The 57,671-nt window shown below is 70.1% G+C and carries 48 protein-coding genes (2 of these 48 running past the window's edge); 18 read left to right on the forward strand and 30 right to left on the reverse strand.

From position 1 onward, the window contains the following. Nucleotides 1-2,314, reverse strand: partial view of an SDR family NAD(P)-dependent oxidoreductase gene (locus AMO33_RS20730; protein ID WP_060593953.1) — the 5' portion only. It extends 2,063 nt beyond the left edge of the window; the window shows 2,314 of its 4,377 coding nt (coding positions 1-2,314); the start codon lies at nt 2,312-2,314; its stop codon lies off the left edge, out of view. Between the two features lie 273 nt (nt 2,315-2,587). Here AMO33_RS20730 and AMO33_RS20735 point away from each other — a divergent pair, with 273 nt between their 5' ends. Then, on the forward strand, nt 2,588-3,553 hold the full coding sequence (locus tag AMO33_RS20735) for an MBL fold metallo-hydrolase (protein ID WP_231857929.1): 966 nt from the start codon (nt 2,588-2,590) through the stop codon (nt 3,551-3,553). 31 nt (nt 3,554-3,584) lie between these two features. Here AMO33_RS20735 and AMO33_RS20740 read toward each other — a convergent pair whose 3' ends face one another. Further along, nucleotides 3,585-4,559, reverse strand: a complete 975-nt coding sequence (locus AMO33_RS20740; RefSeq protein WP_060593954.1) for an NAD(P)H-dependent flavin oxidoreductase — start codon at nt 4,557-4,559, stop codon at nt 3,585-3,587. A gap of 340 nt (nt 4,560-4,899) precedes the next feature. Between AMO33_RS20740 and fadD5 the strand changes: the two genes are divergently transcribed. Then, nucleotides 4,900-6,471 carry a fatty-acid--CoA ligase FadD5 gene (gene fadD5, locus AMO33_RS20745; RefSeq protein WP_011212124.1) on the forward strand — a complete coding sequence of 524 codons (1,572 nt, stop codon included), beginning with the start codon at nt 4,900-4,902 and terminating at the stop codon, nt 6,469-6,471. A 378-nt stretch (nt 6,472-6,849) separates the two neighbouring features. Here the strand turns inward: fadD5 and AMO33_RS20750 are convergent, their stop codons facing one another. From AMO33_RS20750 to AMO33_RS20770, 5 genes are all read right to left on the reverse strand, one after another. Then, a complete protein-coding gene (locus AMO33_RS20750) occupies nt 6,850-7,161 on the reverse strand; it encodes a hypothetical protein (RefSeq protein WP_011212122.1) in 312 nt (103 codons plus the stop codon). Beyond that, on the reverse strand, nt 7,161-8,408 hold the full coding sequence (locus AMO33_RS20755) for a polymorphic toxin type 37 domain-containing protein (RefSeq protein ID WP_011212121.1): 1,248 nt from the start codon (nt 8,406-8,408) through the stop codon (nt 7,161-7,163). The genes AMO33_RS20750 and AMO33_RS20755 overlap by 1 nt, the downstream gene beginning before the upstream one ends. Nucleotide 8,409: 1 nt before the next feature. Then, the gene (locus AMO33_RS20760) at nt 8,410-8,709 is read right to left on the reverse strand and encodes a WXG100 family type VII secretion target (RefSeq protein ID WP_011212120.1); all 300 of its coding nucleotides are present in this window, start codon (nt 8,707-8,709) and stop codon (nt 8,410-8,412) included. A 4-nt stretch (nt 8,710-8,713) separates the two neighbouring features. After that, nucleotides 8,714-9,028 carry a WXG100 family type VII secretion target gene (locus AMO33_RS20765; RefSeq protein ID WP_060593955.1) on the reverse strand — a complete coding sequence of 105 codons (315 nt, stop codon included), beginning with the start codon at nt 9,026-9,028 and terminating at the stop codon, nt 8,714-8,716. 427 nt (nt 9,029-9,455) lie between these two features. Continuing rightward, entirely contained in the window at nt 9,456-11,828 is a 2,373-nt protein-coding gene (locus tag AMO33_RS20770; protein WP_060593956.1) for a lysylphosphatidylglycerol synthase transmembrane domain-containing protein, read from the reverse strand. 238 nt (nt 11,829-12,066) lie between these two features. Here AMO33_RS20770 and AMO33_RS20775 point away from each other — a divergent pair, with 238 nt between their 5' ends. Next, nucleotides 12,067-12,705: a DUF459 domain-containing protein gene (locus tag AMO33_RS20775; RefSeq protein ID WP_060593957.1), complete on the forward strand. Its 639-nt coding sequence runs from the start codon at nt 12,067-12,069 to the stop codon at nt 12,703-12,705. A 54-nt stretch (nt 12,706-12,759) separates the two neighbouring features. Continuing rightward, on the forward strand, nt 12,760-13,737 hold the full coding sequence (locus AMO33_RS20780; protein ID WP_011212115.1) for a DUF5996 family protein: 978 nt from the start codon (nt 12,760-12,762) through the stop codon (nt 13,735-13,737). Here AMO33_RS20780 and AMO33_RS20785 read toward each other — a convergent pair whose 3' ends face one another. The 9 genes from AMO33_RS20785 to rpsF all read right to left on the reverse strand — a co-directional run bounded on the left by AMO33_RS20785 (nt 13,738) and on the right by rpsF (nt 24,285). Next, nucleotides 13,738-14,856 (reverse strand): NAD(P)H-dependent flavin oxidoreductase, encoded by a 1,119-nt coding sequence (locus tag AMO33_RS20785; protein ID WP_011212114.1) that lies wholly within the window; start codon nt 14,854-14,856, stop codon nt 13,738-13,740. It lies immediately after the preceding gene. A 251-nt stretch (nt 14,857-15,107) separates the two neighbouring features. After that, nucleotides 15,108-16,457, reverse strand: a complete 1,350-nt coding sequence (locus AMO33_RS20790; protein WP_060593958.1) for a WS/DGAT/MGAT family O-acyltransferase — start codon at nt 16,455-16,457, stop codon at nt 15,108-15,110. A gap of 168 nt (nt 16,458-16,625) precedes the next feature. After that, complete coding sequence (locus AMO33_RS20795; protein WP_060593959.1) at nt 16,626-17,237, reverse strand: class I SAM-dependent methyltransferase; 612 nt, start codon at nt 17,235-17,237, stop codon at nt 16,626-16,628. Nucleotides 17,238-17,371: 134 nt separating this feature from the next. After that, complete coding sequence (locus AMO33_RS20800; RefSeq protein ID WP_060593960.1) at nt 17,372-19,069, reverse strand: cutinase family protein; 1,698 nt, start codon at nt 19,067-19,069, stop codon at nt 17,372-17,374. A 167-nt stretch (nt 19,070-19,236) separates the two neighbouring features. After that, on the reverse strand, nt 19,237-21,894 hold the full coding sequence (locus AMO33_RS20805; RefSeq protein ID WP_060593961.1) for a replicative DNA helicase: 2,658 nt from the start codon (nt 21,892-21,894) through the stop codon (nt 19,237-19,239). Between the two features lie 640 nt (nt 21,895-22,534). Continuing rightward, nucleotides 22,535-22,993, reverse strand: coding sequence for a 50S ribosomal protein L9 (gene rplI / locus AMO33_RS20810; protein WP_060593962.1), 459 nt, complete (start codon nt 22,991-22,993; stop codon nt 22,535-22,537). Between the two features lie 17 nt (nt 22,994-23,010). After that, nucleotides 23,011-23,262: a 30S ribosomal protein S18 gene (gene rpsR, locus AMO33_RS20815; protein WP_011212108.1), complete on the reverse strand. Its 252-nt coding sequence runs from the start codon at nt 23,260-23,262 to the stop codon at nt 23,011-23,013. 60 nt (nt 23,263-23,322) lie between these two features. Continuing rightward, nucleotides 23,323-23,859 carry a single-stranded DNA-binding protein gene (locus tag AMO33_RS20820; RefSeq protein ID WP_011212107.1) on the reverse strand — a complete coding sequence of 179 codons (537 nt, stop codon included), beginning with the start codon at nt 23,857-23,859 and terminating at the stop codon, nt 23,323-23,325. A 138-nt stretch (nt 23,860-23,997) separates the two neighbouring features. Then, the gene (gene rpsF, locus AMO33_RS20825) at nt 23,998-24,285 is read right to left on the reverse strand and encodes a 30S ribosomal protein S6 (RefSeq protein ID WP_011212106.1); all 288 of its coding nucleotides are present in this window, start codon (nt 24,283-24,285) and stop codon (nt 23,998-24,000) included. Nucleotides 24,286-24,458: 173 nt separating this feature from the next. Here rpsF and AMO33_RS20830 point away from each other — a divergent pair, with 173 nt between their 5' ends. Then, on the forward strand, nt 24,459-25,838 hold the full coding sequence (locus AMO33_RS20830) for a glycosyltransferase 87 family protein (RefSeq protein ID WP_060593963.1): 1,380 nt from the start codon (nt 24,459-24,461) through the stop codon (nt 25,836-25,838). Between the two features lie 51 nt (nt 25,839-25,889). Further along, the gene (locus AMO33_RS20835) at nt 25,890-26,852 is read left to right on the forward strand and encodes a DUF389 domain-containing protein (RefSeq protein ID WP_060593964.1); all 963 of its coding nucleotides are present in this window, start codon (nt 25,890-25,892) and stop codon (nt 26,850-26,852) included. 76 nt (nt 26,853-26,928) lie between these two features. On the opposite strand, the gene AMO33_RS20840 is transcribed toward AMO33_RS20835, so the two are convergent. Both AMO33_RS20840 and AMO33_RS20845 read right to left on the reverse strand, forming a co-directional pair. Beyond that, a complete protein-coding gene (locus AMO33_RS20840) occupies nt 26,929-28,050 on the reverse strand; it encodes a DUF475 domain-containing protein (protein ID WP_011212103.1) in 1,122 nt (373 codons plus the stop codon). A gap of 162 nt (nt 28,051-28,212) precedes the next feature. Next, on the reverse strand, nt 28,213-28,788 hold the full coding sequence (locus tag AMO33_RS20845) for a TerD family protein (protein ID WP_011212102.1): 576 nt from the start codon (nt 28,786-28,788) through the stop codon (nt 28,213-28,215). Nucleotides 28,789-28,932: 144 nt separating this feature from the next. On the opposite strand from AMO33_RS20845, the gene AMO33_RS20850 reads away from it, so the two are divergent. Genes AMO33_RS20850 through AMO33_RS20865 form a run of 4 tightly spaced genes read left to right on the forward strand, consistent with a single transcriptional unit; the run spans nt 28,933 to nt 34,955 of the window. Next, a complete protein-coding gene (locus tag AMO33_RS20850; protein WP_076573735.1) occupies nt 28,933-30,150 on the forward strand; it encodes a hypothetical protein in 1,218 nt (405 codons plus the stop codon). Nucleotides 30,151-30,163: 13 nt separating this feature from the next. After that, on the forward strand, nt 30,164-31,375 hold the full coding sequence (locus tag AMO33_RS20855; RefSeq protein ID WP_081433260.1) for an HpcH/HpaI aldolase/citrate lyase family protein: 1,212 nt from the start codon (nt 30,164-30,166) through the stop codon (nt 31,373-31,375). After that, nucleotides 31,372-34,104: a phosphoribosyltransferase gene (locus tag AMO33_RS30565; RefSeq protein ID WP_076573738.1), complete on the forward strand. Its 2,733-nt coding sequence runs from the start codon at nt 31,372-31,374 to the stop codon at nt 34,102-34,104. The genes AMO33_RS20855 and AMO33_RS30565 overlap by 4 nt, the downstream gene beginning before the upstream one ends. Before the next feature lie 8 nt (nt 34,105-34,112). Beyond that, a complete protein-coding gene (locus AMO33_RS20865) occupies nt 34,113-34,955 on the forward strand; it encodes an HAD family hydrolase (protein ID WP_060595070.1) in 843 nt (280 codons plus the stop codon). 3 nt (nt 34,956-34,958) lie between these two features. Here AMO33_RS20865 and AMO33_RS20870 read toward each other — a convergent pair whose 3' ends face one another. Genes AMO33_RS20870 through AMO33_RS20880 form a run of 3 tightly spaced genes read right to left on the reverse strand, consistent with a single transcriptional unit; the run spans nt 34,959 to nt 37,063 of the window. Then, entirely contained in the window at nt 34,959-35,726 is a 768-nt protein-coding gene (locus AMO33_RS20870) for an AIM24 family protein (protein ID WP_011212097.1), read from the reverse strand. 3 nt (nt 35,727-35,729) lie between these two features. Continuing rightward, complete coding sequence (locus tag AMO33_RS20875) at nt 35,730-36,428, reverse strand: AIM24 family protein (protein ID WP_011212096.1); 699 nt, start codon at nt 36,426-36,428, stop codon at nt 35,730-35,732. Nucleotides 36,429-36,439: 11 nt separating this feature from the next. Next, complete coding sequence (locus AMO33_RS20880) at nt 36,440-37,063, reverse strand: AIM24 family protein (protein WP_041560504.1); 624 nt, start codon at nt 37,061-37,063, stop codon at nt 36,440-36,442. Nucleotides 37,064-37,248: 185 nt separating this feature from the next. On the opposite strand from AMO33_RS20880, the gene AMO33_RS20885 reads away from it, so the two are divergent. Then, nucleotides 37,249-38,577, forward strand: a complete 1,329-nt coding sequence (locus AMO33_RS20885) for a TerD family protein (RefSeq protein WP_060593966.1) — start codon at nt 37,249-37,251, stop codon at nt 38,575-38,577. Nucleotides 38,578-38,604: 27 nt separating this feature from the next. Then, nucleotides 38,605-40,122, forward strand: coding sequence for a TerD family protein (locus AMO33_RS20890; RefSeq protein WP_060593967.1), 1,518 nt, complete (start codon nt 38,605-38,607; stop codon nt 40,120-40,122). 33 nt (nt 40,123-40,155) lie between these two features. On the opposite strand, the gene AMO33_RS20895 is transcribed toward AMO33_RS20890, so the two are convergent. From AMO33_RS20895 to AMO33_RS20905, 3 genes are all read right to left on the reverse strand, one after another. Beyond that, nucleotides 40,156-41,883 carry a glycosyltransferase family 87 protein gene (locus AMO33_RS20895; RefSeq protein WP_373862117.1) on the reverse strand — a complete coding sequence of 576 codons (1,728 nt, stop codon included), beginning with the start codon at nt 41,881-41,883 and terminating at the stop codon, nt 40,156-40,158. A gap of 73 nt (nt 41,884-41,956) precedes the next feature. Next, nucleotides 41,957-44,395 carry a transglycosylase domain-containing protein gene (locus tag AMO33_RS20900; protein ID WP_011212091.1) on the reverse strand — a complete coding sequence of 813 codons (2,439 nt, stop codon included), beginning with the start codon at nt 44,393-44,395 and terminating at the stop codon, nt 41,957-41,959. Between the two features lie 523 nt (nt 44,396-44,918). Continuing rightward, on the reverse strand, nt 44,919-45,320 hold the full coding sequence (locus AMO33_RS20905) for a DUF5318 family protein (RefSeq protein WP_041560503.1): 402 nt from the start codon (nt 45,318-45,320) through the stop codon (nt 44,919-44,921). Nucleotides 45,321-45,453: 133 nt separating this feature from the next. On the opposite strand from AMO33_RS20905, the gene AMO33_RS31670 reads away from it, so the two are divergent. The 4 genes from AMO33_RS31670 (at nt 45,454) to AMO33_RS20925 (ending at nt 49,161) form a co-directional block, all read left to right on the forward strand. Then, nucleotides 45,454-46,566 carry a DUF1707 SHOCT-like domain-containing protein gene (locus tag AMO33_RS31670; protein WP_240327272.1) on the forward strand — a complete coding sequence of 371 codons (1,113 nt, stop codon included), beginning with the start codon at nt 45,454-45,456 and terminating at the stop codon, nt 46,564-46,566. A gap of 3 nt (nt 46,567-46,569) precedes the next feature. Continuing rightward, on the forward strand, nt 46,570-47,373 hold the full coding sequence (locus AMO33_RS20915; protein ID WP_060593969.1) for a DUF1707 SHOCT-like domain-containing protein: 804 nt from the start codon (nt 46,570-46,572) through the stop codon (nt 47,371-47,373). Between the two features lie 143 nt (nt 47,374-47,516). Then, nucleotides 47,517-48,074 carry a PadR family transcriptional regulator gene (locus tag AMO33_RS20920; RefSeq protein ID WP_011212087.1) on the forward strand — a complete coding sequence of 186 codons (558 nt, stop codon included), beginning with the start codon at nt 47,517-47,519 and terminating at the stop codon, nt 48,072-48,074. After that, the gene (locus AMO33_RS20925; RefSeq protein ID WP_011212086.1) at nt 48,067-49,161 is read left to right on the forward strand and encodes an inositol-3-phosphate synthase; all 1,095 of its coding nucleotides are present in this window, start codon (nt 48,067-48,069) and stop codon (nt 49,159-49,161) included. The genes AMO33_RS20920 and AMO33_RS20925 overlap by 8 nt, the downstream gene beginning before the upstream one ends. 241 nt (nt 49,162-49,402) lie before the next feature. On the opposite strand, the gene AMO33_RS20930 is transcribed toward AMO33_RS20925, so the two are convergent. The 6 genes from AMO33_RS20930 to AMO33_RS20955 form a co-directional block, all read right to left on the reverse strand. Further along, nucleotides 49,403-49,828, reverse strand: a complete 426-nt coding sequence (locus AMO33_RS20930) for a GyrI-like domain-containing protein (protein WP_011212085.1) — start codon at nt 49,826-49,828, stop codon at nt 49,403-49,405. Between the two features lie 9 nt (nt 49,829-49,837). Further along, nucleotides 49,838-50,296 (reverse strand): GyrI-like domain-containing protein, encoded by a 459-nt coding sequence (locus AMO33_RS20935; RefSeq protein WP_011212084.1) that lies wholly within the window; start codon nt 50,294-50,296, stop codon nt 49,838-49,840. A gap of 246 nt (nt 50,297-50,542) precedes the next feature. After that, entirely contained in the window at nt 50,543-52,912 is a 2,370-nt protein-coding gene (locus AMO33_RS20940; RefSeq protein ID WP_082668775.1) for a transglycosylase domain-containing protein, read from the reverse strand. 110 nt (nt 52,913-53,022) lie between these two features. After that, nucleotides 53,023-53,889, reverse strand: coding sequence for a carbohydrate ABC transporter permease (locus AMO33_RS20945; RefSeq protein ID WP_011212082.1), 867 nt, complete (start codon nt 53,887-53,889; stop codon nt 53,023-53,025). Next, the gene (locus AMO33_RS20950; RefSeq protein WP_050768189.1) at nt 53,889-54,872 is read right to left on the reverse strand and encodes a carbohydrate ABC transporter permease; all 984 of its coding nucleotides are present in this window, start codon (nt 54,870-54,872) and stop codon (nt 53,889-53,891) included. The genes AMO33_RS20945 and AMO33_RS20950 overlap by 1 nt, the downstream gene beginning before the upstream one ends. Nucleotides 54,873-54,949: 77 nt before the next feature. Next, nucleotides 54,950-56,218 (reverse strand): ABC transporter substrate-binding protein, encoded by a 1,269-nt coding sequence (locus AMO33_RS20955; protein ID WP_390502618.1) that lies wholly within the window; start codon nt 56,216-56,218, stop codon nt 54,950-54,952. Between the two features lie 185 nt (nt 56,219-56,403). Between AMO33_RS20955 and AMO33_RS20960 the strand changes: the two genes are divergently transcribed. Beyond that, on the forward strand, nt 56,404-57,249 hold the full coding sequence (locus tag AMO33_RS20960) for a DUF2786 domain-containing protein (RefSeq protein ID WP_060593970.1): 846 nt from the start codon (nt 56,404-56,406) through the stop codon (nt 57,247-57,249). Continuing rightward, a protein-coding gene (locus AMO33_RS20965; protein ID WP_060593971.1) for a TIGR04338 family metallohydrolase crosses the window boundary here: on the forward strand, nt 57,246-57,671 show its 5' portion. 81 nt of this gene lie beyond the right edge of the window; the window shows 426 of its 507 coding nt (coding positions 1-426); the start codon lies at nt 57,246-57,248; its stop codon lies beyond the right edge, outside the window. The genes AMO33_RS20960 and AMO33_RS20965 overlap by 4 nt, the downstream gene beginning before the upstream one ends.

Here is a 57,671-nt window from a genome sequence, read left to right on the forward strand (position 1 = left end):
GGACCGTGAAGGGACCCTGCCGTGCCCAGTCGACGCGGCGGCCCTCGGCATGCAGCGCGGCCAGGGCGTGCAGCAACGCGGCGGCCTCGTCGTCGCCACCCGTGGTGTAGGTCGACGAGGCGAATTGCTCGAAACCTTCCACGGCGGCGGCGAGTTCGGTACTCGGACCGATCGTGAGCACCGACGATGCTCCCGCGTCGATCGCGCGAACGAGCGCCGCGTCGAGATGGACGGCGTCGCCGAGGTTGGCGCCCCAGTATGCGGCGTCGGTCGCCGCCCCGGCGAGCAACCCGCCCCGGCGGACAGTGGAGTAGAACGGGATGCGCGGCGTGCGGGGGGTCAAGCCGGCCAGGTGTCCCGCCAGTTCAGCGCCCGCCACCGGATCCGCCGGGTGGTCCCGGCCGAGTGCGCGGGCACGTAGGCCCCGTCGCATCGCCCGCCGCACGACGGTGTCGACGTCGGGCGGGTACCCGGAGATGACCACCGATTGTGGGCCGCGGGCGGCGGCTATGGTCACCGTGTGGCGCAGCGGCGCGACCAGCCGGGCAGCCTCGTCGATGGAGGCCAGGAGGAGCGCCGAGGACCAGGGGTGGGTCTGCGCGGCGCCGGATCGGTCGAGGTTCTCCCACTGCGGTGGGGTCGGCTCGGTGTCGATGTGCCGCGGCACCCGATGTGCCACGGTCCTGCTGTACTCGACGGCGACCCGCGCCGCGTCGGCCGTGGTCAGGGCACCACTGACGGCAGCGGCGGCGATCTCGCCCGCCCCGTACCCGCAGACGCCACTCGGCTGCACGTCCCAGGCTTCCAGCAGGCGGGCCACGGCCACCTGGTGCGCGAAGGTGGCCAGGTGGGCGAAGGCCGGTCCGGCCCACCCGCTGTCCGGGGCGACCCGGAAGCCGAAGCGCGCTGTCCAGATCCGTGGACCACCCGCCGACCGGATCGCGTCGGCGATCGCGGCCACCGCCTCGGCGTAGGCGGGGAACCGGGCGGCCGGCGCTCGGCCGAGACGCGGACCGGGTTCGCTGGGGCCGGCGAAGACGAACAGCAGGCCGCCGCGGTGCCGTGGGCGTGGCGCGACGATGCCGGCCCCGGTCGCGCCCGCCGCGAGCGCGCGCAGGCGGGCATCGGCCTCGCCCAGGTCGGCGGCGAGCACGGCGGCACGGAGGGCGAGCGGCAGTTGACGGGTGGTGGCGCAGGCCAGTTCGTGCAGCGCGAGCCGATCGCCACGGGCCCGGTCGTGCGGCGCGGCGTAGCGCAGGTGATGGGCCAGACGCAGGGCGGTCGTGCCGAGTTCGCGCCGATCCCGGCCGGAGACGGCGATGACGACCGGTGGGTCGATCGAGCGCGGAAGCGCCTGAGCCGCATTGCGAAGCACCGTGATCCGGCTACCGGGAACCCGCGTTCCCTTGCCGCCCCATCCGGTACCCTCCTCGCTGCCGCTGCCGCTGCCGCTGCCGCTGCCGCTGCCGCTGCCGCTGCCGCTGCCGCTGCCGCTGCCGCTGCCGCTGCCGCTGCCGCTGCCGCTGCCGCTGCCGCTGCGGATTTCGTTGGGCAGCAGGGGCTGCGCTGCACCGGTGGATGTAGCCGTTGCACCGTGGTCGAGTGCGCGGGTCTCCGACTCCATCGACACGATCGCGCGCAGCACCCGCATGACGGATCGTGCTGCGGGCAACGGGTCGGAACCGACCGCGGCCTCACCCACCGACCTGCCGTCGTCGATCTCGAGCACGGCGTGGACGCGAGAACCCGCGCGCCGGGCATCCGCGACGCGCTGGAGCACCAGCACAGCACAACCGGCGCGGCGCGACTCACCCGCGGCAACCGGATCACGCTGTGCCACAGCGCCGTCCACGGCATCGTCGGGTTCGACATCGACCCCCACCACGATGACCCACGGCACCGCCCGGTCCACCAGCAACCGGATACCGGACTCGACCGCGCACTCCCCACGGTCCGTCACCACCGGCGAACTCGGCCCGTACAGCTCGAACAGCCGCGAAATACCCTGTGCCGGAGCGGAATCAGCACGACCGCTCTCGGGCTGATCGCGCCCGGGACGCACCGCGACGACGACCGCCGCGTCCGACCCGCGCAGCCGGTATCCGATCCCCGCGTCGTCGATCGCCTCGACCACCACCTCGAGCGCCAACCGCAGCCGCGGATCGAGCACGGCCGCTTGCGGCGCGGTGAGGCCGAACCACTCGCTGTCGAACACGTCGACCCCGGCGACGGGCACGTCGGTGCCCGGCGGGCGGCGCAGGTCGTCGAGGTGGCCGACGCCGGGCAGGCGGCAGCCCATGCCGATGACGGCCACCGGAGGACACCGCCGGGGCGGGGAAACGGAACCGGCTGTCATCGCATCGCGCGGACCATCGAGGCGGCGGAACTGCCACGCATCGCGTCCTCCCTCCCCGGCGCCGGTCGGCCGTGCGCGGTTCCCCCGCGATTATGCCGCACCCCCGGCCCGCTCGGCAGGCGTCTTCGCCTGTGCCCGTTGCCCTTTCGCGACACGCCGCGATCCGACCGGAGCTGTCGCGTGTCGCGGCGGCCCTACCCGTGGTGGCGCCGATCGCCTACCGTGGCATCCGTGCCCGACTCCGAACTCGCGCCACGGGCGGTGCGTACTCCCACGCTGCCCACCGTGTTGCGCTGCTGCACCGCCCTGGCGGCCACCCCACCGCGGCTGCTCCGTCCGCGTCGCCCCGACCGGGCGCTGCTCGCCGGCATCACCCTGGCCGATCCCCCGCCCGCGCGGGCCGAGGTGCGGCTCACGGCACTGACCCAGGCACGCACGTCGGCGCCGGAGATCCTCGTGGCCGAGGGGGTACGCAGCCTGCGCGAGGTGCCGATGACCTACGCCGCGTTCCTGGTGGAACATCCCCGCGCGCGGTTCCTCGTCGACCCCGCGATGTGCGCCGAGGCGCAGCGGCGGGTGCTGCGCGAACTGCCGTTCCCGGTGCCGCTGCTGGTGGGACCGGAAAAGCCGGTGCGCGGCCTGGCCGACGCGCTCGCGGCCGTCGGAATGACCGGTGACGACGTGGATTTCGTGATCGCCACCCATCTGCACTGGGATCACGTGGCCGGTCTGCTCGAGCTGCCCGGATCGGTGCCGATCCGGCTGCCCGCGATCGAACGGGACTGGGCGATGGATGGCCCGCGCGCGCCACTGGGGGTGGCACGGGGCCCGCTGCTCGGCCGCGAATTCGACACCGTCGAACTCGACGGTCCGCCCGTGCTGAGCTTCGCGCGCAGCAGGGATCTGTTCGGCGACGGCTCGGTGCTGCTGGTCGACCTGGCCGGGCACACGCCGGGCAGCATCGGGGTGCTGCTCGCCGTCGACGACGGCACCCGCGTGCTGCTGGCCGGTGACGCGGTGTGGAGCAACCTGCAGGTTCGCCTGTTGCGCGAGAAGGCCCCCATGCCCGGCCTGCTCTTCGACGCCGACCGCGAGGCCGCGTTCGCCACCATCCACCGCCTGCACGCGCTCCCCGCCGCGATCGAGATCATCGCCGCCCACGACCACGCCGCCGTCGTGGCCCGGGCGCGCGGCTGAGCCAGGCGCGCCCGGGGGCCGAGCGAACCGATCAGGCCACGACGACGTCGGCCAGCCGGGACCGGATCAGCTGCTCGGCCTCTTCGACCATCCGGCCGATCAGCTCGGCACAGGTGGGGATGTCGTGGATGAGGCCCTGGGCCAGGCCCGCGGACCAGATGCCCGCGTCCAGGTCGCCCTCCTCGAAGACCCGGCGCCCGCGCGCCCCCGCCACGAGCTCGCGCACGTCCTCGAAAGTGCCGCCGGCCTTCTCGATTTCGACGACCTTGCGGCTGACCTCGTTGTCGGCGACGCGGGCGGTGTTGTGCATGGTGCGGAAGATCAGCTGGGTGTCGAGTTCGCTGTTGGCGACGATCTGTTCCTTGACCTGTTGCGCGATGCCGGATTCCTGGGTGCACAGGAAGCGGGTGCCCATGTTCACCCCGTCGGCGCCGAGGGCCAGCGCGGCGACCAGGCCGCGGGCGTCGGCGATGCCGCCCGAGGCGATCATCGGGATCTCGAGCACGCGAGCGGCGGCGGGGATCAGGATCAGGCCGGGGATGTCGTCCTCACCCGGGTGCCCGGCACATTCGAAGCCGTCGATGCTGACGCCGTCGACGCCGATCTTCTGCGCCTTGAGCGCGTGCCGCACGCTGGTGCACTTGTGCAGCACCTTGATGCCGGCTTCCTTGTAGTACGGCAGGTAGGGCTCGGGGTTGCTGCCCGCGGTCTCGACGATCGTGATGCCCGATTCGATGATGGCCCGCACGTACTCCGCGTACGGCGGGGGGTTGATCGAGGGCAGGATCGTGACGTTGACGCCGAAGGGCTTGTCGGTGAGTGCCCGGGTGCGCTCGATCTCCTTGCGCAGATCGTCCGGGGTGGGCTGGGTCAGTGCGGTGAGGAAACCGAGGCCGCCCGCGTTCGCGACCGCGGCGACGAGTTCGGCCCGGCCGACCCACATCATGCCGCCCTGCACGATCGGGTGCTCGATGCCGAACTCCTCGGTGAACCTGGTACGCAGCATTGCGCTTCTCCTCTGTCTCGCGCGGGCGTGCCAGTCCGCCCTGCCGCCACGATGGTGACACGACCTACTCCCGGCGTTCAACCCGTAAGTAAGCCAGGATTCGCATACTTGTTCGGCTTCTCTCGCCTGTTGAGGCGCCTGGACGCCGGGCGGAAGCGAATGTTTGCCCAGGTGGAAGTGTTGCGAGTGGCACGACCGTGCCATCGAGAGGATTAACGTCGATTCATCTCATCCGCCCTTGCCGCTCGAAGAAGTTAGTTGTTATTCTCGTCTCAGTTCAGCCCGTCGATGATGCCGGCCACCCGGGATGGCACAGGACGGCCGAGAAGGAGTACGTGGGATGACCACTGGTGCACAGGCGCTCGACGAGCCCATCCGGTCGCGACGCAATCACTGGAACAACCAGCTCGCCACGCATGCGCTCATGCGGCCCGACGCGGTGGCGCTGCGGTTCAAAGGTGTCGACACCACGTGGAAGCAGCTGCACGAGCGCTCGGAGAAGTTCGCCGACGCACTGGCCCGCCGCGGAGTCGGCTTCGGCGACCGGGTGCTGATCCTGGCGCTGAACTACCCCGAATACATCGAGGCCGTCTTCGGCATCAACGCCCTCGGCGCGATCGCGGTGCCGGTGAACTTCCGCCTCACCCCGCCCGAGGTCGCCTACATCGTCAGCGACAGCGGCGCGAAGGCGATCGTCACCGACACCATGCTGCAGCCGCTGGCCGCCGCGGTGCGCGCCGACGCGCCCGCGCTGGAAACGCTCGTGGTGATCGGCGGCCGGAGCGATGAGGGCGTGCTCGGCTACGACGACGCCCTCGCCGAGGACGGCGCACCGCACGCCCCCCTCGACATCCCCGAGGACACCCCCTCGCTGATCATGTACACCTCGGGCACCACCGGCAGCCCCAAGGGCGCGGTGCTCACCCACGCCAACATGAACGCCCAGGCACTGACCTGTATCCGGGCCATGGAGATCACGCCCGAATCGGTCGGCTTCTGCACCTCCCCGCTGTTCCACATCGCGGGCCTGGGCAGCCTCGCGCCGTACTTCATGCTCGGCGCCAAGACCGTGCTGCATCCGCTGGGCGCGTTCAACCCCACCGAGTTCCTCGACGCCGTCGAGGCCGAGCAGGCGACCACCGCCTTCTGCGTGCCCGCGCAGTGGCAGGCCATCTGCGCCGAGCCCACCGTCAAGCAGCGCAAACTGGCGCTGAAGATGCTCAGCTGGGGTGCCGCCCCCGCTTCGGACTCGGTGCTGCGCGCGATGGCCGAGTGCTTCCCCGAAGCACAGAACGTGGCGGTGTTCGGTCAGACCGAGATGTCACCGATCACCTGCGTACTCGAGGGCAAGGACGCGCTGCGCAAGCTCGGCTCGGTGGGCAAGCCGATCCCCACCATCCAGGTGCGCATCGTCGACGACGAGATGAACGACGTCGCCCCCGGCGAGGTCGGCGAGATCGTCTACCGCGGCCCGACCCTCATGCAGGGCTACTGGAACAAGCCCGAGGCCACCGCGGACGCGTTCGAAGGTGGCTGGTTCCACTCCGGCGACCTGGTGCGCACCGACGAGGAGGGCTTCGTCTGGGTGGTCGACCGCAAGAAGGACATGATCATCTCCGGCGGCGAGAACATCTACTGCGCCGAGGTGGAGAACGTGCTCTTCAGCCACCCGAAGATCCGTGAGGCCGCCGTCATCGGCCGCTCGCACGACAAGTGGGGCGAGGTGCCGGTGGCCATCGTGGCGCTGAACAACCCCGACGACGAGCTCACCCTCGACGAACTCGAGCCGTTCCTCAACGAGAACCTGGCGCGCTACAAGCACCCCAAGGATCTCGTGGTGGTGGCCGAACTGCCGCGCAACGCCAGCGGCAAGGTCGTCAAGGTCCAGCTGCGCAAGGACTACTCGTCCTAGACCTCGCTCCGCGCACCGTCCGTGAACTGGGCACGGATCGGTGACCGACGGCGCGGGCGGACACGATCTCCACCGGAGCAGATCTCATCCGCCCGCGCCGTTGCCGTGTCCGGGGTAGGTCGCGATTCGGCCGCACCACGCGGCGCGCAGCGCTACCCTCCTCCGCTGACCATTCGCCGATCCGCTCCGTGTCGAACACCCGCAACTGCGACATGTCGACGGGGTATCGATGCAGGATGCCGTTGTCGCTCATCATCGTTTGCCTCCTGAGCAAACGTTGTCAGTAATCCTCACCGTCCTTGCCCTGTGCGTCCCAGTGGCGGTTCGCCATTGGACATACCGCGCGGTCCGGTCGGCACCCGCACATTTCCACACGCGCTAGTTCGACGTGCCGAAAATAGCTTCGTGCCAGTATTTTTGCGGGTCGCGGAACCAGGCGCCGATTCGACTGTTGTCGAGCTGGCGAAGTTGGGTCAGGTCGATGTGGTACCGGTGGAAGAGGGCTAGGAGTTCTCGCAGGGAGTCGTCGTCTACTGGGGTCTCGACGACAATCTCCAACGTGCTGAGTCGCCCACCGTACGAGCGGACCGCGGGGATCCTGTCGAGCCACGCGAAGAACGCCGCCTCATCACCACGCGAGTAGTACCAGACGTCGGTCGCCTCCAGTACCACCGTCGACCCGTCGCCCATCAGCTTCCTCCTCCTGGTCTGACGTTCTTGTAGCCGCCCTTCGGGAACTCCACATCCCAATGCGGGCCGCCGTGTGCCGCACCGCCCTGCCCGGTAGGCACCCACACATTTCCGTCGGCATCCTCCCAGCCGAAGCCGCGACCGTTGGGATTGGGCACCCAGCGGTCACCGCCTTTGGGTGGCACGAATCCTTCCGCGTCACCTGGACGACCTGGCGCCTTGGGCCCGTTGGGATCGTAGGCATTGGCCGGGGGCTTGTAATTCGAGTTGAATGCCGAATCCCCGGCGATGGACAGAATGGTCAGGCCGGAGATGGTGGCGAGTGCACCGACCGCGAGTGCTGCGGCGCTGAACTTTATCCCGGCCAGTGCTGTGAAGAACGACCCGATGGCGCCGGCAATGGCGGTCGCGGCGGTGTCCAGCGCGGGGCCCTCCACTGTTGCCGCCCGCGGATTGCGGATAGACACGGCGGTTACGGCGATGACGACCGAGGCGACGACGAGCGTGGCGGCCACCTGAGTATTGATGTCTGCGCGAACCGCGACGACAGCGGCGTGGTGGCTGGTTGTCGATTTCGCAAGATCGTCGGCGACCAGCTGGATCTCGTCCGCCTTCTTCGCAAGTGTTCTGAGGTGGCCGGTCAGGTTCGGGATGTCGGGTGCATCGAACTTGCCGAGTCCGTCGGCAACGACTCGCAGCCGGGCTCCGGCGGCGAAGATCGTGTTGTTGTCGGCGAAGGATTTCCACGCCTGGGCCACCCGGTCGAGCTTGTCGGTGTCGCCGTCGGGGACTTTGTCACCCGCGAGCTTGGCGACGACCTTGTCGTACAACTCCGGAAAGTCAGTCTCTAGTCCGGGACCGTTGTCCCGCGACGACGCTACACCAACGACAACGCCAGCGCCGTAGGGCAACTCGGAGGGAATAGTGCGCGGACAAGCAGGACCGGTCCCCTTGTTCGGGTCGCGGTTTGCTGCGTAGTTGGAGCATTCCCAGTTATAGCCCGACGCGATCAGAATGTCGCCGAAATGCTGCAGCGCCCTGGCGAAGTTGGTCGCTGCGGTGGTGAAAGCACCCGCGCGCTCATCGTAGGCCTCGGACCATGCCTTCGCGGCCTGGCAACTACCGGCCATACCGCTGGTTTCGAGCAGCGCTGTCTGCAGCGGGTTGTACGCGGATTGAAACTCCCTCGACAGCTTGTAGCACTCCTCCGCGGCCGTGTAATAGGACTGGGGCGCAACAACAGCCACGTCATCCCCCCGTCATGCGCAGGTTAACTGTCGTCGCGTCCGAATAGGACTCGTGTGCCGTACGGCCTGCCTGTTCCATCTGAGCCAGCCCGTCGAGCAGCTCACGTGCCGCTGCCACCCAGACCCGATGTTCCTCGGCGTAGGCCGCCGCGGCCGCGCCTGTCCACTGCCCGCTCTGCATGAGGCCTTGGACGGTGCGGTCCAGTGCATCGAGATGGTCGGCGAAGAACTCTTTGAAGCCGCGGGCGCGGCCGGTCACCTGGTCGATGTGATCGAGATCGAACGCGAATTCAGAGGTCATGTCGTCAGTCCAACTGCAGCGAGCTGATCGGCGCCGCGTTGGAGGTGTCCTGATCCCGCAGCGTCGACGCACTGACGCCGAGCCTCGAGGCCAGGTCGGTGAGCGCATCCCATGCCTTCATCGCGCCGTCCTGCATGTCATCCCACCCCTCGCGATAGGCGTCTGCAGCGCTCCCCTTCCAGGTGTCGAACAACGCCTGAACCTCACGGTCCAACGCTATCGATCCCGATTTCAGCTGTTGCGCAATGTCATAGGCACGCCTGCCGACCGCCGTCACCGCGTCGGGAACGACGTTCAGCGGTTGGTCGTCTGTCGCCATGTCTCTCCTCCCCACCCCCAGACCCTACCCGCCCTTCGCGGCGCTCATCAGGTCTGGGCCTGATCGAACTGGCGCCGCTGACGCAGCACCGAAGCCGTCCCATTGCACCACCGGTGACGAGGGCCCCTCCAAGGGGGCGCCGCAATGGCTGGCCGGCCCGGTCACCGCCGCGGAACGCGTCGAGGCATACCGGGCGAATGCCCTGTTCGACGCGCACCGTGACGGCCCGGAGTTCGGTACCGATTCCTGGCCGACGAAGCCAGTGCCGCAGGTGAGCCGATGGCCGGTCGGACGGCGTGGCGGATCTGCTCGGCGAACCGATGGTGGAGTGTCTCTGACGGGACAATAGGCTACGTTACCGCCGGTTTCAGGCAGTTCCCGCCGTACATGGAAGTTCTCTGGATGAGCGTGGTGGATCACATCGAGGCTAGATCATGTCCTTCGCGGTCATCCACCGCATCGTCAGCCAGCCGCAGAAGACGGGCAGCCAGCAGGTCAGCACCCGGTAGAGCAGCACGGCGGGCACGGCGATGTCGGCGGGCAGGCCGAAGGCGGCCAGGCCGCCGATGAGCGCCGCCTCGACCGCGCCGACACCGCCGGGGGTCGGCGCCGCCGAGGCCAGGGTGCCGCCGATCATGGTCACGATGGTGACGGTGACGAATGTCGTTCCGCCGCCGAACGCTTCGACGCTGGCCCACAGCGCCCCCGCCATGCCGAGCGTGATCGCCGCGCAGCCGCCGACGATGGTGGCGAAGCGTTTCGGATCGCGCGCCAGCTGGCCGAGTTCGCCGAGGACTTCCTGTAATTGGGGCCGCACCGAATTGTTGAGCCAGCGGCGCAGCTTCGGCACGAACATGAAGGTGCCGATGATGCCGACACCGACGCCCGCCGCGAGGTAGATGATGGTGGGGTCCGGCACGAAGTGCGACAGGTCCGCCGAGGTGCCCGCCACGATGCTGAACAGCACGAGCAGGCTCACATGGGTGATCACCTGCACCGCCTGTTGCAGTGCCACCGCCGCGGTGGCCCGCACCGCACCGAGCCCGCCCTTCTGCAGGAACCGCACGCTCAGCGCGAGCCCGCCCACCCGGGCCGGGGTGGTGGTGGCGGCGAAGGTGTTGGCGATCTGCATGATGACCAGATCGCGCATCCGGACCAGGCCCGACGCGCACGCCCACAGCGCGGCCGCGGCGCCGACATAGGTCAGCGAGGACACCGCCAGGCCGAGCAGCGCCCACCACCAGTTCGCCGTGCGCAACTGGGTGAAGAACGTCGGCACCGCGCTGATGAACGGGTAGGCCACGTAGACCAGGCCGATGAGCAGCACCAGCTGGATGATCTGGTTGCGCGAGAAGCGGGTGATCTGGTCGGCCTCGATGCGGTCCTGCCCGGTCTGCTTGCGCACCTCCTCGCGCGCCTCGGACACCCGCTTGCCCCATTCCGGCAGCGCCACCCGGATTCCGGAAGGCATCGCCGATTTCGTCAGCCTGCGGGTCGCGGTCAGCACGGTCTGCTCGCCGAGGGTGGCGATGGCCGCGGCGACGGCGGCCTCCTTGCCGTGGATCGCGGTCGTGGTGACCAGCAGTTGCGCGATATCGGTCTGCAACTGGGTGTCGGTGGCGCCGAACTCGGCGTTGCCGAATCCGGTGAACAGCACCTTGTCGCCGTCGACGCGCACGTCGTCGGGGCGCAGGTCGCCGTGCGCGACACGGCCGGTGTGCAGCGCGTCCAGCGCCTGCCACACCGTCGGCAACATCTCGGCCAGGGCGGTGTCCAACGGCTGTCCCGCGGCGACGGTGTGCGCGTAGAGCACCCAGCCGCGGTCCAGCGCCGCCACCGACACCACGCGCTGACCCGCCAGCCCGAGATCGCCCACCGCGATGGCCATCAGCGCGCGGTGCTCGACGGCCCGGTGCATCGAGCCGTGCATGGCGGCGGTCTCACTGCTGCGGAAGGTGAGCCAGCGCCACAGCATCCGCAGCGCGCCGTGACTGCGCTGGTTCTTGCCGTACAACTCGACGGTGAGTTCGCGTTCCGGCCCGTCCACGGCCGCGGCCAGCACCAACGGGCCCGACCCGGCGGGCCTGCGCACGGTGAACCCGGTGACCCGGTGGCCTTCGCGCCGCAGGACCCGTACCGCGGCCTCGAGCGGCACCTCCAGCGCGGGCGTGCCGACCACCCACACGATCAGCGCGCCCACCAGCCAGCCGACGGCCAGGCCGAACATCGCCCGCGCCGGAACGACGGTGCTCACCACCAGGTGGATGGGAGCGAAGGCCAGCAGCAGGAACCACCACCACCGGCGCGGCCGGGTCGGCAGCCACGGGCTCGACACGGTGAGCACCGCGGCCAGCATGGCGATCCAGCGCGGATCGTCGAGGAACTGCGAGAGGAAGGTGTCGAGCCGGTCGGGCACCTGCAGATGCCACTGCGGTGCCGACAGGCCGGTGCCGGTGATGGACAGCAGCAGCCCGGCCACCAGACCGGCGGCGGCGTAGCCGGCCAGCAGTTTCCACTGCCTGCCGATGACGAGCTCGATGAGGATCGCGAACGGCAGGATCAGGATCGCCACGCCGTAGAGCAGGTAGACCAGGTTGGACTGATCGGGGGTGAGGAAGCCGACGATGTCGGAGACCGAGCGCTCCAGCGCCAGCCATTCCGGCCGGGTGATCACCGAGGCCGCGATCACCACCGCCAGCCACAGTGCCGCGAGCATGACTCGGACGATGTCGGTCGTCCGCCGGGTCAGCGGCTGTAGCAGGCTCCCGGTGACCGGGATCTCCCGCCCGTCGACTCGCATGTCGTATCGGCACTTTCGGATCGATTCGCGCTGGCTCGGCCACCCTCAGCGCACGCTCCGTGAGTATGCAGCAGGTCGCCGCGACCGCCGGGCACCAACACGCCGCAGCGGGCTCGCCGGCGCGCGGTGCCGCTCACGGCCGATCATCACCCTGCCAGAAACCCGGCGCCCGGGGGGAGCCCACCCCGGTACCGCCCGGCGTCCGGCCGGTGACCGGCGACCTGCCACGATCGAGCGCATGCTCGACGATGTCCGCGTCTGTTTCGCCGGCGACTCCTTCGTCGCGGGAGTCGGTGACCCGCACGCCCTCGGCTGGGCGGGGCGCCTCACCGCGACGGCCATCCGGGCGGGCGTGCCCCTCACCGCCTACAACCTGGGCGTGCGGCGCGAGACCACGCCGATGATCGCCGCCCGGCTGATCGCCGAATGCGGGCCACGACTGCCCGCGGACGTCGCCGCGGGAGTGGTGCTCAGCTGCGGCGTCAACGACGGCACCCGGGAGAACGGCACCGTCCGCGTCGCGGTGCCGACCGCGACGGCGGCGATGCGGGAGCTGCTCGCCGCGGTGCACGCGCGCGGCTGGCGGGCGCTCGTGGTCGGCCCACCCCCGGTCGACGACGACGCGCACAACGAGCGTTCCGCCGCGCTGGAACAGTCCTTCGCCACCGTCTGTGCCGCCGCCGGCGTCTCCTTCCTGCCCGTCCACCACGCGCTGCGGTCGAACGAGGTGTGGATGCGCGAGGTCCGCGCGGGCGACGGCGCACACCCCGGCGCCGCGGGGTACACCGAACTCGCCGCGCTCGTCGAGCCCACCTGGGGCGCCTGGCTGGACGGCTTCGCCGACGGCGCCGCGGCGGGCCGCCACGTGCCGAGGTGACGATCTTCGGCAAGTCACCGGCACACCGACGAGCATCGCCCGTACCGTGGCCCTATGACCGAGTCAGCAGAACCGCTGCCCGCGATCCCTCTGGACTCCTGGCTCCCCACCAAGGAGACGCTGCACCGCTTCTCCCAGGTCGTCGGCAAGGTCGCCCTCGCCAAGGGCATCCGCCGCAATCACTGGTGGCACATGACCTTCCGGCTCACCGCCCGCGGCTGGACCACCGTCCCGCTCGGTGACGCCCGCACCGGGCCGGTGTTCACCTGCGCCTTCGACTTCTTCGACCATGTCCTGCGCATCGCCACCGACGAGGGCGTCCAGGTCGAATTCGATCTGCCCGGCAAATCGGTGGCGGCCTTCTACACCGACGTGCTCGGCGCCCTGGGCGACCTCGGCATCGACCTGGTGATGCGCAACCCGCACCCGTTCGACCTGCCCGACGCCGACCGCCCGTTCGAGGAGGACACCGAACACGCCGACTACGACCCGGACGCGGTGCGCCTGGCCTTCCAGGTGCAGAGCCGGGTCGGGCGCATCCTCGAGGAGTTCAGCGCCACCTACTCCGGCAAGATCAGCCCGGTCCAGCTGTTCTGGCACACCTTCGACCTGGCCGTGCAGCGGTTCTCGCCGCGGCGGGTGGACATGCCGGCCAGCGTCGACCCGGTCACCCGTGAGGCGTACTCGCGGGAGGTGATCAGCGCCGGCTTCTGGTTCGGCGACGAGAAGGTGCCCGAGCCCACCTTCTACTCCTATGTGGCACCCGAACCCGACGGGCTCAGCGACCGCCCGCTGCGGCCCGCGGGCGCCCGGTGGGTGGCATCCGGGTCCGGCCATTCCGCCTACTACGCCTACGACGCCGCCCGCGACACCGAGGACCCCGTCGGCGCCGCGCTGGAGTTCTTCCAGACCGTCTACCGGCAGGGCTCCGAGCTGGCCGGATGGGATGCCGCGGCGCTGGCCTGCTGGGGCGGCATCACCGATCCGGTGCTCGAGAAACGCGCGGGCCGTTGGCCGGAATGGCCGGACTGATCAGCTGTTGAGCTTGTTCAGCCGCTCGCACGCCTCCACGTACTGGTTGACCAGCCGCTCCATCACGTCCGCGGACCGCTCGACCTTCTTCATCATGCCGACCACCTGGCCGACCGGGTTGAAGTTGACGTCCTTGGCCGCCTCCGGGTAGCGGTGGCCGCGCTTGACGCCCTCGATCGCGACCATCATCTGCAGCGGCATCGGCAGCGGGTCGGGGGTGTCGGCGCGTTCCCACGCCTCGGTCCAGTCGTTGCGCAGCATCCGCGCGGGCTTACCGGTCCAGGCCCGCGAGCGGACGGTGTCGTGGCTGGAGGCGTCGATCAGCGACTGCATCTGGGCGGGCGGCACATTGGCCTCCTCGACCGTCAGCCAGATCGAGCCGGTCCACGCGCCCGCCGCGCCCATCGCCATCGCCGCCGCGATCTGGCGGCCGTCGCCGATACCGCCCGCCGCGAGCACCGGCAGGTCCCCGACCGCGTCGATGACCTGCGGCCACAGCACCATCGAGGAGACCTCGCCGCAGTGGCCGCCGCCCTCGGTGCCCTGGCAGACCACGAAGTCCAGCCCGGCTTCCTTGTGCTTGAGCGCGTGCTTGACCGACCCGCACAGCGCGCCGATCAACCGGCCGGAGTCCTTGATCTGCTGCACCACGTCCTCGGGCGGGGTGCCGAGCGCGTTGGCCACCAGCTTGGCCTTGGGGTGCTTCAAAATCACCTCGACCTGCGGGCCCGCGGTGGTCGCGGTCCAGCCGAGCAGCTGGTTCGGGTGCTCGCCCTCGGGCAGCGGCGGCACGCCGTGATCGGCCAGGATCTTCTCGGCGAACTCGCGGTGGCCCTGCGGCACCATCTCGGCCAGCTTGGCCTCGAGTTCCTCCGGGCTCAGGCCCTCGATCCCCTTGCCCTCGTACTTCGAGGGAATCACCAGGTCGACGCCGTAGACGCCGTGGACGTGCTCGTCGAGCCAGGCCAGCTCCACCTCGAGCTGTTCGGCGGTGAAGCCGACCGCGCCGAGCACGCCGAGGCCACCGGCATTGCTGACCGCGGCCGCGACGTCGCGGCAATGGGTGAAGGCGAAGATGGGGAACTCGATCCCCAGCCGGTCGCAGATTTCGGTACGCATCGGGTGCTGGTCTCCCTTACCTGCGCCGCGGCCTGCGGAACGCGGGCGGCGAACGCTCTAGAACGGGTTACATAGACGCCGTCTCGTGTTCTAGTCGAGCGCGGCTCGATGACACCCGGCCCGGTCGAAACTGCCGCATACCGCGAGTATCGCCATGACGCGGTGGTGCGGCGACCGACCGGAGGGTGCACCATGCAATGACAGTAACACGTTCTAGTTTTGTAGCGGGATACCCAATTTTCCGCCCCGCGTCAGACCGCCTCCTCCAGCGCCGCCAAGGCGTCTTCCAGATGATCGAGCAACCGGTGCAGATCGGGCACGGCCCGACGGCAACCCACCAACCCGAAGTCCAGATTCCCGGCGTTGGAGGTGAGGGTGATGTTCACCGCCTGGCCGTCGAGCGGGATCGACAGCGGGTAGCTGGCATCCAGCCGCGCACCGTTCCAGAACATCGGCTCCCGCGGCCCCGGCACATTGGAGATGACGATGTTGAACGGCGGCGTGGTGAACGGGATCAGCGCGGGCAGCAGATTGATCGCGATCGGGCTGATCATCAGCGCCGACAACGCCATCGACTGCACCGGCGTCAACGAGCGATACACCTCCTTGCTGCGCCGCATCGACTCCGCGACCACCCGCAGCCGCTGCACCGGATCGGCCACGTCGGTGCCCAGGTTCGCCAGCAGCGCACCCACCTTCACCCCGTCCGGCTCGTCGTCGTCCTGATCGCGCAGCGACAGCGGCACCATCGCCACCAGCGGCCGATCCGGCAGCGCCGCACGGTCGAGCAGATACGCGCGCAGCGCCCCCGCCGACATCGCCAGCACCACGTCGTTGAGGGTCGTCCCGGTCGCCTTGCGCACCTGGTTCAGCCGCTCCATCGGCCACGACCGCACCACCGCCCGCCGCGCCCCGCCGATCGGCACGTTGAACAGCGTGCGGGGCGCCTCGAACGGCAGCGTCGACTGCTGGCGCAGCAAGGCCGTGCCCGCCGCCCGCGCCACCGCGGGCACCGAACCGGCCGCCGCGGTCAACTGCCGAGCCGCGCCGAGCACTCCGCCCGGCCGCGCCGGCTTCGACCGAGGCGAGCGCGGCAGATTCCACGGCACCCGCGGCGGCGCGGCCGGATCCTCGGTCAGGGTGCGCCGGATCAGCCGCTGGGCCGACACTCCGTCGATCAGCGCGTGGTGCATCTTCGAATACAGCGCGATCCGCCCGTCCCGCAACCCCTCGATCAGGTGCAGCTCCCACAGCGGTCGGTGCCGGTCCAGCAACGCGCCGTGCAGCGCGGCGACCAGGTCGAGCAACTGGTCGTGGCTGCCCGGCGTCGGCAGGGCCACGCGTCGCACGTGGTACGCCAGATCCACCTCGGCCGCACGCGTCCAGTTCAGCAGGCTCGGCGCCCCCAGCAGGTTCGCCGGGTGCTTGCGGAAGGTGGGATGCAGCTCCCCCGACGAGAGCAGTGCGGCGTGCGTCTGTGCCGCGAAATCCGGTCCCGCCCCCTCCGGCGGTTCGAACAATTGCAGTGATCCCACGTGCATCGGTTGCTCGCGGGATTCGGCCAGCAGGAAAACGGCATCGATCGGTGCGATGAGATCCATCGGTGAAGGTCGCCCCCTGACGACGGTGCCGGGCTCGCGAACCACACGAGCCCGTGACGGACATGGACGGTCGACCACGCTGTCGAATTGGGCACGTGCGGCATGAAGCCCCCTGCACGATGGCACCAAGGTACCGTCCGCCGGCCGCCACGGCAGCCGATCGGTGGCTCAGATCTCCTTCTTCACCAGCAGATACCCCTGATCGCCACGCTCATCGGGCAGCGGCGCGCGCAACATCCGGGCGACCACGGTGAAACCGGCCGCCCGAGCCACCGCGCCCAGCCGCTCCGGCGGCCACCGGAACGCCCGAATCACCTTGTGTTCGTACGGAACCGGATCGGCCTCGCCGTCCACCGCCTGGAACCCCAGCAGCGCGTGCCCACCCGGGCGGAGTACCCGGAAGAACTCGTCCAACACGGCGGGCACCCGCTCCGGCGGCAGGTGGATCAGCGAATACCAGGCCAGCAGGCCGGCCAGCGCGTCCGCGGGGAGATCGACCCGCTCGAGCGAACCGACCTCGAAACGCAACGCCGGATACTCCGCGCGCGCGATCTCGATCATGCGCGGGGACAGGTCGATACCGAAGACGTCCAGCCCGGCGTCGGCCAGGTATCCGGTGAGCCGACCCGGCCCACAGCCGAGATCGGCGACCGGCCCGTCGCCCACCAACTCCGCGAAGACCGCCAGCGCGGAACGCTCGAAGGGGTTGGCGGCGAGCACGTCCCGGGCCATGTCGGTGTAGAGCTCGGCGACGGCGTCGTAGGCGGCGGCGGTGTCCATCCCGCCATCATGCCGGGGCGAGCCACCGACCGCTCGGAGCGGTCGCCGCGAGATGGACGCGGGCTGATCTCCCCATCGCGTCGCGTGACCGGTGTCGTGGCGGGTTGGCGAGGCGGCCTGGCCGCCCGTGTCCGCTACCGGCCGCTGGGTGCCGGGGTGGTGGTCGTCGGCGCTACCGGGACCGACGGCTGGGTCGCCGCGGCGTCGGTGGTCGGCACCGGTGCCGCGGTGGTCGTCGGCGCGGCGGTCTTCGGGTCGGCGGTCGTGGCCGGGGCGTTCGTCGTCGGTGCCGTCGAGTTGCCCGTCGTGGTCGGGGCCGCGCCGGTCGTCGTCGGTGCGACGGTGGTGGTCGGCGCTGCGGTGGTTGGCACAGTCGTGCTCGGGGCGGTGGTGCTCGGGGCGGCAGTGCTCGGTGCTCCGGTGGTCGTCGCCGCGACGGTGGCCTCGACCTCCTCGTACGCGGCGGCCAGTTCGGCGGGCGCGGGCTTGGTGGTCGTGTTCAGCGGCACCCCGGCCTGCGCCTGCTTGGCCAGGTGGGTGAGCCACGCCGCGGCGTATTCCGCGGAGGTCAGCGGCTTGCCGGCGGAGGGGTCGGCGTCGTCCCAGTAGTCGAAGTGGTGGCCGGAGTGGTTGGGGCCGAGGGTGAGGTTGTAGGGGTCGCTCAGGATCACCGGGATCGTGTTCTGGTTGGTCACCAGCAGCCCGATCACCTCGTTGAACAGCTTCTGCGGCAGATACGCCAGCGGCGACATCTCCTCGGCCGCGATCGCATCCGCCCGCGCGGGCTCCCGCGGCGTCTCGCCCGGCTTGTACTCCGGATCCGACACGCGCAGCAGCACCTCGAGGAAGGTCTCGTCGCTGGCCATCCAGTTCGGCTGCGCGGCGATGTCGGCGAAGGCGGCCATCGCGATCTGCCCGAGCACCGCGGCGACATCACCACCGGTCGCCGGGGTGAGACCCTCGCGTTCGAGCCGGTCCACGTCCAGCTGCCTGCCCACGTTCACCACCAGCTGTAGCAGCGAAATGTTCTGCGGCGCAGCACAGGTCAGGTCACCGTCGGAGCAGAACGAAGCGATCTTGCCGTTCAGCGCGCCGAAGTCGCCGCTGGTGCCGGGCAGCGCCCCCTGGCCGGGCACGGGTGTGTTGCCGTTCTGGTACTGCTGATCGAAACCGTCCGGGTTGGCGAACGGGTCCTCGGCGCCGGGGAACGGTCCGTCGCCGGCCGAGCGGCCCGCGTCGGCCAGGATCACCACGCCGACGACCTGCGTCGGATCGACCACCGCGTAGGTACCGTCGGCGCCCGCCTCGTCGTGACCGATGCCCATCGCCACGCGACGCACCACATCGGCGCCCTCGCTGTAGCCGACGATCGCGAAGCGGGTGTCCGGGCAGGCCTGCGCGATCTCCCGCATCACCTGCTGGGTGTTCGCCACGCCCGCGTTCACCGCGTCCTCGTAGGTGGCCATGTTCGCCGGGTAGGCGATATAGACAGCCGCGTAGGAGCCGGGATCGACGTCGTCGGCGGGCGCGTTCACCACCGGGTTCAGCCACTCGCTGTTGTGATCGCCGGAGAGCGCGGCCGGCAACGGGTTGCCGTTGGCGTCGACGAGCATCAGCGTCGAGCCCTCGCGCGGGGTGTCGTTGCGCCCCGCCACCGAGATCGACACCATGTCGTGACACTCCGTCACCGACGCCTTGAGCTCGGTGTCGACGGTGCTCGACGGTGATGTCAGCGCCCACGACGCGGCCACCACGGCCGCCAGGCCGAGTACCGCGGGCGCCACGACAGCAGGCGCGATCCGATGCCGAACGAAGAACTCGCGAAGAGCCATGTCCCGGTCCCCAATCCATTTCCCACGAGCGGACGGACAGGCCCCCCGACGGGCCGTATGTCACCTAGCACGTCGGAACCGAGAACAAGATCGTTACTACCGGGCAACCGGCATCACGATTCGGTCGCGCAACGCCCCAGTGGCCGCAGGCGTTCCCTACCGCCCCACTACCCCCGCGCCATGTCCACGAACCGGCTCAGGTGCAGCTGGTGGGCGACGGTGATGGTGGCGGTCGGCCCGTTCCGGTGCTTGCCCACGATGAGGTCCGCCTCGCCGCCGCGCGGATCGTCCCGCTCGAACGCGTCGGGCCGGTGCAACAGGATCACCATGTCCGCATCCTGCTCGAGGCTGTTGTGGACCGAGATGCTCTGGGCCACGAAGTTGTGGGTGCCGGGCACGGTGCCGTCGTAGACATCCTGTTCGCCGAGCGAGGTGATCTCGACGATCTTGTCCCAGAAGACGTCGTTGGTCGCGTACATCTCGATGTCGGCGTCGTCGAGGACCGCGGCGACCCGGGCCAGGCGGGAGCGGCTCGGCGAGCGCTTCCACATGGTGGACCCGCAGAAGCGCGATCCCATCGCGGCGGAGAACTCGCGGTGCGTGATGTTCTTGGTGGCGAGGAGGTGTCGAACCTGGTTCCACACCTCTTTCGGCACCGTGTCGACATTGGTGTTGCGGACAAGCGGTTCCAGCTCCGCCAGCGCGACCTGTGCCGCGTCGCCCCGGGCGCCGTGCACTCCCACATCGCGAAGGAACACCGTCTGGTTGTCGGCGCCGTCGATGGTGAGGTGCCAGGCGTCGCGGTAACCCGGCTTGGTCACGCGGCGGATGCGGCCGTGAACACCGAGGCGTAGCAGCAACTGGGCGACGTCATCGATCAGGCGCCGACTGGTCGAGGTGTAGTAGACGCGGGCCTGGCGGTAGGTGCTGTCCCACCGCACCGAACCGTCGGTGGCCCACAGGTGCCGCAGGAACAAGGCGACCTGGTCGTTGGGCAGCGCGAACACACGGCGCGGGATGAACTTCTCGTGACTGCGCAGCCCGAACAGGCCGAGCTCGTCGAGCCAGGCCGCGATCGGGTTGCGCTTGCCGCGGCTGAGGCGATACGGCGCGGGCAACCGAAGGGTCGTGACCCGGGCCGCCGCGTAGTCGTCGCGTACGGCCGTCACGCCGAAGTGTTCGGCGGCTTCCGACACTGCGGCCAGGTTCTGCTCGTCGATGCTCGCGTACCGGACCGGCTGTCGCCGCACGCAGGAACCGTCACCGATCATGTGCGCGAGCAGCACGACCTCGGCATCGGCCATGCGCTCGGTGTGCACGGGCTCGGGGACCGAGCGCGGCGTGGCGAGACGGTCACCGACGGTCAGTCTGTCCAGCGGAATCCAGCCGTCAACTGTCAGGAACGGGTGATTGCCGGTCGCTTCCACCTCGCGCCCGGAGGCCAGCCGTAGCCGGAAGACTTCCTTGCGGCCACTCGGGAAGACCTTGACCATCGGGCGTGCCACCATGCGCATCCGCTCGTCGAGAGACCACACCAGCGGTTGCTCACCGCTGGCGAGCAACTCGCCCAGCGTGCTCTCGGCACCCGTGTCGGCGCGCAGGATGCGGGTCGAGGCGGGCAGGCAGCCGGACTCGCGGAGGTCGGAGACCATCGGGCGCTTGTCGGTGCGTTGCTCCGGGCCGCGGTTGAGCTGGCTGATGGCCACGACCGGGACTTCGAGTTCCTTGGCGAGCAGTTTGAGGTTTCGGGAGAAGTCGGAGACCTCCTGCTGGCGGGATTCGACCTTCTTGCCCGAGGTCATCAGCTGAAGGTAGTCCACGACAACGAGTTTGAGGTCGTGGCGCTGCTTGAGCCTGCGGGCCTTGGCGCGGATCTCCATCATGGTGAGGTTCGGCGAGTCGTCCACGAACAGCGGCGCCTCGGAGATCTCGCTCATCCGCCGCGCCAGCTTCGTCCAGTCGTCGTCGCTCATCCGCCCCGACCGCATGTCGGCCAGCTTGATCTTCGCCTCGGCCGACAGCAGCCGCATCACGATCTCGGTCCGGCTCATCTCCAGCGAGAAGATGACGCTCGCCAGCCCGTGCTTGATCGAGCAACTCCGCATGAAATCCATCCCGAGCGTGGACTTTCCCACGCCGGGGCGGGCGGCGACGATGATCATCTGGCCGGGGTGCAGGCCGTTGGTGAGTTCGTCGAGCTCGGAGAAGCCGGTGGGGACGCCGAGGGAGATGCCGCCGCGGGAGGCGATGGAGTCGATCTCGTCCATCGTCGGTTGCAGGAGTTCTTCGAGGGGGAGGAAGTCCTCGGTGGTGCGGCGTTCGGTGACCTCGTAGACCTCGGCCTGGGCGCGGTCGACGACCTCGGCGATGTCCTGGCCGTCGGCCCCCGCGTAGCCGTACTGGACGATGCGGGTGCCCGCTTCCACGAGGCGGCGCAGGATGGCCTTCTCGGCCACGATCTCGGCGTAGTAGCCGGCGTTGGCGGCGGTCGGCACGGTCTGGGTCAGGGTGACCAGGTAGGGGGCGCCGCCGATGCGCTTGAGTTCACCGCGGCGGTCCAGGCCCGCGGCGACGGTGACCGGGTCGGCGGGCTCGCCGCGACCGTACAGGTCGAGGATGGTGTCGTAGATGGCCTGGTGCGCGGGGCGATAGAAGTCGCCGGGCCGGATCACCTCGACGACGTCGGCGATGGCGTCCTTGCTGAGCAGCATGCCGCCCAGGACGGACTGCTCGGCCGCCATGTCGTGCGGTGGCTGGCGCCCGAAGTCCTCACCGGGAGGCTCGGGCGGGAAATCGGTGTGCCCGCGGTCATCGGTGGTCGTCACCAGCTTCGACCGTCCTCTCTGCCCGACGATTCGGCCCCACGATCGGGTTCCACCGTATGGATGACTCGTGTTCTACCCCCGGGCACCGACAGGTCGGCGGTGATCGTCCCGGGCCGTCCAGCAACCTCGCGACCACCTCGTCCGGCGCGGGTCGGTTCTGGACAATGCGAGGACACTAGGCGACCGAATCCGCCGTCGCCAAACCGAGCTGTGCACGAATCTGTGGATAACTTGGGGAGTGTTAACCACAGGTGTGTGCACCCCCTGTGGAAAACTTGGGGAAAACCAAGGTCAACGCCGTGATTTGCGCTGATAGATGCTGATTTCCGCATCTATAAAGGTGTGGATAGACAAAGTCGCGGCGTGTCGCCCGAGATGAACAACCGGGCGTGTTGGGTAAACAGCATGCGCGCAGGATATGAACTGAATCACATTACAGGCGGTCGGTTTTCGTGGCTGTCCACCGGTGATCCACAGGACATCGCGGACGAGGGCATATCAGCGGCGCTGATCTCGTCCCCCTGTCCCGCCGGGTGGACGGCAGAACAGGGCAAACTCCTCGCAACAGGTACGGAGCGCAGCCGTCATCACCCCCGTGTCGGACACGGGGGTGATGACGGCGGAGAGAATCGCGCCCGGCTCAGGAGGCCGCGGCGTCGACCTGCAGGTCGAACTTCGCGGTCACATCCGGGTGCAGGTGCACCGCGATGGTGTGCTTGCCGGTCGACTTGATGTGCGTCTTCGGCAGCTCGATGCTGCGCTTGTCGATCACCGGGCCACCGGCGGCCTTGATCGCGGCGGCGACATCGGACTGGGTGACCGAGCCGAACAGCTTGCCGGTGCCCGCGGTCTTGACCGACAGCGAGACCGCGGACAGGCCCTCGATGGCCTGCTTCAGCTCGTTGGCGTGGTCGAGGTCGCGCACGCGGCGGGCTTCCTGCGCCCGGCGGATGCCCTCGACCTGCTTCTGCGCGCCACGGCTGGCGACGATGGCCAGACCGCGGGGCAGCAGGTAGTTGCGGCCGTAGCCGTCCTTGACCTCCACGGTGTCGCCGGGGGCACCGAGGTTGTCCACGTCAGCAGTCAGAATCAACTTCATTTGCGTGCCTCCCTTACTCAGCGAGCCGTCGACACGTAGGGCAGCAGAGCCACCTCACGCGAGTTCTTGACGGCGACAGCGATGTCCCGCTGATGCTGCACGCAGTTGCCGGTGACGCGGCGGGCGCGGATCTTGCCCCGGTCGCTGACGTACTTGCGCAGCAGCGTCGTGTCCTTGTAGTCGATGGACACGTTGCCGGACTTGCTCTCCTTGCAGAACGTGCAAGCCTTCTTCTTCAGCACCTTTTCGCGCGCGGGCGCTTTAGGCATGGTCTTCTACCTTCGTTTTCTGGTATGTGGCCCGCGCGGACGCGGGCCTGTGAAGCCGTCTCAGAACGGCGGTTCGTCATCCATGCGGCCGCCCCCGAAGGAGCCGGCCGCGGGCGCGCTGCCCCACGGGTCGTCCTCGGCCGCGCCGGAACGACTGCCACCGCCACCGGACCGGTCGGACGCGTAGCCGCCCCCGCCGCCGCCACCGAAACCGCCGCCGCCCCCACCGCCGCGGCTGGCCTTGTTGACCTTCGCGGTGGCGTAGCGCAGCGAGGGACCCACCTCGTCGACCTCGAGTTCGACGACCGTGCGCTTCTCACCCTCGCGGGTTTCGTAGGAGCGCTGCTTGAGCCGTCCGCTCACGATGACGCGAGCGCCTCGGGTCAGGCTTTCGGCGACGTTCTCCGCTGCTTCACGCCAGATGTTGCAGCGCAGGAAGAGCGCTTCGCCGTCTTTCCACTCGTTGGTGTTCCGGTCGAACACGCGGGGCGTGGACGCGACGGTGAAGTTCGCGACCGCCTGTCCCGCGGGCGTGAAACGCAATTCGGGGTCGGCCGTCAGGTTTCCGATGACGGTGATGACCGTGTCGCCTGCCATGTGGTTCCTCCTGCTCGGTGTGCAGTGCCCGGTCGAGGCTGCCCGGACTGTTCGCGGGACGCACTCGCGGTGTTTGCGCTAGAGCCTAGAGTCAGGCACCGACGCGCACGAGCGACATGCGAACAACCCGGTCGCGGCCTACTTGTCGTGGCGCAGAACCTTGGTGCGCAGCACCGATTCGTTGAGGCCCAGCTGGCGGTCGAGCTCGTTCACGGTCGCGGGCGACGCGGTGAGATCGATGACGGCGTAGATGCCCTCGGCCTGCTTGCGGATCTCGTAGGCGAGACGGCGGCGGCCCCAGATGTCGACCTTGTCGATCTTGCCGCCCTCGGTCTTCACGACGCCGAGCATGTTCTCCAGGGACGGACCAACGGTGCGCTCGTCCAGGCTCGGATCGAGGATGACCATCACTTCGTAATGACGCACGGACCAATCACCTCCTGTGGACTAGGAAACGGCCACGGACGGTCCGTGGCAGGAGGGTCGTTGCGTCAGCAACCCGACAAGGCTACATGAGGGGGTCCTGAGCAGCGAAATCGCCCCGTGACCGGCGCCGCTGGGCCCGGCGGCCCGCCCCGGCTCCGCCTAGGGTGGTCGACATGCCGACCGGAACCGCTGTCAGCGAGTTGCCCGCCGGCCGCGTGATCCGGCGCACCGCGATGACCGCCGTGGTGCTGCTGCTGTGCGGCCTGACCCTGGTGCCGGCCTACCTGAACAAGGCACGATGCGCGGGCGCGCCGTTCTACGAGGACGGTCGCAGCGTCGCCTTCGACATCGTCAAGGACGCCGAGGTCTGCTACTCCGACATCCAGTACCTGTGGCTCGGCCGCGACATCGATCGGCACGTGTTCCCCTACATCGACGGCGGGATCACCGCCGACGGCTGGCTGACCGGCGGCGCGGTGGAGTATCCGGTGCTCAGCGGACTGTTGATGTGGCTGGGCGCGATCGGTGCCCACGACGACGCCGCCTTCCTGTGGCATTCGGCGCTGCTGCTCGCGCCGTTCGCGCTGTTGACCGCGTGGATGCTGGCCCGGCTGGCGGGCCGGGCCGCGCTGCTGTGGGCGGCCGGGCCGCCGCTGGTGCTCTACGCCTTCCACAACTGGGAACTGCCGGTGGTGTGCACCGCGGTCGCGGCGGTGTACGTGATGACCGCGCTGACGCAATATTCGCTGCGCACCCGGGGCATTGTCGCGGCGGTGCTGCTCGGCCTCGGGTTCTGCCTGAAGCTGTATCCGGGGATCTTCGTGCTGCCCCTGGTCCTGCTGGTGCTCACCCGCGGAAAGGCCGGGCCGCGCGAGCGCGCGGAGTCCGGCTGGGATGTGCGCGGCGCCGCGCTGACCGCGGGCGCGGCGGTGGCGACGGTGGTGCTGGTGAACCTGCCGTTCGCGGTGGCCGGGTACGAGGGGTGGCGCGCCTCGATCACCTTCCAGCAGCGACGTCAGGCCGACATCACCACCAACTCCATCTGGTACTGGGGGCATCACCTGCTGTTCGGGCGGTTCGCCGAGACCGGGCAGGCGTGGCAGGACGGTGTGGCGCTGGCCTCGCCGCTGCTGGTCGCCGCCACTTTCGCGGTGGCGGCATGGCTGGGCTGGCGGCGATACGCCGCGGGCGAGGTGTACCCGTGGGTGGGGGTGAGTGCGGCGATGCTGTGCGGCTTCCTGGTTTTCCACAAGGTGCACTCGCCGCAGTACACACTGTGGCTGATCCCGTTCTTCGTGCTGCTCGCGGTGCCGTGGCCGCTGGTGGTGGCGTATCTGTGCGCCGACATCGCGATCGGCGTCGGGGTGTTCCGCTACTTCTATCTGCTCGGTGCGGGCGAGCCGAGCGAATGGGCCGAGGTGGTGGTGCAGTTCGGCGTGTGGGGGCGCGCGCTGCTGCTGGTGCCGTTGTTCTTCCTGTTCGTGCGGGCGGCCCCGCGCGGCACGCCGACGCGGCCGTCGGCGCGGTCGCCCGAACTCGTCTCGGCCGCCTGATGTTTCGCGTCGTGCCGCGCGGTGGTCACGGGCGCACGGCAGACTGAACCGATGCTTCAGTTACGGGTTCTCTCACCCGCCGCGCTGACCGACGGGGTGCTCTCGGTGTTGAACGAGGATCCGGCCGTGAGCGGTCTGGCCTTGATGCGCGGCGCCGCGCTGAAACCGCCCGGCGACATGATCTTCGCCGAAGTGGCGCGGGAGGCGGGCAACGACGTGGTCGAGCGGTTGCGCGCCCTGGGGGTGCACAAGCAGGGCAGTATCGAACTCGACCAGGTCCGGACGTGGATGTCGCGCAGCGGTTTCGAGGCCGAGGTGCGCACCCCGGGCAGCAGCGCCGACTCGGTGGTGTGGGCCGAGGTGGCGCAGCGCTCCTACGAGGAGTCCGAGCTGAACTGGACCTACCTGAGCTTCATGACGCTGGCCACGATCATCGCCGCGATCGCGATCGTGCACGATTCCCAGATCCTGGTGATCGGCGCGATGGTGCTCGGCCCGGAGTTCGGCGCCATCGCCGCGCTCGGCGTCGCACTGGTCCGTCGGAGGTACGTGCTGCTGCGGCTGGCCCTGCGCACGCTGGTCGCCGGGTTCACGGTCGCCATCCTGGTGACCTTGGCGCTGGCGTTGCTGGCCAGAGCCCTTGGCTGGATCACCGAGGGTGACGTGACCGGCCCGCGCCCGAGCACGGCGTTCATCTACACCCCGGACCGCTGGTCGTTCATCGTCGCGGTGGTGGCGGCCGCGGCCGGGGTGCTGGCGCTGACCTCGGCCAAGGCCAGCGGCCTGACCGGTGTGTTCATCTCGGTGACTACGGTGCCCGCCGCCGGCAACATCGCGCTCGGCGCGGCGTTCGGCGTGAGCGAGGCGGTCTGGGGCAGCCTGGCGCAGCTGCTGGTGAACCTGTCGGGCATGGCGCTGGCCGGTTGGGCGACGCTGGCGCTACAGCAGGCGGTGTGGACGCGGATCACCATCCGCCGCGCCAAGGCGCTGCACCTGCCGTACCGGATGCTCTAGCGCGGTCGGTGATCAGCGAAACGGCCCCCTCCCGTTCGGAAGGGGGCCGTTTCGTCGGGCCGGATTTCGCTCGGGCTCAGCCCACCGGGGTGACGGTGCGCTCGTTCTCCACCTCGCCCGCCTCGTCGCCGCCCTCGCGGCGGTTGCGCAGGACGCTGCTGATGAAGGCCGCGCCGATGAAGGCGACGCCGACGAGGCCGGTGATGATCTCGTTGATGTGCACGCCGATGGAGACGAGCAGGATCGCGGCCAGGGCGCCGATGGCCCAGTGCGCGCCGTGCTCGAGGTAGACGTACTCCGAGAGCGTGCCCTTGCGCACCAGGTACACGGTGATGGACCGGACGAACATGGCGCCGATCAGGCCGAGGCCCAGCGCGATGAGGATCGGGTCGGAGGTGATGGCGAACGCGCCGATGACGCCGTCGAAGGAGAACGAGGCGTCGAGGACCTCCAGGTAGAGGAACAGGAAGAAGCCCGCCTTACCGGTGGCCTTGGCCAGGTCGGAGGGGCCGCTCTTCTCGGCTTCCTCTTCGAGTTCCTCGGTGTGGAACATCGAGCCGAGGCCGTCGACGGCGATGTAGATGATCATGCCGAGCAGGCCGGCCATGAGCACGGTGGCGCGCTTGTCGTCGGGGGCGAGGAATTCGGCGGTGAGCACCAGGCCGACGCCGGAGACGACGACGGCGAGCATGTCCAGCTTGCCCGCGCGGGCCAGCGGGCGCTCCAGCCAGCTCAGCCAGGTGATCTCGCGGTCTTCGAAGATGAAGTTCAGGAACAGCATCGCCAGGAACATGCCGCCGAACGCCGCGATCTGCGGGTGGGCGTCGGTCAGCAGGGTCTCGTAGCTGGGGCTGCCGTCGGGGAAGTAGGGAGCGTCACCGGCGGGCGGGTTGAGCGCCAGGTCGAGCGCATCGACCGGGTTCAGGCCCGCGGTGACCCACACGATGGCGAGCGGGAACACCAGGCGCATGCCGAACACGGCGATGAGGATGCCGATGGTGAGGAAGATCTTCTGCCAGAACTCGCTCATCCGCCGCAGGACGGTGGCGTTGATGACGGCGTTGTCGAACGACAACGAGACTTCCAGGATGCCGAGGATCGCGCAGAGGAACAGCGCGGTGGGGCCGCCGTAGAGGAACGCCACGACCAGTGACGCCACGGTGACGAGGCCGGAGAGGCCGAAGATGCGCAGGACCACGCGGGGACCTTTCGTGAATGGAGATGGATCGGCGTGCTTGGTTTCCAGCGTGGCCGCTGAACCGGCGGATGTCCAACGATGCGATGGCCGCCGCCGACGGTCATCGGATCACAGGAAGAGGGGGCTCGTCGCTGCGAGCCCCCTCCACCGTACGCGTGTTCGTCAGACGTTCACGCCGTAGTCACGGGCGATGCCCGCCAGGCCGGACGCGTAGCCCTGGCCGATGGCGCGGAACTTCCACTCGGCGCCGTTGCGGTACAGCTCGCCGAAGACCATCGCGGTCTCGGTGGAGGCGTCTTCGGTGAGGTCGTAGCGCGCGAGCTCCTCGCCGTTGCTGCGGTCGACGACGCGGATGTAGGCGTTGCGGACCTGGCCGAACGACTGCTGGCGGGTGTCGGCGTCGTAGATCGAGACCGGGAAGAAGATGGACTCGATGGTCGGCGGGGTGTTGGCCAGGTCGACGTTGATGACCTCGTCGTCGCCTTCGCCCTCACCGGTGCGGTTGTCACCCGCGTGCTCGATGGCGCCCTCGGGCGAGCGCAGGTTGTTGAAGAACACGAAGTGCTGGTCGGACAGCACCTTCTTGTCCGCACCGGTCGCGATCGCGCTGGCATCCAGGTCGAAGTCGGTTCCGGTGGTGGTTCGAACATCCCACCCCAGGCCGACGGAAACAGCAGTCAGGTTAGGCGCCGCCTTGGTCAGCGAAACGTTGCCGCCCTTGGACAAACTGACACCCATGCGGGAATCCCTTTCATTAGTCCGTCTGTGGTCCCAGCATGTCCGAATCGCCGGGTACGCCATACGACAGTAGTAGGTTTCGGGAAACTTGCGTAGGAACTGTGGTAACCACCGGCGAACAGCGCGATCTCCTACCATCGGGGCGTGGCAGGGCGCAGGCGGGGATGGTTCCGGTCCTCGGGGAACACCGAGTGGATCCAGCAGGTCCGAGGCCGCCTCGCGCAGGCGTTCCTCGACATGGATCGCAGGCAGAGCGCGGCCGAGGCCGCCGTGCACGCGGCCGAGGAGATGTTCCCGCAGCAGCGGCACGGTGCGGCCTGGGAGCCGGTGCGGGCGCGGTGCTACGCGGCGGCCGAAGCCTATCTGGCGTTGTCGGAGGAACTGGAGAACGCGGAGCGGACCGGCGCCCAGCCACCGCAGGGCCAGGCCCGCGCCGAGGCGGTGACCAGGCAGTTGGCCGACGCGGCGGCGGCGGTGGACGGGTTCTATCGCGGCAGGCAGGCCGAGCTCGAGCAGGCGGTGGCGCTGCTGCGTACCGTGCCGCAGCTGGCGCATCAGGTGAAGGTGGCCGCGGCGGCGGTGCGGCGGGAGGCGGCCGAGTCGGCGTACGCCGGCTACCCCTCGGTGCGGCAACGCGCGGCCGCGGTGGATGAGGCGCTGCTCACACTGGATGCCCTGGATCCCGGTGCCCAGGCGAGCCGGGTGAGGGCCGCGGCCAACCGGCTGGAGGCGGCCGCCAAGGAATTGGCAGATGCCTTGGCGCAGGCCCCTTCTCGGGCCGCCGCCGCCGAGAACGCGCTCGCCTCGGCGAACACCAGGCTGGCCGCCGTGCGCACCCGAGCCGAGGGCCTCGGGCCTGCCTTTTCGGCGTTGCTCCGGGAGTTCAATGCTGCGAGTTCGGCGGATCTGGCGAACAATGAGCGTGAAAGTCAGGCAGCGATGGATGCCGCCGCCGACGCCCTGGCCAGGGCGCGCACGGCATCGCGCGAGAACGACCCGGAGACAGCCCTTGATTTGACCTCCAGTGCGCGGGGCAGCCTCGCCGAGGCCGAGCAGCGGATAGACGCGGTGACCAAACGCCTCGCCCTGCTGCGATCGGTACGTGACGACCCCGCCGACAAGGCCAAGGCCGTACGATTCCGGCTGCGGGACGCCCAGATGCTCGCGGTCAGCCGGGGACTCGTCGGCGAATGGGGCTCTGTGCTGGACGCGCAGGCCGAACGCATCGATCGGATCAGCGAAACACTGTCGGGGCGGCACCCCGACTACTGGGCCTATGTGACGGAACTGGATGCCGTCACCGAATTCATAGCCGGTGTGGTGGATCGAATGAGAAAGCAATCAGGACCACGACGACCATGAGAACGGAGCATCGATGACCGCTCCCGTCGCCCTCCGACAGGAAGTCTCCCTGCGGAAGCGACTGCCGTTGCGCCACTTCCGGCAGCTGCACGGACCCGACCTCAGACATCTGTTCCACCGGCAGCCGGAGCCGTTCGGCGACCGGGCCGATCGCGAGTTGCTGGCGATCGCGCTCGGGGCCACCCTCTACGCGCCCGCGACCAGGGCGGACCTGGCGGACACGATCCGCAGGCGGGCCGAGCGCGGGGTGTGCTCGATGGTGATCGATCTCGAGGACGCCGTCGCCGACCACGAGGTGGAGACGGCCAAGCGCCGCGCCGTCGCGGCGCTCGACGAGCTCGCCGCCGACGAGGATCCCGCACCCCTGCTGTTCGTGCGGGTGCGTGACGCCGACACCATCGGGGAACTGGTCGATCAGCTCGGCCCCGGCGTCGCGGTGCTGACCGGCTTCGTCTTCCCGAAGTTCGACAGCGCCTCGGGGCAGAAATACCTGGACGCGCTGGCGGCGGTGGGCGAGCGGCTGGCCAGGCCGGTGTACGGGATGCCGGTGCTGGAGTCGGCCGCCCTGGTGCATCGGCAGACCCGGGACGGCGAACTGACCCAGATCGCGGCGATGCTCGCCGAGCATCGCGAGCGGGTGCTCGCGGTGCGCGTGGGCGCCACCGACATGTGCTCGACCTTCGGCATCCGCCGCGACCGCGACCTGACCATCTACGACGTGCGGGTGGTGGCCGACGTCATCGCCGACATCGTCAACTACCTCGGCCGCGCCGACGGGACCGGGTTCGTCATCACCGGGCCGGTGTGGGAGTACTTCGCCGACCACGAGCGGATGTTCCGCCCGCTGCTGCGCACGGCGCCGTTCGAGGAGTCCGACGCGGTGAAGTTCCGCCAGTACCTGGTGAGCCGGGATCTGGACGGGTTGCTGCGCGAGATCACCCTGGACCGTGCCAACGGCATCCAGGGCAAGACCGTCATCCATCCCTCGCACGTGGCCGCGGTGCACGCACTGTCGGTGGTGACGCACGAGGAGTACTCCGACGCGCTGGACATCCTGCAGGCCGACGTCGGCGGGGTGGCGGCCTCGGAGTACCGCAACAAGATGAACGAGATGCGCCCGCATCGCAGCTGGGCCGGGCAGACCATGCTGCGGGCCAGGGTGTTCGGGGTGGCGAACAAGGGAGTGTCCTTCGTGGATCTGCTGACGGCGTTGGTGAAGGTATGAGCACGCCGTGGGCGACCCGCACGCTCGGGCTCGCGTTGCGTCATCGGGACGGTGCGGCGGGGACCGTCGCACCCGAGTTGTCCGTCGAGGCGCTGGTGCAGCCCGGATTGCGGCGCAACCCGAAGCGGGCGCACCTGCTCGTGTCCACCGTGTTGGGCAAACATCTGCCCACCGATCCGCGGGTGGTGCTGGCGGCCGGCGACCGGCTGGGTGATCTCGTGCTGGCGGCGCTGGCGGGCACGTCCGCCGCGGAGCAGGCCGGCGCGAACGGACCGCGCCGCGCCGGAACCCCGGCGCTCGTGCTCGGTTTCGCCGAGACCGCCACCGGCCTCGGACACATCGTGGCCGCCAGGATCGGGGCCGCTTGCTACCTGCACTCCACCCGCCGCGACGTGCCGTCGGTCGAAACCCTGACCGGGTTCGAAGAGGGGCACTCGCACGCCACCTCGCATCAGTTGCAGCCGGTGCCCGCGAGCATCTTCGCCGACGATCTGCCGCTCGTGCTGGTCGACGACGAGATCTCCACCGGTGCGACGGCACTCGACGCGGTGCGCGCGCTGCACGCGTTCGCGCCGCGCTCGCACTACATTCTCGCATCCCTGGTGGACATGCGCACCGATGCCGACCGGGCACGGTTCGCGGCGGCCGCCCGGGAACTGGGGGCGCGCATCGACACCGTCTGCCTGGCAGCCGGAGCGACCGTGCTGCCCGACGATTTGATCGACGCGGTTCAGGCGCTGCCCGAGCCCGCGTTGAACCCGGTCGCCGCGCAGCGCGGATCGCTCGACCGGATCGAACTGCCCTGGCCGGACTCGGTGCCCGAGGGTGGGCGGCACGGGTTCCTGCGTGCCGACACACCGGCGTTCGAGGCAGCCGTCGCCGCCGCGGGCAAGGCGCTGCGCGCGCGGCTGGAGGTCGCCGCGCCCGGCCGCCCGGTCGTCGTGCTCGGTCACGAGGAACTGATGTACCTGCCGTTGCGGCTGGCCGAATCGTTGGCCGGCGCGGGCGTTCCCACGCGCTTCCAGACGACGACCCGCTCCCCTGCCTACGTGGTGGACGAACCCGGCTACCCGCTGCGCCGCGGATTCCGTTTCCACGCACCCGAACCCGGGCAGGCCGAGCCGCGCTACCTGTACAACGCCCACTGGTTCACCGACTACGACGGGGGCTTGGCGGCGCTGAGCACGGCGGAGGGTGCCGAAGGGACGGCCGCCGAATACGCTGTCCGCCACGGCGGCTCCGATCCGGCAGCGGCGCAGGCGAGCGCCGGCGGCGTTGGACGCCGGCATCATTCGATCGCGGTCGGGTCGGCGCTGGACCCGATTCTGGTCATGGTCGTCGATCAGCCCGCCGACACCCCGGAACTCGTGTCCCCCGGCGGCGTGGTGGACGTACTCACCGCCTCGGGCGCGGATGTGCTGGTCGCGGTCGTGCCCGGTGCGGATCCCCGCACATTGCACGCCGAGCGGGCCGCCGCCGAGGGTGCTGCCGCCGAGCGCATCGCCGAGGGGGCTGCCGTCGAGCGGACTATCCCCGAGGGCACCGCCACCGACCACACCGCCGACCAACCGATCGCACCGCACGGCCGCCGCCCGGACCGATCCTTCCCCCGTCCGCTGCACGGTCCCGAGTTCGGCTCGTACGCCCCCGGCGAGGTGTCCTGGCTGCTCAAGGATCTCTCCGACGTGGACCTCGAGGCCGATGTGGCCGAGCGGGAGCGGCGGATCCAGGCCGGCGTCGCCCACTACGCGGAGACGCTGCCGATCGAATACCAGCCCGATGCCGAGTACCGGGAGCTGTTCGAGAAGGTGCTCGCCGACAGTGCCGAGCGGCTGGCGCTGGCCGTGGCGACGGTGGCCGAACTGGTCGTCGCCGAGCGTGGCCCGGACGTGACGCTGGTGTCGTTGGCGCGGGCGGGCACGCCGATCGGCATCCTGATGAAGCGCTGGCTGGCAGCGCGGGATCACAGCGGTGCCCCGGCGCTGGACGTGCCGCACTACGCGGTGTCCATCGTGCGCGATCGCGGCATCGACGCGGTGGCGCTGGACTACCTCGCCGCCCACCACGATCCGGCCGCGGTGGTGTTCGTCGACGGCTGGACCGGGAAGGGCGCCATCGCCAGGGAGTTGTCCGCGGCGCTGGCCGACTACCACGCCGCGGGCGGTGCCCGCTTCGACGACGACCTGGCGGTGCTGGCCGACCCCGGTTGCTGCGTGCGGACCTACGGCACCCGCGACGACTTCCTGATCGCCTCCGCCTGCCTGAATTCCACGGTCTCCGGCCTGGTGTCGCGCACGGTGCTCAACGACACGCTGATCGGGCCGCGCGATTTCCACGGTGCCAAGTTTTACCGGCAGCTGGCGGACGAGGACGTGTCCGGTCGCCTGCTGGACACGGTGGCCGCGGCCTTCGACACCGTCCGTCCGCGCGTGCCCGCCGAACTGGCGAAGGTGCGCGGCGGTGACCGGACGCCGACCTGGTCGGGGTGGGCCTCGGTGGAGCAGGTGCGCGCCGAATACGGCATCGGCAGCGTCAATTTCGTCAAACCCGGCGTCGGCGAGACGACGCGGGTGCTGCTGCGCCGGGTGCCGTGGCGGGTGCTGGTCCGCGAGGCCGACGCCCCCGAGCACGCGCACATCAGGATGCTCGCGGCCGCCCGCGGCGTTCCGGTGGAAGTCGTGCCCGATCTGGCGTATTCGTGTATGGGATTGATCAAGGAAGTGCGGTGAGCGTGGCGATGTTCCAGCGAAGACCCCGGCTCCAGGCGCTCGTCGCCACCGACCTGGACCGGACGATGATCTACTCGCGCAACGCGTTCAGCACCACCGCCGAGGTGCCCACCGTATGCGTGGAACACCTCGAGGGCGCTCCCCTGTCGTTCATGACCACCGCCGCCGCGCTGCGCATGCAGCGGCTCACCGAACCCGCCGCGGTGATCCCCACGACCACCCGAACCATCAAGCAGTTCACCAGGATCCAGTTGCCGGGCGCGCCGTGGCGGTACGCCGTCACCAGCAACGGCGGCAACATTCTGGTCGACGGCGTCCCGGACATGCGCTGGCGCATCGACATCGACGCCAAGGTCCGTGCCGGTGGTGCCACCCTGTCGGAGGTGAGCGCCGAACTGCGCAGGCGCATCGACGACAGCTGGGTGAGCAAGTTCCGCATCGCCGACCACCTGTTCTGCTACCTGGTGGTGAAACCGAAGGCCGTCCCCGCGGATTTCCTGGCCGAATGGGACCGGTGGTGCCGGGACCGCGGCTGGACCGCCTCCCAGCAGGGCCGCAAGATCTACACGATGCCGCAGGCGGTGTGCAAGAGCGTCGCCGTCGCCGAAGTGCGTAACCGGATGCTCGCGGCGGGCGAACTCGCCGACACCGCGCGCACGCTCGCCGCCGGTGACGGCGCGCTGGACGCGGAGATGCTGCGCGCCGCCGACCGCGCCATCCGGCCCCGGCACGGCGAACTGGAGCAGCTCAACTGGACCAGCCCCAACCTCACCGTCACCAAGGCCAGCGGCATCCTCGCCGGTGAGGAGATCGTCGACTGGTTCATCGAGGCGGCCCGGCCCGCCGCCTGACGGCTACCAGCCCTGCTGCTGCTGTTGCCCGAGTTGGGCGGCGATGGTGGCCTGCAGGCGCTGCAGCCCGCCGACGGTGATCCCGCTCTGCAGCTGGCCCTCGATGGTGCGGACCAGCATGGAGTCGCTCATCACCTTCTCGCTGGACTGGATGAGCACCGTGCCCGCGCCGGTGAAATCGAACTGCCGCTCCTCACCGGAGTTCACGCCGAACCGGGCGGCGCCCGCGGCCAGGAAGTTCGAGATCCAGCCCTCGTCGTAGTGGTGGCTCGGCGACGGGCAGTCGGCCCAGCCGACCAGCGCCTCCGGGTCCACCCGCAGCGGCGGTTCGGCGAACATCACCGGGCCGTTGGAGGAGGCCAGGAACTTGCCGGTGCCGATGAGGGTGAGGAAGCCGGGCACGATCGACTGGTTCAGCGACAGCCCCGGCTCGAAGGCGAGCAGGTTCGCGGCGCGGATGGTGAGGTTGCCCTCGTCGAGATCGTAGGAGTTGATGTCGTAGCCGCGGTCGCCGATCACCAGCTTGCCGTGGCCCTCGGCGACGACGTAGTCGCCGGTGAACAGCGGCGCGGAGAACTGCTGCGAGACCATGTGCAGCAGGCCGCCCTGCAGGCCGTGGGTGAGCGGCTGGAAATTGATCTGCCCGTAGTAGGCGATCATCGCGCCCTTGCGCATGAACCAGGGCCGGTTCAGGTCGATGCAGTAGGCGTAGCTGTTTCCCGGGATGTTGTCGCTCTCACCGAGATTCATCGGGTTCAGGATCTGGGCCATGACTCACAACTTCTCTTCGGAGGCCTGCACGTAGACCACGCCCTGCCCGGTGCACTGCAGCTGCATCGCCTCACCGGACCCCTTGCCGACGGCGTCGCGCCAGCTCAGCGCGGTCTTCAACTCGGTGTTCACGTTGCCGTAGGCGGCCACGAACGCCTGCGGGTCGACGACCACCGGATGCGGCCCGCCCACCTGCAGTTCGAGGAACCCGCCGTGCGCGAGCAGCACCGCCGCGCCGTGCCCGGACAACTGGGTGGTGAACATGCCCTGGCCGGTGAGCGCACCACTGGCGGCGCCGCGCAGCGCACCCATGAGACCGCCGCCGCCACCACCGCCGCCGGAACTCATCACCGACACGATCGAGGACTGCAATCCCGCCGTGTTCGCCAGCAGCCGGGAGGCTTCCACCCGCAGCGTCGCGCCCGGCTGGATCTGCACCACGTGCACCTCGAGACCGGCGAAGCCGTAGTGCACCTCGCCGGTGCCCCGCGCCAGCATGGTGCGCTCGTGCTCACCGGCCATCATCCGGCCCGCCATGCGCATGAGGCCACCGCCGCCGCCCATTCCCTGTGCCCCGGGGATCTGGTGCGGGGCGAAGGAGACGGCCCCGGTGTAGAACAGCATCGCGCCGGTGCGCGCGACCACGCCGCCCGCCGCGCCGACGTTCACCTTGACGACCTTGCCGTTGACCTTCTCGAACATTCCGCTGCCCCTTACCGTTCCGCCGGCTGGATCAGCACGACGCCCTGCCCGTCCCAGCGCAGCGAGAAGGCCTCGCCGGCATCCGAACCGGTGAAGGTCCGCCAGGACACGTCGGTGACGAAGGACTGGCTGACGTTGCCCTGGGCGGCGACGAACGCGTCCGGGTCGACCACCAGCGGGTACTGCGGGGACACCTCGAGGTGGATGAGCGGCCCGCCCGCCGACAGCAGCGCCACCTGGCCCTGGCCGGTCACCGTGGTGGTGAACAGGCCCGCGCCCGAGGACGCGCCGCCGAGACCGGCGAACCGCACGTCGGTGCGCAGGTTTCCGGCGAAGGCCAGCAACTGCTGCGATTCGACCTGGAGCGTCTCGCCGTTGAGGTCGACGACGGTGACGTGTTGGCCGTTGACGGCGAAGAACACCCGGCCGTTGCCCGAGCACTCCATCAGCGAGAGTTTCTCGCCGGTCGCCCGGCGCTTGAGTCCGGCGAGGACGCCGTCGCCGCCGCCGAAGCCGGCCGCCTTGAATTGCACGTTGCCTTCGTAGGCGACCATCGACCCGGAGATCGCGCGGATGCTGGTACCGGCGAGGTGGGCCTCGATCACCTTTTTCGAGTGTTCGAACAGTTGCGCCATGGGGTGGTTTGCCTGCTGTCTGGTCCGGGAGGAGGGCATCCGCTCACCCGCATGCCCTCTGCGTGTCGTCACAGTAACCGATGCGGCGCCGGGTGCCCTGTCGTGCGGGAACTTCGGTGCCGTCCGCGGCCGCGCGCTTTCTCGTAGAGTGGCAACCGAACGCACCGACGAGCGAAGGGTCGACCTTGTCCGCAACACTCGCCAAGGGGCAGAACGGTCCGCTGAACACCGCCGATGTGGTGATCTCCGTGCAGTTGACCGCACCGGCGGATCTGTCCGCCTTGTTGGTGACCGAGCGGGGCAAGGTCCGCTCCGACGCCGACTTCGTCTTCTACAACCAGCCGTCCGGGCCGGGCGTGCAACTGGTGCCGGGGCCCGCCGGGCAGGCCGCCTCGCTGGCGGTCTCGCTGAACGCGGTACCCGCCGACATCGATCAGATCCGCGCCGTGATCACCCTCGACGATCCGTCGGCGAGCTTCGGCCGGTTCGCCCCGCCGACCGCGATCGTGTCCGACGCCGCGGGCGCCCGGCTCTACGAGTACCGCATCGACGGGCTCGACCGGGAGTCGATCGTCATCGCGCTGGAGCTCTACCGCCGCCAGGGTGCCTGGAAGGTGCGCGCGGTCGGCCAGGGATACGCGGGCGGGTTCGCGGCGCTGGTCACCGATCACGGTGTGAACGTGGACGACTCGTCGTCCGCCGCCGCCCAGCAGCCCGCGCCGCCTGTCCAGCCGACGGCGCCCGCCTACCCGCCGCCCACCCAGCAGGCCGCGCCCGCCTACCCGCCCACCCAGCAGGTGCCCGGCGGGTATCCGCCGCCGACCCAGCAGATGCCGCCCGCCGCGGCCGGCGCCTACCCGCCGCCGGGTGCGGGCGGCTATCCCCCGCCGCCCGGCGCCGCCCAGCCGAGCACGCAGGGCGAGGTCAGCCTCAGCAAGGACCGGCCGGTCAGCCTGCAGAAGGGCCAGCGGGTCACGCTGCGCAAGGAAGGCGGCGCCGCGCTCACCTTCGTCAAGATGGGCTTGGGCTGGGACCCGGTGCAGACCCGCGGCATGTTCGGCAACCGCACCGTGGACATCGACCTGGACGCCTCGGTGATCCTGTTCGCCGACGCCAACCCGGCGGATTTCGCCTACTACGGACAGCTGTCGTCCAAGGACGGCTCGGTGCGGCACCAGGGCGACAACCTCACCGGCGAGGGCGAGGGCGACGACGAGGTGATCCTGGTCGACCTCACCCGGATTCCCGCGCACATCACGACGCTGCTGTTCATCGTCACCTCCTACAAGGGGCACACCTTCGAGCAGGTGCGCAACGCCTTCTGCCGCCTGGTCGACGGCGCCAACAACGCCGAGCTGGCCCGCTACACCCTGGCGGGCGGGATGCCGTTCACGGCCATGGCGATGGCGAAAGTGTTCCGCGCGGGTGGTGAGTGGAAGCTGCAGGCACTCGGCGAGGGCTTCCAGGCCAAACATCCCGGCGAGGCCATCCCGCAGCTCGGCCGCTTTCTCTGAGCGCGGCGAACGAGGGGGCGCGACAGCATGGTTCGACTCCGGGCCGGACAGAACATCGCCGTGCACGCACCGGTGCTGCGCTTCCGCGCCGAGGCCGGGGTGCCGCTCGAACTGTGCGCGCTGGTGGTCGGTGCGGACCTGCGCGTCGCAGGCAGCGCCGACGTCGTCTTCTACAACCAGCCGGGGACGGCCGGAGTGGCATTGGCGGGCGCGGAGATCGGCGTGACGCCGGCCGGCCTGCGGCCCGGCGCCACCGCGGTGCTGCTGGTGGTGAGCGGCGAGGAACCGGGCCGGGCACTGGGCGCGGTGCGGGCGAGGTTGACCGGGGACGACGCCGAGGCCGTGGAATTCGCGATCGAGCCCGGCGCCGGTGAGACCGCGCTGATCTGCTTCGAGATCTACCGGCGCGGTGCGGACTGGAAGGTGCGGGCCGTCGGGCAGGGTTACGCGGGCGGGCTGGCCGCGCTGCTGCCCGCGCACGGCGTCGAGGTCGACGAGCCGCAGCCCGCGCCGAGCCGTGCCGACACCGGCGACGGCGGGCGGACGGTCGAGGTCGGCTACGGACTCGAACGGCTGTGGATGATCTTCGAGGACGCCGCCCGCTCGGCCGCCGCCCTGGTCGCCGCCCGCGACTACGCCGCCAAACGGCTCGACGACGAGCTCTCGGCCGCGGTATCGGACCCGGCCGTGCGCAACACCCCGGCGGCCGCCGATGCCAGGCAGGCCGCCCAGCGCCGCTGCGACGAGCTGATCGCCGCCGCGGAAGCCGATCACCGCCGCGACAGCGAGCAGCTGATGCGCGAGCTCGCCGACGCCGACCGGCACCTGCCGCCGGCGCTCGCGTCGTGGAAGTCGCCGTCCTGGGAGCGGCCGCCGGTGCCCGCCGACGGTATCCGGCTCGGCGAGCTGTACGCACCGGACCGCGGCGCGCTGCGCATCCCGTACTGCGTGCCCGTCCCGCTGACCCGGCCGCTGTGGATCGACACCGAGGTGTCCGCGGCGGTGGTGCCCGTGATCGGCGCGCTACTCGCCCGACTGCTGGCCGCCGACCCGCACCGGCGCACGCGGGTGGACGTCATCGATCTCACCGGCGCGTTCACCGGCCTGCTCGCCCCGCTCGCGCCGGTGCTCGACGGCCCGCCGATCACCGACCACGGCGCCATCTCGGCCCGGCTACAGGCGTTGGTCGAGGCCGCCGAACTCGCCGAAATGGCGTATCAGGCCGGCGATTACACCGCGCCGCCCGAGCATCGGGTGCTGCTCGCCGCCGATTTCCCGCACGGGTACCGCTCCGCCGACGCCCAGCGCATCACCGCGCTCACTCTGCGCGGCGACCTGATCGGGCTGTCCATCGTGATCGTCGGCAGCGACGAATCCGGTTCGCCCGACGACGCGGTCGCCGCGCTCGCCCAGGCGGCGCGGCACCTGCCGACTGTCGCGGACACCCCGCTGTTCGACCCGTGGACCGGCAGTGCCTGGCAGCTCGAACTCGACCTGCTGCCGCGCGACCCGCAGCGGGCGGCACGACTGCTCAGGTCGGAGTAGCGCCGAGCCCCCGCACGCGGTGCGGGCCGCCGCTCACGGAGTGCGGGCGGGAGCATCGCGCGGTCGCAGCCAGGTGGGCAGCCAGGGCAGCAGGGGATCGGGTGCGTGGTCGAGGACCCCGCCCACCGGGTCGTCGGCGCCGTCGCGGCGCACCAGATCCTCGTCCGGACGGAAGATCTGGCGCACGATCAGTGCGCACAGCCCGATCACCGCGAGGTCGCGCAGCACGACGGTGCCTGTGAACCACTGCTCGGGCAGGCCCTTGCTGCCGGTGCCCAGGTAGTAGTACATGCGCGGCACCCACACCAGCGCGTCGATCGTCATCCAGGCCAGCAGGATCCGCCGGTGCGGCAGCGCCAGCACCGCCAGCGGCACCAGCCACAGCGAGTACTGCGGGCTCCACACCTTGTTGGTCAGCAGGAAGGCGGCCACCACCAGGAAGCACAGCTGCGCCAGCCGCGGGCGGCGCGGCGCGGTGAGCGCGAGCCACGCAATCGCCCCGCAGGCTAGCACGAACAACGCCAGCGACACCGCGTTGAGCACGGTGGGCGCCTCGCCGTGCCGCAGCGGGCCGTCGAATCCGGTCCAGCCGGTGAACGACGTGATGACGTTGTAGATCGAATCCGGGTCGGCGTGGCGGGTGGTGTTGAGCCGGAAGAACTCCCGCCAGCCCTGCGGGAACAGCGCGGCGATGGGCAGGTTCACCACCACCCAGGTGGCCAGCGCGCCCGCCACCGTCACCGCCGCGGCGCCGAGCGGGCGCAGGCTCAGGAAGCGCACCCGGTAGGGGATGTCCCGCAGCCAGTCCAGCACGGCGGCCGGTCCGTCGAGGTCGGCCAGGGTCGTCACCCGGCGCGGCCGCGGCAGCCGCTGCATCGGGTCCGCGCGCAGGCAGAGCACCAGGATCGGGCCGAGCAGCAGCAGCGGATACAGTTTCGCCGCACCGCCGAGCCCGAGCAGCACCCCGGCCAGCAGGGGCCTGCGCCGCGCCCAGGCCAGCAGGCCGGTGGCCGCGAAAGCCGTTGCCAGTGCGTCGAAATTGGTGAACGCGTGCACGATCACCAGCGGTGAACAGGCCACCAGCGCGGCGTCCCACACCCGCCGGCCCGCCAGCAGCGCCGACGCCCACACGGTGACCAGCCAGGCCATCGCCAGTCCGACCGCGACCACGTTGAAATAGATCACGACCTGCAGCGCGCCGGGCAGCGGCAGCGCGTCCCAGGTCTTGGCGACCTGCATGGCAAGGTACTGGTACAGCCCGGACAGCACCGGGTACTCCATGTACCTGACCTCGGTGCCGCCGTCGGGGGTCTGCTCCACCCACGACTTCTTGTACGGGAAGGCGCCCTCGTCGAGCCGTTCGGCTCCGTACAGCGGCACCGTGTCGGAGTAGCACATGGCCACGTATTGGCGGCCGTCGTGCCAGTCGAGGGTGAGCGATCCGTCGGCCGCTTCGGTTTGTTGGATACAGCCCGCCTTGGTGGCCCACCCGAGCGCCAGGAAGATCACCGTGAAGGCGAACAGCACGCGCAACGGCGTCCAGAACCGCACCCGGCCGATCAGGGCGTGATCGCCAACCGGGCCCCCGATGACCGTACTGGCCTGCGCGGTCAAGGAATCGGTGCGACTCGGCCGATCCCTGGCATCGGCCGATCGGAGATCCGCCGCCACGGGCCCCGGCGCCGCGAGCCGAGCGGGCACCGCCGCCTCCCCGACCGACCGCGCACCCCCGCGCTCGTCCACCACCTGCTGATCGGTCACGCCCACCGAGGCTACCGGCCCGGCGTCCGCACCCGCGGATCACCCGCGACCAACCGGTCCGCCCGCGGGTGGGTCAGCGGCTTCGCGTGGGTTGCGGGCTGTCGCTGCCCTCCTCGTCGTCGGCGTTACCGCCACCCCCGCCGTTGCCGTTGCCGTTGCCACCGCCCGGTGACGCGCCGCCGGTCGGCGCGACCGGCTGGCCGGGCAGCGGGCCGGACTCGGAGTTCTGTTGCGGACGCTGCTGCTGGGTCTGCTGCGGCGCGGGCTGCACACCGGGCACCGGGATGGTGATACCGGGCAGGATCTCCACCTGGGTGGGGGTGATCACCACCGGGGGCAGCAGCGGGGCTTCCGTGGTCGACGGCGGGGTGTACGGCGCCGTCCACTCGGGCACGCCCGCCTGGCCCTTGATCGGGGCGGGCTTGGGGAAGGTCTCGTTGGGCGTGCCGGCCAGGGCACCGTCCATCGTGGCCTTCCAGATGTCCGAGGGCAGGCTGGAGCCGTAGATCATCGCGCCCGCGTAGTTGCGCAGCGGCGAGTTGTCGACGCTGCCGACCCACACCGCGGTGGACAGCGACGGCGTGTAGCCGACCATCCACGCGTCCTTGTTCTCACCGGTGTCCAGCAACTGCGCGGTACCGGTCTTGGCGGCCGACTCGCGGCCACCGGCCAGGCCGTGGTTGCGGGAGTAGGCGGCGATCGGCTTCATCGCGGCGGTGACGTTGTCCGCCACGGCCGCCGAGACACGCTGCTCGCCCGGCACCTCGCCGCGATCGAGCAACACCTGTCCGTCGGCGGTGACGACCTTCTGCACGAAGTGCGGCTGGTGGTAGACGCCCGAGGCGGCCAAGGTGGCATAGGCCGAGGCCATGTCCAGCGGGCGGGCCTGGTACTGACCGAGCACGATGCCGTTGTTGGGGCCGGAGCCGTCCGGCTCGGACAGCGTCTTGCCGACGCCGGGCAGTTCCTCGGGGATGCCGAGCCGGTGTCCCATCTCGGCGATCTTCTGCGGCCCGTTCTGCATGTCCAGCTGCATGCGGTAGAAGCTGGTGTTCAGCGACCGCTTGAGCGCCTCGGCGATGGTGCACATACCGCAGGACTCGCCCTCGACGTTGGTGATCTTGATGCCGTGCACGGTCAGCGGCGAGCTGTCGTACATCTGCGAGAGCGGAATGCCCTGCTCGAGGTTGGCGGCCAGGCCGATCACCTTGAACGAGGAACCGGTCTGCAGCGGCGCGTTGGCGAAGTCGTAGCCCTGGCCGTCGGTGCCGCCGTAGTACGCGCGCACCGCGCCCGTGCGCGGATCGATCGACACCACCGCGGTGCGCAACTGCTCGGGCTCGCCCTGCATCTTGGCGGTGGCGGCCTCGACCGCGGCCTGCTGCGCCTGCGGGTCGATGGTCGTGGTGATCTGCAGGCCCGCGGTGTTGAGCTGCTGCTCGCTGATGCCAGCGGCAGAGAGTTCCTCCAGGACGCGGGTCTTGATCAGGCCCTCGGGACCGGAATCGAGCTCGTTGTCCTGGTTCGCCGCCAGCGACACCACCTGGGGATACTGCATGTTCTGGCGCTCGGCCGCGGACAGGTTGCCGCCGCTGACCATGCCGTCGAGCACGTAGTTCCAGCGCGACTTGGCACCGTCGGGATTCTTCTCCGGGTCCAGCAACGAGGGCAGCTGGATGGTGGCCGCCAGCACGGCGCCCTCGGCCACGGTCAGTTCCTGGACCGGCTTGCCGAAGTACGCCTTGGCGGCGGCGTCGATGCCATAGGCGCCGCGCCCGAAGTAGATGGTGTTGAGGTAGGCGGCCAGGATCTCGTCCTTGCTCCACTGCCTGGCCATCTTCGCCGAGATCACCAGCTCGCGCATCTTCCTCGTCAGCGAGCGTTCGTCGCCGACCAGCGCGTTCTTCACGTACTGCTGGGTGATCGTGGAGCCACCGCCCGCGCTCTCCTTGCCCAGGACGTTGTCGCGGGCCGCGCGGGCGAAGCCGGAGATGGAGAAGCCGGGGTTGGTATAGAAATCCCGGTCCTCGGCCGCGATCACGGCGTTGCGCACGTGCGGCGGGATCTGGTCGATGGTGACCTCGGTGCGGTTGCCCTGCGGCGGCACCACCTTGCTGATGACGGTGGAGCCGTCCTGGGCGTAGATGGTGGCCACCTGATTGGTCTTCAGGTCGCCGGGCTGGGGCACCGACACGGTGGTGTAGGCGATGAGGAACACCGCGCTGGGCACCATGATCGCCAGCGCGGTGAGCACGTACATCACCCGCCGGATGGTGCGCCACGGCATCCGCCTGCCCTGACCGGGTCCGCGACCGCCGCCGGACCCGCCCGAGCCGCCGCTGCCGCCCCCGCGGCGCGGCGGTGGGCCGGACGGTGGCCCGGACGCGGCGCGGCGCTCGCCGGTGGTGGCGCCACCGGCCCGGCGCGCGCCGTCGACGGCCGGGCGCGGGCCGGTCGCGCTGCGCGCCGTGGCGGGCTTGGGTCCGGTCGCCGCGCCGCCGCGGCGGGCCACCGCTTCACCCAGCGACCCCGGCCGTGCTGCCGGGGTCGCCGCGGGTGTCTGGTTCGGGCGCTGGATGCGTTGGGTCGCGCCTGCCGCGCCGCCGGGTGCGCCGGTGGGCGGCGCGGGCCGGCCGGGCGCGGGCGCACCCTGCGGCGGCCTGCCCTGGGGTGGCCTGCCCTGCGGCGGGCGGCCACCCTGCGGGGGCGGGCCGGGGCGGAACGGCGGCTGCCCGCCACGCGGCGGCGCGCCGTTCGGACCGGGGCGCGGCGCACCGGGCGGTGGACCGCCCGGCTGCGGCCGGAATCCGGGCGGCGGAGCCTGCCGCGGGGGATACGGGTTCGGATCCGGATGTGAACTTCGCTGAGCACGGCCACCGCGCGGTTCATCGCCGTAGGGGGAAGTCTCGTAAGGCGAATTCACTGACAAGATCTCCATAACTCGTATCGGTCAAGCGTGGTCGGTGCCGTGGTGGGCACCGCGCCGCGGGTGCGCGGGCGCCGCGGGTCACCCGATCGGCAGATGACCAAGCACATCACTCGGCGGCGGTACGCCGGTTGGCCCGGGTACCGGAGCGGCGCCGGGTCGGCGCCGGGGCGTTGCCGAGCACATAGGACTGCACCAGATGATTCCAGCTGCAGGTGCGGCACACCTCGACGACGTGGACCGAGAACTCCTCGCGGGTCTCGGCGAGGCGCATGAGCTCCTCGGGTGTGCGAGCCGAGCCTGCCACGGGTCCGAGGCCGTCGCCGTAGACCCAGGACACGAGCGTCAACTGCTCTTTCCGGCAGATCGGACACGTGACCTCGCTCCCCCGCCCGTGGAACTTCGCCGCACGCAGCAGGTATGGATTGGCATCACACACCTCGGCGACGTCCACGCGGCCCGCATAGACGTCGGCCAGCAGCGACCGGCGCCGGAGCGCGTAGTCGACCACCTGCCGCTGAATTCGCACGCCACCCAGAGTAGCGGGGCGCGGCGCCGACCGCGCCGGGCTGTGGGGATTGCCCCAGTCTCGCCGGGCCCGCGATCGGGCGCGTTCGCCCAGCTCGCGCTCTACGATGCAGCGTGTGTCCACAACATCGGGGCGCACGCGGGCGCGTGACATCGATCGCGCGAACGCCTCCAGCGTGCTGGACGCCGCGTACGCCGAAGGCCAGCTCGGCGCCGCCGAGTACCACGACCGCACCGCGCGAGCGGCCGCCGCGAAAACCGTCGGTGACCTGGCCGGGTTGCTCGCCGATCTGCAGGTGCCCGCCACGGTCCGCGACCTGGTACCGTCCTCCGCCGCCGCCCCGCGAAAGCCTTTGCGGCGCAGTGCTTCCCCGTCCGGTTATCCCGGTCACACCCGTGCCCGTGCCGACGACCGCCGCCGTGTCCACGCCCAACTCGACCACGCCCGCGCCGAAGGCCAGCTGACCGAGGACGAGCATCAAGCCCGCCGCGACCTGGCCGACGAGGCCCGCACCCTCGGCGACCTGGCCGTCCTGGTCGACGACCTGCGCCTGGCGCCGAGCGCCGAGCCCCGGCCGCCGCGCTCGCGCCGGCGGCACTGGTTCCAGCTGGGCGTGGCGGCCGCCGCTGTGGTGGCCGCGGTGGCGACGGCCACCCTGACCGCGCGGGCGGTGCGGCCCGAACCGCCCGCGCCGGTCGCCGCCCCGGTGGCTCCGGTCGCCGACCTCGACGGCGTCGCACCGGTGGTGATCGGCACCCCGAACCTGCTCACCGAGACCGGCCTGCGCCAGCTCGTGGCGGACCTGCGCACCCGGTTCGGTGACCCGACCGTCGACGAACTGTCCGTTCACCCCGAGTTGGCCTCGCTGACCAAGGCGGTGCCGGGCCAACCCAACCGAAAGGTCGGCTACTCCTACCGCTGGGGCTTCGCGCCGGACGGTGCCCCCGTCACCCGCGAACCCGACACCCCGACCGTCGACCTCACCGCGCTCGACCTGACGGCACTGGCGGCACTGATCGCCGAGGCGCCCGCCACCCTGCGCGTGCCCGACGGCACGACCAGCCACATCGGCGTGGAGATCATGGACAACGACTTCTACGCCGCCTACGGCCTGCCGCGCGGCGCCGTGGCGGTGAGCGTCTACGCGCGCAACGAGGCACGCGAGAGCGGCCATCTCCTCGCGGCGGCCGACGGCAGGATCGCCCGTACCTGGGAATTCGGGAGGTAGGCGATGAGCTCCGCCCCGTCCGGCGCACTGCGCGCCGCCGACTCCGACCGCGCGGACGTGTGCGGGATGCTCGACGCCGCGCTGGCCGACGGCCAGCTCACCGCCGCCGAACACGCCACCCGCACGTCCGCGGCCATGCGCGCGGTCACCTTCGCCGACCTCGAAACCCTGATCGCCGACCTGCAGCTGCCCGAAGCCCTGGTCGACACCCCCGTCGTGCGCGCGGACCTGCGCCGCCCGCATCGGCTGCGCATGCCGCTCGCGATCGTCGCCGGGGCCGCGGCGCTCGGCGCGGTGGTCGGGCTGGCCGTCGGATGCGCGGGTGGCGGTGCCGAGACCGCGGCGGAGGCCGGCCGGCCTGCCTTCACCACACCGAACGGCCTGGCGCGGTTCATCGCCGACTACCGTGCCCACTTCGGCGACACCTCGGTCGACGAGGTCACCCTGCACCCCGAGCATGTGAGCATCGTCCGGCGCGCCGCCGACAACCCCGCGCAGGAGGACCGCTGGGACTACGACGGCGAGTTCGACCACTCGGTTACCACCTCCCGCGATCCGGACGACCCGACCATCGATCTGGCCGCACTCGACCTGCCCGCGATCGCGGCCGTGCTGGCGGGCAGCACGCGGACCGTCGGGGTGCCCGAGGGCGCCGTCACGCACCTGGGCATCGAGCCCAGCGACCACGCGGGCATCGCGGGCGGCCTCGAGGTGCAGATCTTCGTCGCCGACGAGCGCGGCGGCCGCGGCGACCTGACCGTCGCCGCCGACGGCGCACCCGTGGCGGTGTTCCCCGCCGGTCGCTGAGCCGGCCCCGGCACGTTTGCGCGCCGCCACCTGTGGTTATCCGTCCCCAGTGGGCCTGACCCTGTGCCTGGTTATATCGCTCCGATATAGTGGGCAGTCGCATCCATCGGTTAGGTCTGCATGACAGTCAGGGGGTGAAGCCCGTGCTCGAATTGGCGATTCTCGGGCTGCTCCTCGAATCGCCCATGCACGGTTACGAGCTGCGCAAGCGGCTGACGGGCCTGCTCGGGGCGTTTCGGGCCTTCTCCTACGGGTCGCTCTATCCCACGCTGCGCCGCATGCAGGCGGACGGACTGATCGCGGAGGAGGTACCGGAGGGCGCGGCCACGCGCCGGGCCCGCCGGGTCTACCAACTGACCGACAAGGGCCGGGAGCGGTTCAACGAACTGCTCGCCGACACCGGCCCGCAGAACTACACCGACGACGGCTTCGGCGTTCATCTCGCTTTCTTCAGCCGCACCCCCGCGGAAGCGCGGATGCGGATCCTGGAAGGCAGGCGGCGCCAAGTCGAGGAGCGCCGAGAGGGGCTCCGGGAAGCGATCAAGAAGGCCAGCGGGTCACTGGATCGCTACACCCGGCAACTCCATCAACTCGGACTCGAATCCAGCGAGCGCGAAGTGCGCTGGCTCAACGAGTTGATTGCGGCGGAGCAATCGACGAAGGCGGCACCACAGAAAGAGGGAAATATCGGCCATGAGTGACATCAACACGGCTGAGAACGCCACCGAAGTGCGCGTGGCCATTGTGGGCGTGGGCAACTGCGCCTCCTCCTTGGTCCAGGGCGTGCAGTACTACAAGGACGCGGACGAGAGCGCGACCGTGCCCGGCCTGATGCACGTCAAGTTCGGCCCCTACCACGTCCGCGACGTCAAGTTCGTCGCCGCGTTCGACGTGGACGCCAAGAAGGTCGGCTTCGACCTGGCCGAGGCGATCTTCGCCAGCGAGAACAACACCATCAAGATCTCCGACGTGCCACCGACCGACGTGGTCGTGCAGCGCGGCCCGACGCTCGACGGCATCGGCAAGTACTACGCGCAGACCATCGAGGTCTCCGAGGCCGAGCCGGTCGACGTCGTGCAGGCGCTCGTGGACGCGAAGGTCGACGTCCTCGTCTCCTACCTGCCGGTGGGCTCGGAGGAAGCCGACAAGTTCTACGCCCAGTGCGCCATCGACGCGGGCGTCGCGTTCGTCAACGCGCTGCCGGTGTTCATCGCCTCCGACCCGGTGTGGGCCAAGAAGTTCACCGACGCGGGCGTGCCGATCGTCGGCGACGACATCAAGAGCCAGGTCGGCGCCACCATCACCCACCGCGTCATGGCCAAGCTCTTCGAAGACCGCGGCGTGCAGCTCGACCGCACCATGCAGCTCAACGTCGGCGGCAACATGGACTTCAAGAACATGCTCGAGCGCGAGCGGCTGGAGTCGAAGAAGATCTCCAAGACCCAGGCCGTCACCAGCAACCTGAAGAAGGAGCTGGGCGCCAACGACGTGCACATCGGCCCCTCCGACCACGTCGGCTGGCTCGACGACCGCAAGTGGGCCTACGTGCGCCTGGAAGGCCGCGCCTTCGGCGACGTGCCGCTGAACCTGGAGTACAAGCTCGAGGTGTGGGACTCGCCGAACTCGGCGGGCATCATCATCGACGCGGTGCGCGCGGCCAAGATCGCCAAGGACCGCGGCATCGGCGGCCCGGTCATCCCGGCCTCGGCCTACCTGATGAAGTCGCCGCCGCAGCAGCTCGCCGACGACGTCGCCCGCGAACAGCTCGAGGCTTTCATCGTTGGATAGCCGCTGGCGCGGCGGGTTCGCGGCCCGGTGTGGCTCGCGGGTCCGCTACCGCTGCTTGCCTTCGACGTGCGCAGCGGCAGCGGACCCGCGAGCCGGCCGCGAATCTCCGAGGCTCGGTCTCGCTTCGCTCGAACCCTGAGGTGTTCGAGTCCGGAGTGTGGTTGGGCATTGTGACGAAAAGGCCGGTCGGGGTGTGTCCGACCGGCCTTTCGTCTGTCTCTGTTCAGTCCCTGTCGACGTATCAGTCCAAGGAGACGTAGACCTCTACCGAGGTGGGGCCGGTGTAGCGCTCGATCTCGGCGGTGTGGGAACGGGTGATGACGCCGCTGGCTTCGGCCTTGGCCACCTGGGCCCATGCGGTGCGTAGTAGGTCGTAGGGCTTGTCGGAGACGACGAACTTGGCGTAGCGGCCCTGGGGGATGCGGGTGAGGACGTCGCCCTGGTCCATGTCGGCCAGACCGGCGACCTCGTAGCCGAGCACGGCGACGGCGTGGTCGTTCTGGCCGATGTAGGCCGCCACGCGGGGCACGTTCTTCTCCCTGGCCAGGTAGCGGTCCCAGGTGAAATTCACCAGATCGAGGTCGCGGGCGGTCACCTCGCGACCCGCCAGCGGGACGGTCAGCCCGGCCACCAGGCTCTCGTCCAGGGTGACGATCTCGAAATCCACAGTGCGTTCCTACCCGTCGCTCGGTTCGTCGGCCAGCGCCACGAAGACTTCCGCGGTATGGGCGTCGGGATAGTGCTCCCAGTCCCCGGTGTAGGAGCGGACGAAACGTCCGGCCGCCTCGGCGTCCCACACCGCCCGCCAGATGCTCACGATGGTATCGCCGAGATTGTCACCGCTGGCGATGAAGCGGGCGAAGCGCCCGCCCGGCACCCTGGCCAGCACATCGCCGGGCAGCAGGTCGTCGAGGCTGCGACAGCGATAGCCGACGATGTGGGTCAGATAGGAATTGATCTCCGGGGCGTGGTCGACATACGCGGTGGTCGGTGGGCCGGGCAGCCGGCGCGACAGATTCCGCTTCCACGCCTCCTCCACCTTCGCTCGCCGCGGCCCCTCGACCGCGAGCGCCGGGCTGCGAAGTACTGTGCCCGCCACCAGCGTCTCGGGACGGTCAACGACATTGAAATCCACCGGCGTAGCCCCTAAGTCTCGTCTGTTCCTGCGTCGGCGGCGCGCGCTGCCCGCCCGCGTACCGCTGCCCTCGTCGCTCGATGCGCATATCCTCGCGCATCCGCCCGCACAACGGGCGCCGACCCTGGCTCGATGTTCGCCGCCGTACGCCGCCTCACTCTGGCAAACGATGCTGCCACGTCGCACGTTCCCTCGCGGGGCGCTAGATAACAAGATCGATGCAAGATGGCGGCGTTCGGCATCGGCTCAGCCCGGCACCGGCACGGTCAGGCCGGGGAAGATCTCGATCTGCCTGGGCGGAGGCGGCGGCGCGGGAGCCGGCGCGGGCGCGGGCGGGATCACGATCTGCGGCTCGGGTTCCGGCGCGGGGGTGTTCGGCGCCGGGGGGATCACCACGGCGGGCGCCTGCGGACGGGTGGCCTGCGGCGGGTTGAGGATGTCGTACGGATTACCCGACGGCGGTCCCTGCCGGCCCACCTGCGAGGGCGGTCCCTCGGCGGCGGTGTCGGGTACCGGGAACTGCTCGACCGGCGCGCCCTCGTGCGCGTCGTCCATCATCTGCTTCCAGATGTCCGACGGCAGCCCCGACCCGTAGATGCTGGCACCGCCCGCGGTACGGATCGGCTGGGAGTGCTCGGTGCCGATCCACACCGCGGTGGACAGCGACGGCGTGAAGCCGACCATCCACGCGTCCTTGTTCAGGTCGGTCTCGCCGAGCTGCGTGGTGCCGGTCTTGGCCGCCGACGGGCGTCCGCCCGCCAGCGCGTGCCCGTTGGAGTAGGCCGCGATCGGCATCATCGCCTGAATGGTCTTCTCCGCGATCGGCGCCGGAATGCGCTGTTCGGGCGCCGGTAGTTGCTCGCCCACCGGCCGCTCCGGCACGCCGCGGTCCAGCAGCACCCGGCCGTCGCCGGTCACCACCCGCTGCACGAAATACGGCCGGTGGTACCAGCCGGAGGCGGCGATGGTGGCGTAGGCCGAGGCCATGTCGATCGGACGCACCAGGTACTGACCGAGCACGATGCCGTTGTAGGGCGGGCCGCCGTCCTCGGTCAGGGTCTTGCCCGCCACGCCCGGGATGTGCTCGGGGATGCCCGCCTGGTGCGCGGCGTCGGCGATGGCCTGCGGGCCGTCCAGCATCGACATGGTGAGCCGGTAGAAGCTGGTGTTGAGGGAGCGCTTGAGCGCCTCGGCGATGGAGCACCGCCCGCACGTCTCGTTCTGCACGTTGGTGATGGTGGTGCCGTGGTCGGTGATCGGGGAACTGTCGATCGCACGGGTCAGCGGGATGCTCTGCTGCTGGGCGGCGATCACGGCGAACACCTTGAACGCCGAACCGGTCTGCAACGGCGCCTGCGCGAAGTCGTAGCCGGTGCCGTCCTCGCCGCCGTAGTAGGCGCGCACCGCCCCCGAGCGCGGGTCGACCGAGACGACGGCGGCGCGCAGTTCGGGCGGCTGGCCGGCGAGCCGGTCCCGCACCGCGGTCATCGCGGCCTGCTGGGCGCGCACGTCGATGGTGGTGGTGATCTGCAGCGCGCCGGTGTTCAGTTCGCGTTCGCTGATCCCGGAGTCGCGCAGTTCGCGCAGCACCTGGGTGCGGATCAACCCCTCGGGGCCCCGGGCCGCGCTGGCGTCGGGGAGTTCGGTGATGGGCACGATGTCGGGGAACGCGGTGGCGTCGCGGTCGCCGGGGGCGAGCACGCCCATCTCCACCATGCCGTCGAGGACGTAGCGCCACCGCGCCTTCAGGTCGTCGAGGTGGGTCTCGGGGTCCAGGATCGACGGTGTCCGGATCACCGAGGCCAGCACCGCGCCCTCGGCCAGGGTCAGCTGCGCGGGCGGCTTGGCGAAGTAGGCCTGGGCGGCGGCGTCGATGCCGTAGGCGCCGCGCCCGTAGTAGATGGTGTTGAGGTAGGCGGCCAGGATCTCGTCCTTGGTCCACTGCCGCGCCATCTTCGCCGCGATCACCAGCTCGCGCATCTTGCGGCTGATCGTACGTTCGGAACCGAGGAAGGCGTTCTTCACATACTGCTGGGTGATGGTCGAACCGCCGCCCGCGTCCTCCTTGCCGAGCAGGTTGTCGCGCGCGGCACGCAGGAACCCGGAGGTCGAGTAGCCGGGATTGGTGTAGAAGTTGCGGTCCTCGGCCGAGAGCACGGCGTCGCGCACGTGCTGGGGAACCTCCGACAGCGGCACCGGCGTGCGGTTGCCCTCCGGCGGCACCACCTTCGCCAGTACGGTCGTGCCGTCGGAGGCGGTGATGGTGGCGATCTGATTGGTCTGCACCGCGGCCGGATCGGGGATCTCGGCGCTCCAATACACCAGCGCCAGCAGCAGGCCGGGCACCGCGACGAAGATCACGAACAGCGCCAGTGCCAGCCGCCGCAACCGCTCGCCCCTGGTCCGGCGCCGCCGCGGTGCCGCTCCCCGATCGCGGTCGGCCGCGGTGTCCTCGGCAGCGTTGTCCGGATCGGCAGCGTCGTCCCGATCGGTGGAGTCCTCGGCGGTGCCGGTCGCGGGGTCCTTCCACCCCGCGATGGACGCGTACGGCGCCGATCCCGGATCGCCCCCGGCGCCGCGTCGCCCCCACCGCCTGCCGAACGCGCCCACGATCATCTCCTTCCGGAGCGTCGGTACCACACGAACAACGACCGAGCCTGAACCTCGACTTTACAGGGTCGGTGTGTCGGTGCCGCCGGGCGGCAACGTTCCGGCAACCGCGCGGGTCAGCTCTTGACGCCGCCCGCGGTGAGGCCGGAGATGATGCGGCGCTGGAACAGCAGGACCATGATCACCAGCGGAATGGTGACGATCAGGCCCGCCGCCATGATCGCGGCATAGGGCTGGACCAGTGGGTTGTTGCCGGAGAACCGGGCGATCGCGACCGTCACCGGCTCGGTCCGGCCACCGGACAGCAGCCGGGCGAGCAGGTACTCGTTGACCGCCGCGATGAAGGCCAGGATCGCCGTGGTGAACACCGCGGGCGCGGCCAGCGGCAGCATCACCAGCCGGAACGCCTGCGCCTTGGTGGCGCCGTCGATGCGGGCGGCCTCCTCGAGCTCCCACGGCAGTTCGGCGAAGAACGAGGCCAGGATGTAGACGGTCATCGGCAGCACGAACGAGATGTTCGGGATGATCATCGCCTGGTACTGCCCGATCCAGCCGAGGCTGGTGAACAGCTGGAACAGCGGGGTGACCAGCACGACGACCGGGAACATCGAGGCGCTCAGGATCAGCCCGGCCACCACGTACTTGCCGCGGAAGGCCAGCCGCGCCAGCGCGTAGGCGGCGAACACGCCGATCACCAGCGCGATCACCGTGGTGATCGACCCGATGAGCACGCTGTTGAGCAGTGCCCGCCCGAAGTTGTTGCCCCGGGTGGTGTCGAAGGCGTTGCGGAAGTTCTCCAACGTCACGTGGGTGGGCCACGGCGTGTTGTCGAAGGTGTAGTCCGGATCGCGGAACGCGGTGACCGCCATCCAGTAGAACGGGCCGAGACCCCACACCAGGATGATCAGCGCACCGAGATAGATGCGCGCCCCCGCGAGCCGTTTGGTCCAGGGCACCGGTCGTTTCGTCGTCGCAGTCGCCATCAGTGCGCCTCTCGCTGTGCTTCCTGGGTGCGGACCGCGTTGGCGCCCAGGAACTTCACCAGGACGAAGGCGATCGCGAAGATCAGCAGGAAGGTCAGGGTCGACAACGCCGCCGCGCTGTTGGGGCCCTGGCGGACCTGCTCGACCACCAGGATCGAGATCGTGCGGGTGGACGGGTTGCCCAGCGTCATGATCGCGGGCAGGTCGAACATGCGCAGCGCGTCCATCGTGCGGAACAGGATCGCCACCATCAGGGCGGGCTTGAGCAGCGGCAGGGTGATCTGGGTGAACCGCTGCCAGGCCGAGGCACCGTCGACCTTGGCCGCCTCGTACACGTCGTTCGGGATGACCTGCAGACCCGCCAGGATCAGCAGCGCCATGAACGGGGTGGTCTTCCACACGTCGGCCACGATCACGGCGAACCGTGCCGCCCACGGGTCGGAGGTCCACAGGATGTGGGTGCCGAGCACCCGGTTCACCACGCCGTCGTACTGGAACATGAACTCCCACAACCGCGCCGTGACCGCGGTGGGGATCGCCCACGGGATGAGCACCGCCGCGCGCAGCAGCGAACGACCGGCGAAGGTCTTGCCCATCACCATCGCCATGCCGAGGCCGATGGTGGCTTCCAACGTGACGGTGATGACGGTGAAGAACAGCGTGATCCCGACAGCCGTCCAGAACTGCGAGCCCAGGTTGCCGGTGGGGCAGGCGATGGTCTCCCCGGTGGGCAGCGTGCACTGCTGCAACACCCAGTGCAGGTAGTTGTCGAATCCGGCGCTGCCGCCCTCGACGAACATGCCGGTGCTCGGGTCGAGCCCGGAGTCCTTCTGGAAGGACATGTAGAGCGCGCGGCCGACCGGGTAGCCGATGACGACGGCCAGGGCCACCAGCACGGGAGTGACCAGCAGCCACGCCCGGCCGGACGCCCGCAACTCGGCGAACAGGCCGGTGCGGGCGGCGGGCGCTTCGTCTTTCGGCACGCGGGTGGCCACTGTCGAGGGATCCGACACCGTTATCTCTCTCCTACGGGCTGGTCGGGTCCGTTGCGCGACACCGCTTACGAACCGGCGGTCTCGATGCCCTTCTGCATGCCGATGATCGCGTCGTCGACGGACTTGGCTCCGGTCAGGGCAGCATAAGCGTTGTCCTGGATGGCCTTCGACACCGCCGGGTAGAACGGGGTCACCGGGCGCGGCACCGCGCTGGCGATGGACTCCTTGAGCGCGGGCAGGTACGGCATCTTGGCGATCAGGGCCGGGTCGTCGTACATCGAGGCGCGCACCGAGGGCAGCGCGCCGGAGGCGATGATGTGCTGGGCGTCCTCGCTGATCAGGAAGCGCAGGAAGTCCAGCGCGGTGGCCTTGTGCTTGGAGAAGGCGCTGATGGCGGCGTTGTAGCCGCCCAGGGTGGAGGCGCCGACGCCGTTCTCGCCCGGCAGCGGCGCGACCGCGAACTTGTCCTTCACCAGCGACGATTCGGCACCGGCGTCACCGAAGGTGGAGGGCCAGGCGCGCAGGAACAGCAGCCTGCCCTGGGTGAAGGCGTTCGCCGATTCCGGTTCCTTGAAGGTGACTGCTTCCTGCGGGATGTCGCCGTTCTTGTACGCGGTGACCAGGGTGTTGAGCCCGGCGCGGGCCTGCGGGCTGTCGACGGTCGGGGTCTTGCCGTCGGAGCCGACGAAGCTGCCGCCGAAGGCGTTGATCACCTCGGAGGTGTTCACCGTCAGGCCCTCGTACGGCGCGAACTGCCCGGCGTAGCAGCCGATGTTGTTCTCCCGGGCGATCCGGCACTGGCCCAGCATCTCGTTCCAGGTCTTCGGCGGCTCGGGGACCAGGTCCTTGCGGTAGAACAGCAGGCCGCCGTTGGTGTTGCGGGGCGCGGCGTAGAGGGTGTTGTTGTAGGTGGCGCTGGCGACCGTCGGGGACAGCAGCGTGGAGGTGTCGATCGCGAAGGAGTCCTTCAGCGGCTGGATCCAGCCCTTGGCGGCGAACTCCGCGGTCCACGGCACGTCGAGGGCGACCACGTCGTAGTCGGACTGCTTGGAGCGCATGTGCTCCACCAGGTCGTCGTACTGCTGGGAGGCGTCGTTGGACTGCTCCTTGAAGGTCACCTGCTCGTCGGGGTGCGAGGCGTTCCAGCGCTCGATGAGCTGCTTGACCACACCGGTCTCGGTGGTGTCCTTGCCCTCGACGTAGGTGATCGGGCCACGGCCCTCGAGGTTCTCGGAGGTGGGGTTCCCGCCGTTGTCGCTGGAGCAGGCGGAGGCGAAGGTGGCCGTCAGCAGCGCGGCCGAGGCGACCGCCAGCGCGGCCCGCGGCACGAGCATGGAACGTAGGGACGACGCCTTTTTCACAGCCATCGCGGACACTCTCCAAGGTTTACGACGTGAGCGGCAGCACACCGTGGGCCGGTGCATCACGCAATATACATGGTGTCCACGGTCGGCGTCCGATCATGTCGCCTTATTCCCGGGCCGGGCACCGCGGCCGGCCCCGGTTAGGCTGGCGGGTGATGTCTTCGCCGAACCCGGTTCCCGATCGGATGCTCACCCGCATCGGCGGGCTGCTGCGCAAGGCCGAGGCCACCGACAACGAGCACGAGGCCGAGGCGTTCCTGGCCGCCGCCCAGCGCCTGGCCACCCGCTCCTCCATCGACCTGGCGGTGGCTCGCGCGCACGTCGCCGGGCGCGAGCGGCGACCGACGCCGGTCCAGCGGGTGATCCCGATCGGCGAGCCGGGCCGCAAGGGGCTGCGCACCTACGTGCAGCTGTTCGTCGCGATCGCGCACGCCAACGACGTGCGCTGCGATGTCGCCCGCACCTCCACCCAGGTCTATGCCTACGGCTTCGACACCGACATCGACACCTGTGAGGCGCTCTACACCAGCCTGCTGGTGCAGATGGTGCGGGCCAGCGACCACTACATCAAATCCGGTGCCTACCGCGAGGCGACGGTGGAGAAGGTGGTCACCGAGCAGCGCTGGGGCCGTACCGTGCGCCGTCGGGTGCAGGCGCCCGCCGCGCCGGTGACGGCGCGGCTGAACTTCCAGATGGCCTTCGCCGAGCGGATCGGGCGGCGGCTGGCCGAGGTGAAGTCGGAGGTGGAGGCCGAGGCGGTGGCCGAACCGGTGGCGGCCACCGGGACCGCGCTGGCGTTGCGGAACAAGGAGGTGGAGCTGGTCGACTTCTACACCCGCACCTCCGAGGCCCGCGGCACGTGGAGGGGGCCGCAGGCCTCGGCGGGTCGTTCGGCGGCCGCGCGGCGCGCCGGGGACCGGGCGGGCCGGGCGGCGCGGCTGGGTCCGGCGCCGGAACTGGGCGGTGTCCGCGGACAGTTGGGCCCCGGCGAGGGGGCATGACCGCCAGGGACACCCAACGCGCCCGGGTCTACGACGCCGAGCAGCTGGTGCGCGGAATGTTCGACCGGGCCGACGAATTCGGCCATCGCACCGTCGAGTTCCACGGTTCGCAGCTGACGTTGCCGGTGGAACGGCGGTTCGCCTCGGTGGCGTCGGTGCAGGACTACGTCGACCGGGTGCTCGCCTTGAACTGGGTACGCGCGCAATGGGATCGGGCCGCCGAGCCGGTGCGGGTGCGGGCGCGCGCCGGGACCCGGGCCGCCCACTACGAAGCCGACGGCGCGGTGCTGGCCGTGCCGCTGCACGCGGGCGGGTCGGCGTGGGCGTTGCGGGAGCTGGTGGTGCTGCACGAACTCGCGCACCATCTCGCGCCCGGCCCGGCCGCCCCGCACGGTCCCGAGTTCTGCTCGCGCTATGTGGAT

This window comes from Nocardia farcinica, from assembly GCF_001182745.1.
GTDB lineage: Bacteria > Actinomycetota > Actinomycetes > Mycobacteriales > Mycobacteriaceae > Nocardia > Nocardia farcinica.

Coding starts and splice junctions, on each gene's coding strand:
- AMO33_RS20740 (WP_060593954.1), bottom strand. CDS start 4,559: ATGCTGCGTACCAGGTTCACCGAGGAGTTCGGCATCGAGCACCCGATC.
- fadD5 (WP_011212124.1), top strand. CDS start 4,900: ATGACCACTGGTGCACAGGCGCTCGACGAGCCCATCCGGTCGCGACGC.
- AMO33_RS20750 (WP_011212122.1), bottom strand. CDS start 7,161: ATGGGCGACGGGTCGACGGTGGTACTGGAGGCGACCGACGTCTGGTAC.
- AMO33_RS20760 (WP_011212120.1), bottom strand. CDS start 8,709: ATGACCTCTGAATTCGCGTTCGATCTCGATCACATCGACCAGGTGACC.
- AMO33_RS20765 (WP_060593955.1), bottom strand. CDS start 9,028: ATGGCGACAGACGACCAACCGCTGAACGTCGTTCCCGACGCGGTGACG.
- AMO33_RS20770 (WP_060593956.1), bottom strand. CDS start 11,828: ATGCGAGTCGACGGGCGGGAGATCCCGGTCACCGGGAGCCTGCTACAG.
- AMO33_RS20775 (WP_060593957.1), top strand. CDS start 12,067: ATGCTCGACGATGTCCGCGTCTGTTTCGCCGGCGACTCCTTCGTCGCG.
- AMO33_RS20780 (WP_011212115.1), top strand. CDS start 12,760: ATGACCGAGTCAGCAGAACCGCTGCCCGCGATCCCTCTGGACTCCTGG.
- AMO33_RS20785 (WP_011212114.1), bottom strand. CDS start 14,856: ATGCGTACCGAAATCTGCGACCGGCTGGGGATCGAGTTCCCCATCTTC.
- AMO33_RS20790 (WP_060593958.1), bottom strand. CDS start 16,457: ATGGATCTCATCGCACCGATCGATGCCGTTTTCCTGCTGGCCGAATCC.
- AMO33_RS20795 (WP_060593959.1), bottom strand. CDS start 17,237: ATGGACACCGCCGCCGCCTACGACGCCGTCGCCGAGCTCTACACCGAC.
- AMO33_RS20800 (WP_060593960.1), bottom strand. CDS start 19,069: ATGGCTCTTCGCGAGTTCTTCGTTCGGCATCGGATCGCGCCTGCTGTC.
- rplI (WP_060593962.1), bottom strand. CDS start 22,993: ATGAAGTTGATTCTGACTGCTGACGTGGACAACCTCGGTGCCCCCGGC.
- rpsR (WP_011212108.1), bottom strand. CDS start 23,262: ATGCCTAAAGCGCCCGCGCGCGAAAAGGTGCTGAAGAAGAAGGCTTGC.
- AMO33_RS20820 (WP_011212107.1), bottom strand. CDS start 23,859: ATGGCAGGCGACACGGTCATCACCGTCATCGGAAACCTGACGGCCGAC.
- AMO33_RS20830 (WP_060593963.1), top strand. CDS start 24,459: ATGCCGACCGGAACCGCTGTCAGCGAGTTGCCCGCCGGCCGCGTGATC.
- AMO33_RS20835 (WP_060593964.1), top strand. CDS start 25,890: ATGCTTCAGTTACGGGTTCTCTCACCCGCCGCGCTGACCGACGGGGTG.
- AMO33_RS20845 (WP_011212102.1), bottom strand. CDS start 28,788: ATGGGTGTCAGTTTGTCCAAGGGCGGCAACGTTTCGCTGACCAAGGCG.
- AMO33_RS20855 (WP_081433260.1), top strand. CDS start 30,164: ATGACCGCTCCCGTCGCCCTCCGACAGGAAGTCTCCCTGCGGAAGCGA.
- AMO33_RS30565 (WP_076573738.1), top strand. CDS start 31,372: ATGAGCACGCCGTGGGCGACCCGCACGCTCGGGCTCGCGTTGCGTCAT.
- AMO33_RS20865 (WP_060595070.1), top strand. CDS start 34,113: ATGTTCCAGCGAAGACCCCGGCTCCAGGCGCTCGTCGCCACCGACCTG.
- AMO33_RS20870 (WP_011212097.1), bottom strand. CDS start 35,726: ATGGCCCAGATCCTGAACCCGATGAATCTCGGTGAGAGCGACAACATC.
- AMO33_RS20875 (WP_011212096.1), bottom strand. CDS start 36,428: ATGTTCGAGAAGGTCAACGGCAAGGTCGTCAAGGTGAACGTCGGCGCG.
- AMO33_RS20880 (WP_041560504.1), bottom strand. CDS start 37,063: ATGGCGCAACTGTTCGAACACTCGAAAAAGGTGATCGAGGCCCACCTC.
- AMO33_RS20890 (WP_060593967.1), top strand. CDS start 38,605: ATGGTTCGACTCCGGGCCGGACAGAACATCGCCGTGCACGCACCGGTG.
- AMO33_RS20915 (WP_060593969.1), top strand. CDS start 46,570: ATGAGCTCCGCCCCGTCCGGCGCACTGCGCGCCGCCGACTCCGACCGC.
- AMO33_RS20925 (WP_011212086.1), top strand. CDS start 48,067: ATGAGTGACATCAACACGGCTGAGAACGCCACCGAAGTGCGCGTGGCC.
- AMO33_RS20940 (WP_082668775.1), bottom strand. CDS start 52,912: ATGATCGTGGGCGCGTTCGGCAGGCGGTGGGGGCGACGCGGCGCCGGG.
- AMO33_RS20945 (WP_011212082.1), bottom strand. CDS start 53,889: ATGGCGACTGCGACGACGAAACGACCGGTGCCCTGGACCAAACGGCTC.
- AMO33_RS20955 (WP_390502618.1), bottom strand. CDS start 56,218: ATGCTCGTGCCGCGGGCCGCGCTGGCGGTCGCCTCGGCCGCGCTGCTG.
- AMO33_RS20960 (WP_060593970.1), top strand. CDS start 56,404: ATGTCTTCGCCGAACCCGGTTCCCGATCGGATGCTCACCCGCATCGGC.